This is a genomic window from Sphingobacterium sp. UDSM-2020, assembly GCF_016132525.1.
Classification (GTDB): Bacteria; Bacteroidota; Bacteroidia; order Sphingobacteriales; family Sphingobacteriaceae; genus Sphingobacterium; species Sphingobacterium anhuiense.
Window position 1 is genome coordinate 4,808,204 of sequence record NZ_CP066166.1, and the last position, 57,671, is coordinate 4,865,874.

A 57,671-nucleotide genomic window follows, 5' to 3' on the forward strand; every position below is an offset into this window, starting at 1 on the left:
GTTAACCAGACAAAAGGAACACGTCCAGAGAAGAAGCCTGTTCCACCACGTATAACTAATGAACGGTCATGAAATACATCATAATTAAATCCAATTCTTGGTGAAATAAGCAGATTTGACTTTGGCCATAATCCTGAATCATAATTCTTAGGATTTCCATTGATATCTAACAACCGTAAGGCATCAATCGATGGATTTGCTGTTAGTTTATTCATATAAATTGGCAGCTCAGCTCTTACACCATATGTCAACGTGAAATTATTGGCTACTGCCCATTTATCCTGTGCATATAATGACGCTAATCCAAAATTAATTCTTGAGTAAGTGTCTTGACCTTCATAAGGGTATGTTAATCCAAACATAATTGGAGCAACTTCATTTGGGGTTCCTGTTTTTAGAAAATCATCAACAGAGGCATATCGGTAATATGAAGTACCCATTCGTGTATAACTATTTCCGAAATTTTGAATTTCAAATGCACCTCCAAATGTAAACGTATGTTTGTCTGCTTGAAGTGTTAAATTGTTTGTAATAGAGTAATTATTGTTAATGACATCATTATTGTATGAAAATAATTCCGTACCAAAACTCATATAATTATTACCTGTTGCAGAACCATCAAAAATATCTACAAATGGGAAAAGTTGTTTGCTTGGGGTACTTCTCGTATCTTGAATACGTGTATATGTAGCTAAAAACTGATTTGACAATCGAGAACTAAAATTACTGTTTAACTCCGCAGTAATCGAACGAACTACGTTTTTAAATGCATAATTACCATTTTCAAAGGTAATAGAATTTTCACTGACACGACTGGTTTGGCTTCGAGGTTGCGGTCCCGAACTTGCATTAGCTACTTGCATAGAGTTACCAACCACTTGATTATAACGAACTGCTAATTTATGTTTATCATTAATATTCCAATCCAAACGTACTAAAAACTTAGTACTTCCTTCTTTGGCTTCATCAGCATATCCTTCATATCGTCCTGGATCGTACCCCCATTGATTTATCAAATGGTTACGTACACTCTCTAAATCTGACCGTTTGGTTCTTGCTATATTATTATCTGGATCCGCTACACCATTTTCTGAAGCTTTCCAAAGATTTGCCCCTGATGCATTGGCTCCCGTCGCTTCTTCTCGTTCTGCGTTTACAAATAAATATAATTTATCTTTTACAATCGGTCCTCCTAAACGAAATCCAAAATTCTTTTTTGCTGCATCGATCTTTTCTAAAGTGACATCTTTAATTTTTCGTCCCTGAAGATTTTGATTTTGTAGAAAATAATAAGCAGAACCTTCAATTTTATTTGTACCAGATTTTGTTACAGCATTAATACCAGCTCCCGTGAAACCTGACTGCGTAATGTCAAATGGTGCTATGTTAACTGAGATTTGTTCAATGGCATCTAATGAGATCGGTTGCGAATTACCACCCGGTAATGGACTTCCACTTATTCCAAATCCATTATTAAAGTTTGCACCATCGATCTGAAGGTTATTATAACGAGCATCACGACCTGCAAAGGAATTTCCGTTTGCTTGAGGTGTAAGTTTTGTAAAATCTGTTATACTTCTATTGATCTGAGGTAATTCGAGAATTTGCTTCTGACCAATACTTGTAGAAGTTCCTGTTTTATCTGAACTAGTTTTTCTACCGGTGATCACAACCTCATCTAAATTAGTTGCAGATGATCCAAACACGGGATTAAGAACGAAGGCTTCACCTAATTGTAGATAAATGTTTTCATACGTAATTGGGTCTTGGCCAACATATGTAACGATTACAGTGTACGGACCACCCACACGCATATTCGCTAAATTAAAACGACCAGCAGCATTCGCCGCGCTCGAATAAACCGTGCCGGATGGCACATGTGTTGCTTTGATAGTGGCTCCTGATGTAACTTGGCCGGAGGATTCTTTCACAATTCCAGTCACACTACTCGTAGTAACTTGAGCATGAATGGTACCATAACTTGCTAATACAAGCGCAAAAAAGAGTAAAGGTCTTTTCATAAAGAAAATTTTTGTTATAAATATGCCTCAAAAGTATAAAGAGAATTTAACATTGAAAGCACTTAACAAAAACTTAACCTACTCATAACAAGAGTCTTCAATTGGATGCTTTTTTATTTAAATAAGTAATAATTGATAAATTGAGAATTTTAACAAAAATTAACATTCGTTTTTAAAATTATTATAATTGATTCATTCAATAATTGCAAAATAGACAATGCAATCGATTGTCATAATGAATCATTTTGGAGCAAAATAATTTTGAAAGTTTACCTGTTTTGTAATATTAATCTCTAAATAAAACAAAAAAAGAAGTTAGGTGTTTAGGATCCCTTTCTCGTATGCTTGAAAAGCCATTCGTAAATTTCATCTTGATGAAAAAGGCGTTCCACGCTCCCATGTGTACCACCTGGAATTATAGTCAACGTTACATCAGCTTCAGGATCTGCTTTCTTAATTGCATTGACTATTTTTTTTGATTCTGACATGGGTACAGCACGGTCACGATTTCCATGTTGTACCCAGAGTGGTACCTGACTTAGGTTGTCGGCATACTTAACACTTCCACCTCCACATATAGCTACTGCCGCTGCGATACGATCTGGATATTTACCTGCTACATCCATTGTGCCGTATCCGCCCATACTCATTCCGCAGATATATACCCGATCCGGGTCGGCGTTATAATGTTCGATAGCATAATCCACAATCTCAATAACTTTATCAGGATCCCATCCGCCTCGTGACTGTGGAGCGATTACGATACCAGGAACCTCCTGACCTTTATTCATCGCATAAAGTACGCCATATCGTTTAACACGATCAAGATTTATACCCGACAGACTCCTTCCGTGGAGAAATATCAAAACGGGGTGTTTATCGCCTGGTAGGTTATCAATCTGTTCTTCTTCTGGTAAATTCAATAAAAAAGGATAGGTCGTCTCCCCTTTAATCGCCTTTAGTTGGGCATATACTTCATTATTCCAGATGCTACAGATTAGCATGAAAATAATACCTAAAAGCCAAAAATTACGTTTATGAGAATTGTTTATCGTATGCATAAGAAACAAAAATACATTTTATTCTGAATCAGCAAAATAGATATTAATATTAATTAACTTCTTTTTTATAGAAAATTCGAGGTAATTTTAAGTTTTCACAAGTAAAACATGTCGCTAAAAATTTTACATACAGCCGATTGGCATTTGGGTAAACGATTGGATTATTTCTCCAGATTTGATGAACAAAAAGAAGTACTGGATGAAATTGTTCAGATAGCAGATCAAGAACAAGTTGATCTTGTTATTGTCGCTGGAGATCTGTTCGATGCGTTCAATCCACCTGTCGAAGCTATTGAACTCCTTTATAAAACACTTAAACGCTTAACGAAAAATGGTTCCAGACCTGTCATTGCCATTGCCGGGAATCACGATTCACCGGATCGTGTAGATGCTCCTGATAGCCTTGCGAGAGATTGCGGAATTATTTTCGCGGGTAAACCCAACATGAAATTTAATCCTTATCAGGTTGAGGGCGGATTTGAAATCACTAAAGGAGATATCGGTTTTCTTGAAATTAAGCTTCTAGGTCATGATTTCCCAATTCGTCTCCTTATAACTGCCTTTGCTAACGAACATCGACTCAAAGAATATCTTGGTGAAGATGAACAGATCGGGCTCAATGAAGTTTTAAGTAAAAAATGGAGTTCGCTGGCCGATTTATACTGCGATGATCAAGGCGCTAATATTTTGGTTTCACATCTATACATGAATAAAAAGGGAGGTCCTGTATTAGAGGAGCCAGACGGCGAAAAACCTTTGCGTATTGGTTTTGCAGATACTGTTTATACGGAATGTATTCCTCCTCAAATTCAATATACAGCTTTAGGTCACCTGCATCGCTACCAAGAAGTGGGTGGACATCGTGCACCAGTTATCTATTCGAGTAGTCCACTTTGCTATTCTTTTTCCGAAGCAGGGCAAGATAAAAAAGTGGCGATTGTAACGCTGGAGCCACACAAAGAGGCGGTCTATAAAACGATCAACATCCAATCTGGAAAAAAATTAATACGAAAAAAATTTCATTCTGTTACAGATGCTATTGATTGGCTTACAGTGAATCAAGATTGTTTAGTTGAACTAACACTTGTTTCAGAAACATCTTTAACACAAGGTGAAAAGAAACGTATTGAAGATAGCCACCCGGGTATTATCTATATCATTCCTGAAGTGAACAGTAGTGCTATCTATCAAAACGAACCCATATCCAGAAGAAGTAAAAGTATTAACGAAAATTTCTCTGATTACTTCCGATATCGAAATAATGACCAATCTCCATCGGAGGAATTGATAGCGCTATTTAACGAAGTTCTGGGTACTCAAACTGAAAAGGAGAATTAACGATTATGTTGCCATTATATCTATCCATAGAAGGGTTATATTCCTATCAATCAAAACAAGAAATAGATTTTACTGCTTTGACAGCGGCCGGTCTTTTCGGGATTTTTGGAAAAGTTGGTTCTGGAAAATCAACGATTCTGGAAGCCATTACTTTTGCCTTATTTGCAAACACAAACCGCTTAAACAGCAACAATAGAGCCTACAATATGATGAACTTAAATTCCAATCAGTTGCGGATTGAGTTTCATTTTATTGGAAAAGAAAACAAAAAGTATGCGTTTGAAGCTTCGTGGCGAAGAAATAGCAAGCAGTTTGAGAAAGTTACGACACCTGTACGAAAAGCTTATGTTTTTGAAGGTGATGAAAAAATACCACTTGAAAGTACCGATGCTGAAACTATATTAGGCATATCTTACAAAAACTTCAACCGTACAGTTATTGTACCTCAGGGGCAATTTAAAGAGTTTCTTGAGCTTAAAGGAGCTGAACGCTCGGGCATGATGAAGGAACTTTTTAATTTAGATCATTATGATCTATTTTATAAAGTCGCTTCTCTAAGTAAGGAAACAGAACTGAAACTCCAAAATATTTCTGGCGCAGTACAAACTTTAGAGGATTACACAGAGGAAAGTATAGCTGAATTGCTTTTACAATTGGAGAATGAACAATTGAAGCTCCAAGAAGTCACAAATACACATCAACAATTAGATCAACAACATCAAAAATTATTGGAAGTTCAACAGTTCCATAAAGAAATAGCTATACAGAAACAAGCTTTTGCTCAATTAAGTGCCGAACAAGGTACAATTGAAAATTTAAAGAAACAGATTCTTTTATTTCAAAAAGTTGATCGTATTTTTAAGCATGCGCTTGATAATCTCGCAGATCTACAGACAGAGGAGTTCCAGCTAACACAAGATTTTGCTCGAACGAAACATCAATTAAATGCAGTCCATACAGCACTGTTAACAGCAAATAGTGCATATAAGATAGTAGAGCAGGATTTTAATCAACTCGATAATAAAAGAATTGCTGTTGAGGATATGAGAAATATTGTTCATATTTTAAAACTGCAAGTTGATATCAAAAAAGAAGCTGAACGATTAGCTAATGGACAGATTGTGCTGCAAGGTGTTGACCAGCAGATTTTAAATAAACAAACGTTAGCTCAGGAAAAACAGCAAGAAATTACCAATCTTAAAGCAAGCCGTGTTGCAAGTAGTTTATTAATGACTATAAATGATTGGTATTCAAAACAAGAGCAATATATTAAAACGCAACATGATTTAGAAGCAGATTTAAAAATTAAGCGAAAGGATTATCAGGATATCATACTTCAATTCGAAAAGGAAAGCCTCACTCCTACATCCTGGCGAGAGAAACTTGCTGAAGATGAGAAGAGTGCATCTATTTTACTGGAAAGAATTCAGTCGGATGAAAATAAAATTCAGGTAAAACAGCAGTTAGCTAACTTTTCTCATGCTTTGACAGCTGGAGAAGCCTGTCCTTTATGTGGTTCCGAGCACCATCCACATATTATGCAAACAGAGGATGTTTCTGAGCAATTGGTTAAACTTAAATCTGAGAAAACTCATCTGCAAGAAACAATACTGCAAATTCAACAGCGTCAACAACGATTCATCCAACTAGATGCAAACCTGATAACATTGCAAAGGGATATAGATAAAAGTGTCGAAAAGTTGAATACGCTAACGATAGAATTTAATCATCACCTGACTCAATTCACGTGGACTAATTTTCAGCACAATGATCGTACAAGTTTCGATCAATGGAAATTGCAGGCTGAATCCATTGAACAGGCCTGTACACTAGCAGAATCGACTTTAGCAGCAATTCAAAAGGAATTAGATGATCTAAAGATTAAAAAGGAAAAATACAGTAATGGTTTGAATAGTATTGCTCTTACTAAATCAACACTTGAAGGACGATCAAGTATTCATGAACAACTGATTAAACGATTAAAATTATCGGAATTCGAACAGTTTGAAATATCTGAAATTGAAATATTGATTACACAATCACTTCAATCAATAGACCATATAGAGCAGGAATACAGCAGGTTGCTAAATGAGATTAATCAATTCAATATTTCTATAGCATCACTTTCTACAACAAGCAATACGTTAGAGACGCAATTAAAGAATAAGCAATCTAAGATAACATTGCAGCAGAAGCTGATTGAAGAACTGTTACAACAGCATGATTTCGTGTCTCTTGACGCTGTAAAAGAAATATTAAAACAGCAATATGATCTTGAAAAAGAAGAATTACGTATCAAACGATTTGAAGAGCATTTTGCTATTGTTAAGGCCAATCTGGTACAATTAGAGCAGAAAATAAATCAGCAAGCTGTTGATATTTCCCAGATTACAAAAATCAGCCAAGATCTGCAATTGGCAAAAGAAGCCAAAGAAATGCTGATAGGTCAATTGCAATCTCTCAAAGATCAAATTCTAATTTCAAAAAAGCGATACACTGAGAAAGTAGAATTGCAAATTGCTTTCGATAAATTGGCACTTCGGAATAAGAATTTAAGTATTTTATCAAATCTCTTTAAGGGGAATGGTTTTGTTGATTACATTTCAACTCAATACTTAGAGGACCTATGTCATATCGCCAATCATCGTTTTGAAAGACTAACTCGAGGTCATCTGAAACTAATCATCAATAGTGAAAATGATTTTGAAGTAATGGATCATTTAAATGGTGGTAAATCACGATCTGTAAGGACTTTATCGGGTGGGCAATTTTTTCAGGCATCTTTATGTTTGGCTCTAGCACTAGCGGAGAGCACCCGTAGTCTCAATCAGAATGAAAAGAATTTCTTTTTCATTGATGAAGGATTTGGAACTCAAGATACTGAATCTGTCAATTTAATTTTTGAAACTTTAAATGCCCTTCATAAAGAAAATCGTATTGTAGGAATTATCTCTCATGTTGATGAATTACAGGAGCGCATCCCTGTTTCAGTTAAAATTGTGAAAGATGAAGATTTAGGAAGCCTGATTCTACATGACTTTTGAGCGCTAGAACCACACATTACTTATAAAGCGCTATGATACTCTATAAATAGAAAGAGAGGTGTTGACCTCTCTTTCTATTTTACAGCATTAAATGCTCTCTTTATGGGCAATTTCGAGGTTTATTATCACATCTCTTATATCACCTTCCACAAAGGATAAATTTCCAATGACAAAAACACCTTTATTTGAACCGTTTTTCTCCGTGATTCCATAAACTGTGTTTTCGTCATCCGGATTCGAATCTCCTTCATATCGATAAATATAATCAATCTTATAATTAGATGGATTTGCAATCAAAGAATCCAGTTCAATGTTATAATCTATTGTATACCCCGCTTCTTTCAACTTCTCTAGGGCAACAGTAGCTGAGTCATATTTATTTCTATCTTCCATAATCTTGTATCTTGATCTTTAATAAAATAACAATTGGAACAGCAAAGTGTTTTTTATCATCTGGTTATTTTTTGGTAAACATACCAACAATATCATCTATGGCACTACCATCTTTATTCTTATCAAAAAAGTCGGAGATCTTGTCTGTCAATCCTCCTGAAGTAGTTGTAGCTGTTGGTTCATTTTTATCAGCACCGAATATATTCCCGATTATATTCCCTAATCCTCCTCCAGAACCCGTATTGCCACCTAAAAAGCCTCCCAGCAGATCACCTAAAGGATTACTCGTTCCATTTTGCGCGGCATTTGCTTTTTCCTTACCCAAATAACCCATAACAATAGGTGCCAGGGTAGCCAGTACTCCTGTAACCTGAGCCGAACTAAATCCACTTTTCTCCGCTAATCCAGAAGCAACATATTCAGTCTTACTGCCAAAGATGTGCTGCACGATCTTGTTGCCGTCTTCTGTAGGTCCCTGTTCGATTACCTCATCGACATGATCCAATATTTCACCGTTATGTTTTGTGTCTAATGCATTAGCAAAACCTTTAGCCTGACTGATGTCGTCCTTACTTTGATTATATTTAATTGCTCCCGCGATCAAAGGAACCGCTATTGCTAATATCCAAGTTGCTTTGGTGCTGTCAATTCCCAGCTTTTTGGACAATCCTGCAGCCATTTGATTACCAAGGCCACCTGTGATTAAATCTGTCATTCCCATAATTTCATCTGTTTTAATTGCGTTTAGAAATTCAAAACAATAATTAAGCCAATGAATTGGATTAACCCGAGCTGATTAGCCACAAAAAAAGAGGTTATTAAACCTCTTTTTTTCTAAATTATATAGAAACTATCTTTTATAATACTTTAAAGCTTCTGGAAGCAATTTTTGAATATCACTGATACGTCTTGCATCACTAGGGTGAGTACTTAAAAATTCAGGATTCCCTTTAGACCCGCCACTTGCCATGCGTTCCCAAAATTTAACAGCTTCAGCAGGATTGTAGCCCGCCATTGCCATAATCACTAAACCCATACGATCTGCTTCAGATTCATTCCCACGCGAGTATTTCAATGACGTTAATTGACCGCCGATACCGTATGCGTTATTGATAATCCCGGCATAACTACTCCCTGCAGTTGCAACCCCAATAACACTACCAATTGCTTGTGTAGCATATTGACGAGACATCTGCTCCATAGAGTGACGTGCTATTGCATGGGCAATTTCATGTCCCATTACTGTCGCTAATCCAGTTTCATTCTGCGTAACTGGAAGAATACCTGTGTATATAGCTACTTTTCCACCAGGCATACACCATGCATTGACTTCATCGCTTTGCACCAAATTAAACTCCCAACTGAAATTAAATTGATTTGCTATACCTTGTTGCGTAAGGTATTGATTAACGGCTATCGCCAGTTTATTACCAACTTTTTTAACTAAAGTTGCCTGACTTGTACCTGTAATTACTTTTGTTTTTGAGGAATTTAAAAATTGTTTGTAAGAAGACGCCGCTTGTTCTTGAATTTCACTATCACTCACCAAACTCAACTGCTTACGTCCAGTAATCGGCACAGTCGAGCAGGATGCTAAAGTAGCTCCAATCAGGAACATACTTGTATATTTAAAAACCTTTTTCATATTTTAAATGTTAAACACTGCATTAGATTGTACCCAACGCAATTCCTATGCCTAAATTTTCTTCTTTTTATTCTTGAAAAGATAAACTTTAGATTCGTGTCCCTTTAAGAGGCGTTCGATATTCTTTTGATGGGTAATCAATATCAATGCGCAGATCGCGATGCCATATAATAGAACTGAAGGAATAGATGTTTTAAATAAGAAGGCTATGCTAAAAGGAAAGGTAAAACCTGCCATTATTGAACTTAATGATACATAATGCGTTGTCAACAAGATTACAATAAAGACCGTAACGCAAAGTAATGCGGCGGGAGCATGAATTGCGAGGATCATGCCAAAGAGTGTTGCCACTCCCTTGCCTCCTCTAAAGCCAGCAAAAACAGGAAATAGATGTCCTAAAACAGCAATCACACCAAGTGCCAATTGATAGTTAACAAATTGGACATTACTGGTACTTTGCCCCGCTTCTATTAAATAAGCTAGATTTGTAGACGTGAACCCTTTAAAGATATCGACGAACATCACCACAGCACCTGCTTTTGGTCCCAAAACGCGAAAGGTGTTGGTTGCACCGGCATTACCACTTCCATACTCTCTAACATCAACGCCATAAAATGCCTGTCCAAACCATACCGCAGTTGGGATTGAACCAAATAAATAAGCTAGTACTACTGCACTTACTAAATAAATAGAAATCATTAATTATTGTTAAATCCTAAACTAATTTGGCCTTTAAGCTTAAATCCAAACTTTTTACAGAATGCGTCAATGCTCCAACCGAGATAAAATCTACTCCGGCTGCTGCATATGCTTGAAGAGTGTCTTCTGTAATTCCTCCAGAAGCCTCAGTGACAAATCTTTCTGCAATAATATCGACAGCTTTCTTCACATCTGAGGGACTAAAATTGTCTAACATGATGCGGTCGACCTTGCCAAAGGTAATAACTTCAGCTAGCTCCTCAAAATTTCTAACCTCAATTTCAATCTCAATATGCTTATTTAAGGTGTCTCTGTAGGCATTTGCGCGAGTTAAAGCCTGCGTGATACCTCCACTGTAATCAACATGATTATCTTTAATTAAAATCATGTCATACAAGCCAAAACGATGATTGGTTCCCCCTCCGATCTTTACCGCTTCTTTCTCTAACAAACGTAACAAGGGAGTCGTTTTGCGCGTATCTAATATTTTCGTTTTTGTTCCGGCTAATAATTTCGCATATCGGTTTGTGGTTGTTGCAATCCCGCTCATGCGTTGCATCACGTTTAAGATCAAGCGTTCGGCAATTAGGATACTATGGATTTTTCCTTTCAGGATTAAGGCTATATCACCAATTTTTACACTCGCTCCATCATGAATTAGCACTTCATGAGCAAGTGTAGGATCTATTTGATTGATAATTTCTAATGCAATCTCTACTCCAGCAAGTATACCTTCTTCTTTAACAATTAATTTAGCCTCTCCAGCTTTGTCTTTAGGAATCGTTGAAAGTGTTGTATGATCACCATCTCCGACATCTTCTAGAATTGCCTGTTGAACGAATTTTTTAATATATTCTTTTTTTTCCATCATGAGTCCTCACAAAATATGTAGCGAAGATGGAAATTTAAATTTTATTCAAGAAAATAATTTGGAATTATTATTTAGAAGCCTGTTTTTCAACTCTAAATTCTTCTATAGTTTGTGTAGATTTTGCCGAACTTATCTTCACAAAAACTCGAAACAGATTTTTATTACTGGTAAGTTGATATACGTAATAACTGTAATTGGTTTTATTTGTAATTTTCTGTATTAATTTTACTGCACCTGGTTTGTTTTTAGAGAAAAATGACTCTAACAACATTTCAGCCTGAAATTTAGAATATTGACCATCCTCACTTAAGATTGATAAAGTTACATTTGTCGCAAAATACCGTGCTATATTTTTGGCATTCCCTGCTTTCAATTGCAGCATTAAAGCATCGTTAATATCAGAAATAAATAAAGAAGATTCATACATTGGTAAGTAGTTCTTGTCAATATTATTCGCTGATATGCGCATAGTTATACACATAAAAAGACTTATAAAAAATAGGATCTTTTTCATTAATTATAGAAATTAAACTCTGTGTAGTTCAAGAACTTACCCAATAGTTATTGTGTTAAAGACTAGCTTTGTGATTTGGTAGATGATTCACATAAACAATGCCAAATTTATATAAATTTTACATTAAACAAACTTTAATTCTTCATTACATTCCTCATAATCTTGAATTATCAGTTGTTTTAAATTATATTTGCTTATATAATTATGGAAAAAAAAGTAGCACTATTAATCCTAGACGGATTAGGATACGGAAAAGAAGATCAATCTGACGCAGCATTTGCGGCAAATACTCCTTACTTGGATTATTTGAAGGCGAACTACCCCAATTCAAAACTAGTAGCTTCTGGTGAAGCTGTTGGTTTACCTGAAGGTCAAATGGGTAACTCTGAAGTTGGACATATGAATTTGGGCGCAGGGCGTGTGGTTTATCAAGAATTAGGCCGCATTCATAAAGCTGTTCGTGATGGTATTTTTAATACGGACATCACTATTCAAGACTCCTTTAAATATGCTTTAGCAAATAATAAGAAGGTTCATTTTATCGGTTTATTGTCCGACGGTGGCGTTCATGCACATACAAGTCATTTACGTGGTCTATGTGATGCTGCAAAACATGCTGGTTTAACTTCAGATCAGGTATTTATACATGCTTTTCTTGACGGACGCGATACAGATCCAAATTCTGGATTAAACTATGTGAAAGAATTGCAAGATTTCCTACCTCAGTCTGTCGGTACTCTTGCATCAGCAATCGGTCGTTATTATGCAATGGACCGCGACAACCGCTGGGAGCGTGTAAAACTTGCGTATGATTTGATGGTAAATGGTAGTGGGACTGAAACTAAAGATTTACAACACGCTATACAAGAATCATATAATCAAAACATTACAGATGAATTTGTGCAACCGCTTGTTTTGACTAATGCTGCAAATCAACCTGTTGCCACAATTCAAGATGGAGATGTCGTAATCTGTTTTAATTTCCGAACAGACCGAGGACGCGAGATTACTATTGCTTTAACTCAAAAGGCGTTTCCAGAGTACGACCTAAAACCATTGGATCTTTATTATATTACGATGACGTCATATGACGAGACATTTAAAAATGTTAAAGTCATCTTCCATAAAGACAATTTAAATAATACTTTAGGTGAAGTTTTAGCGGCTCATCATAAAACACAGGTACGTATCGCAGAAACTGAAAAATATCCACATGTCACATTTTTCTTTTCTGGAGGACGTGAACAGGAGTTTGATGGAGAACACCGTTTGTTGGTACCATCTCCTAAAGTTGCGACTTACGATTTACAGCCAGAAATGTCTGCACAAGGCATTACTGATGCTATTATAAAAGATATTGAAGAAGCGCAACCAGATTTTATCTGTCTGAATTTTGCAAACCCAGATATGGTCGGACATACGGGTGTATTTGACGCGGTAGTAAAAGCGGTTGAAACAGTAGACAATTGTACTAAACAAGTTGTTGAAAAGGGTTTACAATACGGATATTCATTTATCATCATTGCAGATCATGGTAATTCCGAATTTATGGTCAATGCTGATGGATCAGTTAACACTGCTCATACAACAAACCTTGTTCCATGTATTTTGATCGATAAGGATTATAAAAGCATTAAGGATGGTAAATTGGGTGATATAGCGCCTACTGTATTGAAATTACTAAAAGTTGAGATCCCTGCCGAAATGGATGGCGAGGTATTGATTCAAGACTAATATGAAAAATAAACGTATAGGTAACGCACTCTCTTTATTAATTATAGGGGGTGCGCTCCTACTATCGTCCTGTCAAAACGACAAAACGGTGCAAAAGCAAGTAAAAGGATCAACTCTTTCTCTGGATTCATTTTTTAATTCTGAAATTGAAAAGTTAACAAAATTGAATCCAACGGTTGAAAAAACGGTCATTAAAGACTCGGATGAGGAAGTGAAATCTTTGAAGATCCCAAACTGGCAAAATGAACTCAGTGGATTTATAGCTGCTGATATTACAAAAAATGCTGATGCCAGTTTGTATAATTTTAGAGAAGAAGATTGTCAAACAATTTATCAGGCCAAAGATCCCGGATTAGCGATTCAGTATCTCGCTGTGGAGCATGATTTAAAAGGTAAGATTAGACAGGTTGTCATTGAAAGAAAAGTAGACAATAGCTTATATTCAAGTGAAGAAAAACTGACGTATGATGTTGACTCTATTTATCAAATTGAAAAAAATCAGGATATTCTGATATTGGGAAAAAGTCATTATAAAATTATAGGAAAGTTTCTGAATCACTAAAATTTAGAAACCTCTCCTACATCTCAAGTAATTACAAAAAAAACACCATATCGCGATATGGTGTTTTTTTGTTTTTGAAAGATTACTTCAAGTTATCTCTGTAAATTTTAGCTTTTTTGATTTCTGTTTGAATGTCTTTACGAGAAGCATCAAAAGTTAAAACTTTTTCAAAATCTTTTACTGCGTTGTTATAAGCATCAGTTGCAACTGCTTTATTGTAATTCGCAACTCCGGAAGTTCCAACTAAAATACCATAGTCACGGAAAGCTAGCGCTCTATTTTGATAAAGCTTCACATCACTTGCATTTAATGCAATCGCTTTAGAATAATCTTCGATAGCAGATTTTAATAATGCTTCACGAGCAGAACTGCTCAATTTTGTAGAAGTTTGAGTCGCTAAATTATTATTTGCTTTTCCTTTAAAATAGTAACCGTTTGCATTTTTACTGTCCAAAGCAACTACTTTTCCGAAAGACTCTGCTGCCTTTTTAAATTCGCCATTCTGAAATTGAGAGTAACCTAACATATATAATACATCTGGATCTTTACTTTCCACTGGCAAAGACTTTTCTAAGTAAATTGCTGCTTTTTTGAAGTCACCATCCAATAGTGCTTTTTGACCTAAACGAACATTTGGATTCGAATGCTCTTCCTGTTTTGCTGTCTGTGCAAAAGATGAAAGTGACATCAAGGCAAATGCACCAGTAAATAAGCCTAATTTAATCGATTTAAGAGTCATATTTATTTAATTACGTTTCAATTTAAAGTATTTAATTCATATTCAACCGCTTAGTTTGTGTTGTTGAAATTTCGTTTTACTTGACTTCAACATACAACGCTAAATGCGTATTCAATATTACAATTATTATGCCTATTTACACAATAATAAATTGAATAATGTGACAAAACTCACATGTCAGACTGTCTTTTTTTCTTAAAGCACTGCATTAATGGATCATTCGTTTTCAAATAATAGGTTGGCATCTTACTTGCAATACCCTACATTCACAAATTTAAAATAACTTTTTATCAGAATTACGACATGTTGTCATAAACTGACATAAAAATATTAATATACCTTAACATAATATGAGCAAATTCGAAACATTTGATTTCAATCAGGCGATTCCCATTATATCTGAAGATACCGAATTCTTTCCATTATTAAGTCAACAAGATGAAGATGACATGCGCAATGCAGAGATTCCGGAGTCACTATCGATTTTGTCTTTACGCAATACAGTTTTATTTCCTGGAGTAGTTATTCCAATTACTGTGGGTCGGGATAAATCCATCAAATTAGTTAAAGACGCTTACCAAGGAGATAAAACAATAGGTGTTGTAGCTCAAAAGGATATGTCTATGGAAGATCCTACTATTGATGAGCTTTATCAAGTCGGAACTGTAGCACATATCATCAAAGTTTTACAGATGCCTGATGGTAATACAACGGTGATTTTACAAGGTAAGCAACGTTTTAAATTGCTTGAAGCTGTTCAGACCGAACCTTATCTAAAAGCTAACGTCGAGAAATATAAGGAAGAGAAACCGAAGTCGACTAAGGAATTTAAAGCCTTAATAGCGACTTTAAAAGAGATGGCTCTTCAAATTATTCAACTATCGCCGAACCTACCAAGCGAGGCAGGTATTGCCATTAAGAATATCGAGAGTCCGACTTTCCTTATTAACTTTATTTCTTCTAATATCAATGTTGATTTAATTCAGAAACAACAGTTATTGGAATTATTAAATGCTGATGAGAAAGCTCGCCTATTATTAGAGTTATTAACTTCTGAAATTCAAATTTTAGAACTTAAAAACCAGATTCAAAATAAAGTAAGAATAGATTTAGATAAACAACAACGCGATTATTTCTTAAATCAACAGTTAAAGACGATTCAAGAAGAATTGGGCGGAAACACTCCCGATTTAGAGATTATCGAATTGAAAAAAAGAGCATCAAAGAAAAAATGGAATGAAGTTGTTGCTAAGCATTTCGATAAAGAAATTGAAAAATTAGCACGGATCAATCCTGCTGCCGCAGATTATTCTGTTCAGATCAATTATTTAGAATTATTACTTGACCTTCCTTGGAATGAGTTTACAAAAGATAATTTTGACCTGAATAGAGCACAAAAAGTACTGGATAAAGACCATTATGGGTTGGATAAAGTTAAGCAGCGTATTATTGAGTATTTGGCCGTATTGAAATTGAAAAACAATATGAAGGCTCCTATTTTATGTTTAGTAGGCCCTCCGGGAGTCGGTAAAACATCATTAGGGAAATCTATTGCAAAAGCATTAGGCCGTAAGTATACTAGAATGGCCTTAGGTGGTGTGCGTGATGAAGCAGAAATCAGGGGTCACCGAAAGACGTATATTGGTGCAATGCCAGGTCGTATCATTCAATCTTTGAAAAAAGCAGGTGCAGCGAACCCTGTATTTGTATTGGATGAAATTGATAAGATGAGTGCTGACTTTAAAGGAGATCCATCTTCTGCCCTATTAGAAGTTTTAGATCCGGAGCAAAATACGAGTTTCTATGATCATTATGTTGAGATGGAGTACGATTTATCTAAGGTCATGTTTATCGCTACAGCTAACTCCTTAAATAATATACAACCAGCTCTCTTGGATCGTATGGAGATTATTGAAGTTAATGGTTATACGATCGAAGAAAAAATTGAAATTGCCAAGAAACACCTTATTCCGAAACAGCGTGAAGCACATGGATTAACAGCAAAGGATATTTCGTTGAAATCTAAAATTATTGAGAAAATAATTGAAGAATATACGCGCGAATCTGGTGTACGTGGTTTAGAGAAAAAAATAGGTTCTACTGTCCGTGGTATTGCAACTCGCATTGTTATGGAAAAAGAATACAATGTCAATATTAATGATAAGGATCTTGTAGAGATTTTAGGTGCTCCTATTTTTGATAAAGATAGTTATGAAAATAATGAAGTTGCTGGTGTTGTTACAGGGTTAGCCTGGACTTCTGTCGGTGGCGATATATTGTTTATAGAGTCAAGTTTGAGCCCAGGTAAAGGAAAAATGAGCTTAACAGGTAACTTGGGCGATGTGATGAAGGAATCAGCTTCCATTGCAATGGCTTATCTACGTTCGCATGCTGAAGAATTTGACATTGATTACCGCGTTTTCGATCATTGGGATGTACATATTCACGTTCCAGCAGGAGCTACACCAAAAGACGGGCCTTCGGCAGGTGTAACCATGTTGACGGCATTAACTTCCCTATTTACACAGCGTAAGGTTAAAGAAAACTTAGCAATGACAGGTGAGATTACTTTACGTGGAAAAGTTCTTCCTGTTGGCGGTATTAAGGAGAAGATTTTGGCAGCTAAGCGAGCGAATATCAAAGAGATTATTTTATGTAAATCTAATCAAAAAGATATTGAAGAGATCAAAGAGAGTTATATCAAAGATATGAAGTTTCACTATGTGACGGAAATGGCTGATGTCATTGCGCTCGGATTATTGGATAAAAAAGTCAAGCACGCAAAAGATCTGACTAAAGGATTAGAGCCAAAGAAATAGTCAAAATTTTTCTAAAAATTAAAAGCCGCTATAAATAAATTTTTATAGCGGCTTTTACATGTAGACACATGAGCAACTCTGACTAGACGTCGACATACCTGAAATAATTAAATAAAAGATTGGAAAGGTCTATAAACACAAAATGCTTTCCGTTAGGAAAAGCAAGTGTCTAATTTGTGATTTTAAAAGCGTTGAGAATTATTTCTCAAGCTTGTCATTTTCTTTTTTCAATGCTACGGGACGATCTTCTTTGATTTCCGTTTCCATAAAACCCCAGTTAGTCATGTAATACATGTATGGGTTTTGTTCAATTTTTGATTTTCTTGTTCTTTCTCTTTTTATCATATATATATTGTTTTGATTACTTCATATCACTCAAATATCGAGCCAAACTATCCTTAATACTGTTTATTAGTAATTATGAGTGTTCCTGCTGTTCTTTTGTAAGGATTACACTTAACACTTACAAATTGTAAATACTCGAAATGATACCAGTTATTTTCAAGGCTAGAATAAGTGCTGTTAAATATTAGTTTTGACTTCTTTAATATCCAAAAGTTTAATTGACAACTAAAAACAGCTATTATATACTATGATTTTTAATGATTTACAGCACCTATACATGAAGGTGGATGTGCAAAATTGTATTCTTTAGGGGGAATCTTATTTCTACAATCATCAGAAGATGTAGATAAATGCTCAAGAATATACGCTTATGGTGAAGGTATCATAATGAAGAGATAATTTTTAAAAAATTTACACTAGTATCAGATGTTGTTAGATAATAAACCGGGCATTTAATAAGCATGAAATGCCCAGTTTATTATATACAAGCTTATTTTTGATAATTCAACTACTGCTGTATTGCGCCTAAGACTTGAGCAATTTTTTTAAAAAGTTCGGTATTCTGATAATACCCCAAAAAGTTTTGAGCCCAGGGGCCATATGCCATTACAGGCACCATCATCGAACTGTGATCATTAGACGCAAAGCTGGCTTGTATACTGCCTGTTTTTACATCAGCATCTAATAAAGATAATGCGCCGGTTTCATGGTCTGCTGTTACCACCACAAGTGTCTCACCATTCTGATCAGCATAACGAAGTGCTTCGCCGACTGCCTGATCAAAATCCAAAGCTTCTGTTACCACATAGTTTAAATCTCGCGCATGGCCACCATAGTCAATCTGAGCCCCCTCGGCCATAATAAAGAATCCACTTCCCATTCCATGAAGTTTACTGATGCTCGTTGCGAGCAATTCTTTTAAAATAGTACCTCTACCATCTTTGACAGCTACCATATCTTGTTCATTAAAATAAGCTACTGTTTTCTCTGATTTGGCGTTTTTTAATCCGGTTAGGTTATCAACAACTTGATATCCGGCTTGATTTAATTTTTTTTCCAATTCATCTTTTCTTTCTTTCTCCCGATAAGGTCCAGGTAGTTCACCTGCCAATATTTTAACATCCTTATTTTCGATGAGCGCTTCTGTAATTGCAATGGATGCATTTCGGTCTATATTTGACGCATAAAATGCTGCGGGAGTCGCATCCGAGGCATCCCCTGTGGATAGTATTCCGCTTACCTTTCCAACTCTTGCTAATAGTTCAGGTAATCGCAGTAACCTATTGCCAGATGTGTCTACGCTTATCGAACCGTTATATGATTTATGCCCGGTAGCAATTGCTGATCCCCCAGCTCCTGAATCTGTATTACCTGGACTGGCTGATGCTGTTAAAGAGAACCCTACATGTTTCATCTGAGCCATATGCAACTGACCACGGTTGGCAACCATAGCAGCTTGAATATGACCTAATCCCATACCGTCTCCTATTAACAGAATCACATTTCTGACTGTACCCTTACTCCCATCTTTTGCAAAATTAGGTTGATACACAGCGTATGGTTTATTTGCCGTAAAACGTGAACTCTCCAAATCATTTAAATAAGCTTTTAGCACATCAGGATGATCTGTATTTAACCAGGTAACGCCCATTTTTTCTAATACTATCCACGTATTGACACTCTCAGGTGCACCCCAGAGACGAAATGGTTTACCCCATTTTCGTGCCTTTGCTCCTAGCTGTTCAATTTTCATTTGCTCTTGCTTCGTTGGCACCCCCTTCCCGTTCCATTGCGTATAGGTTCGTAAATTATCGCTCATCATAGCTACCCGTTGCAGTTGCTGGCTGGTGTATGTGTTTTCAAATCTACCGTCAAAGGATATGTAGTCTGGATAGTTTTTAAAGAGAGCAGGTGACGGCATATTGCCACTGATGACAATTTGAATAGCATATTTATTTTGTTTGGGATCTACTAGGTAACGATAAGGTGCTAACAGGTTTACTAATTTTGGCATCATAATCTGAAAATCTTCTTTCAGATCTAAAACCAGCTGTAAGTTTTTACTGCTGTCAGCAAAGGGATGTTGCTTATTTTGTTTAAATAAGTTTGCCAAAGGCTTTATATATAGATTTTCCAAGGTTCGTCCTGCTTTGATATCTTTAGCCTCATGCGCAACATATAAGGTATCATCTCGTAGGAATAGGTCTGCTTCAATGGATTCCATTCCCGCATAATAAGCACGTAACATGGGAATATCCTGTTCATAATCATTATGACTATGACCACGAACCCGAAGTACATGGTGCTGTTGATGCGTACTATACATGAGTTTATCAAAACGATTAACAGCTGTAGCTGTTTCCTGCGCATCAAGTCTGACCACTATGCCAACTAATGGCAGTATTAATAATAACTTAGCAAATTTCATTTTCATTCTTTCTATTGGACAAAAAACGACAGACCTGATCGCTCTTTCGCATCTTTCTAGCCTGTCGTCTTTGTGATTTAAGTTATTTGTAGGATAATTTTACCATCCCTCATTTTGACTGATCCCAGAATTACTCAAATCTGATGGCGGAATTGGCCATACATGATGAATAGCAGGATTAAAAGTTCGGGCAGGCCAAACTTGTACTATGGTGTAGCTAGAAGTTGGATCAGTTTTAGCAATATGTTGCCTTCCGGTTGCTGGTCGTGCGTAGGCCGCTTGGGCATCACCCCAACGAACCAAGTCACTATGCCTATCGGTATATTCTGCAGCAAACTCTGAACGACGCTCTCTTTTTAAATTAACCATTGTTGCGCCACTTATTGCAGGGAGCCCTGCGCGGTTACGTACCAAATTAATCTCCACATCTCCAGATTTCCCTTGTTTAATCTGCGCTTCGGCTTTCATCAAAAGAATATCTGCATAACGGATTAAAGGAATATTTAGATCAGAAGTCGGATAATCTCCACTTGGATTTAAATGTTGATCCTTTGGAAAACGGAAAGGTTGCATATACTTTTTGAACTGAAAACCAGTTTGAGAATTAGACGAATAATATTTCCGATCCAATCCGAATAACGTAAATGTATCGTTAAATTCAAGTATGGTTGCCTTTTTACGATTGTCACCTGATTCGAAAGCGTTATACAATTCTAAAGTGGGGTGAAAATATCCCCAACCATTATAAAGTCCATAACCTGTATTTTCAAATAATACAGCCGGCAATATGGAACCCTGAATTTTATTAGAAACTACAGAAAAGATATATTCAGATGAAAAATTGTTTTCGATGTAAAAGACGCTTGCAAAATCTGTTTCTGGTTTTCCTGTATTAATTAATTTACGACCTGATCCTGAGTTGGTCACCATATCGCAGTACTTAACAACTTGCGTCCATTTACTCTCGTCATATCGTGCCCATTGCAAATTTGTTTTGGCTAAATAGGCATAAGCAGCGTCTTTATGCGCTCTTCCTAAATCACCTGCTCCATATGTGTTGACAAGTGGCAATAGCTCTGCTGCCTTTAAAAGATCCCCTTCAATCTGTGCTAAATTCTCCTTTACATGTGTCGGTCGTACAAATTTAATTTCATTCATATTTGCATCTGTAACGATGGGAACACCAGCACGTTGATCTCCATAATATTGTGACAAATAAAAATAGGCATAACCTCGCATGAAATACGCTTGTCCTAACACGTGTTTTTTTACATTATCGCTAATGCTCATAGCTGGCACTTTAGTGATAATGGTATTTGCACGTTGTATGATCTGATAAAATTTCTTGTACATACTATTAATACGGCTTTCAGCACCTGTAGCAGTAAAATTACGCACTGCTGCTGATCCTGCATCTGTACGTCCTGTTACCATATCGTCCGATGCGTTGATAAACCAAAACAAACCTCTTCCGAAAATATTATCGTCATTGAAATGTTCATAAAGACCATTACTGGCAAAGATGGCATCTGCTTCTGTCTTCCAGAAGTTTTCATTGGTAATTGATCCTTTTGGAGTCAGATCAGTAAAACTCTTGCTACAGCCCTGTATACCTATACTCAATCCTACTAATGCTATTGTAATGTATTTGTATTTTTTTATGGATGGTGTTTTCATGATTTTCATTCTTAAAAATTAACATTTAATCCTATCGTGTATGTCTTGGCTAAAGGATAATTCGCTACATCTAATCCAATACTGCCGACCTCTGGATCTATACCAGAATAAGAGGTAAAGGTGAACGGGTTTTCCGCAGAAAAATAAATCCTAGATTGCAGTTTATTCAAAAACTTAGGTAAGTTATAGCCAACAGTAATGTTTTTTATACGAAAATAATCGCCACTTTCAAGGTACCAATCTGATATCGTTCCGTAATTAGCATTTGGATCTTTAGAAGAAAGTGCTGGAATATTACTATTTAGATTATCCGGTGTCCAGGCATTTAGGACACGATTATCCAGATTATAACCCTGTAAGCCCGCATTATAGGCTGTGAATTTATATCCGTTAAAAATTTTTGCTCCTGAAATACCATAGGTTAATACATTTAGATCAAAGTTTTTATAATCTAAATTAAGGGCAAAACCATAGGTGAACTTAGGAACCGCACTACCCATATATACACGATCATCAAAACTGATTTTACCGTCACCATTTGTATCTTCGAATTTTAAATCACCAGGACGTGCAAAGGGTTGAATAAGCTTACCATTTAGGCTATGCGCCTGTACTTCTGCTTCGGAATTAAATATTCCGGTATTCGGAATCAAATAGTAAGAATATAAGGCTTGTCCTGGCGTGGACCGATATGGAGACAATATACCCCTAACCTCTCCTGGATTTTCAATAAATTCGCTATTAACTCCATTCAGATGTAATACCTCATTACGATTGAAGGCAATATTAGCATTTAAACCAAGTCTCCAATCTCCAAATTGATGATTATATTTTCCGCTAAATTCAAATCCCTTGTTCATCACGTCACCTGTATTAATTGTAGGGCCTCTCTGCATACCTGAGTGTGGATCTGGAAGAATTTCATTGATCATTCCGATGGTCTTTTTCCGATAATAATCTGCTGTAAAACTTAACTGGTGAAATAAAGTCATATCCAGACCGATATCCCATGATTCGGAAGTCTCCCAGATGAGATTAGGATTACCTTGTTTGATCATTGCAAAATGGCGTACCAAAATACCTTCCGACCCTAAAGGTGTGACAGTACCGCTATTCAAAGGTAAGTTATATGCGTATTTATCAACAGTTTGAATGTTCCCGATCTGACCCCAAGAAGCGCGTATTTTTAAATCATTAATAAAGTCACTTTTAAAAAATGATTCTGAAGAAATTTTCCAGGCTCCCGAAATTGATGTAAATACATCCGATCGATTATTTATTGGTAAGCGTGAACTGCGATCCTGCCGGATACTTGCTCCTAAATAATACCGTCCTGCATAATTGTAATTAACACGAGCAATAGCAGATGTTAGTGCATCTTCCCAGACATCACTTGTTGGAATTCCTGGTATAGATTGTGCATTTTCGATATATTGATACCAATCGTCTTCCCGTTCAAATCCCATTCCCTGAATGTAGTATTGTTCATACTTTGTTTTCTGGGCAGAGTATACTGCTACAGCGTCAATCTGGTGATCACCAAAACGTTTCGTATAATTCAATTGCTGATCCCAAATCCAACGATCTGTACGAGCTTCTTCTTGCGTCAAATAATTGTTGCCATTTGATCTTCCAATTTCTGGTATTTTGGGATCAAATCTTTTTAAAGAATACCGATTTATATCCAAAACAAAATTAGATTTGAAGGTTAGACCATCCCATAAATCCACTTTGGCAAAAACATTACCATTGAGGTTAAGTGTCGGATTGTTAACTGTTGGACGTAGAAGTAAAGCTACTGGATTATAAGTATCACCATATGCAGATGAAAATTGCGATAAATTAAAAGGAACAGTACCGTGAAATAATCCTTTCTCATCATATACAGGTGCTGCAGGATTCATATAAATTGCATTGATGATCGATCCACTATAACTGCTAGATGTATTTGTACCTCGAGCGGTGGTATGGTTGACATAAAAATTTTGTCCTAATGTCAATCGATCAAAAAAATCAAATTCGGATTTCAAACGATAAGCAAAACGTTTGTAACCTGTATTCAGCAATAAACCTTCCTTATCGTGATAACCAAATGAAGAATTATACCTGGATCGTTCTGATCCACCAGACACCTGCGCATTTGCATTTAAAATATTCCCCGTTCTGAAGATTTCATTCATCCAATTGGTACGGGTTTCCTGTCCCCAAGGATTTAATGTCGCATTATGACCATCGGCAGGATTCACTCCATCTCTTTTCGCTGCATCATTATAGGCCTGGGCGTATTGTGTCGCGTTCAAAGCAGTCGGTAGATTACTCGCATTTTGCCAACCTCGATACAGATCGACACTTAGTTTGGGCGCTCCAGCTTTACCGCTTTTAGTTGTGATCACGATAACTCCAGATGATGCCTGAGCTCCATAGATAGCTGCAGAAGCTGCATCTTTCAAGATATCCATGCTTTCAATATCATTTGGATTGATAGGTCCGCCATAATAGGGTGCTCCATCGACTACATAAAGTGGCGATTCGGCGTTTAGTGTCCCCATTCCTCTAATCATCACTTTAGGCATTGCCGAAGGATCGCCACCTGCAGACATCACCGTTACTCCTGCAACGTTTCCTTGCATCAGATCTGCCACGTTAGTTATTGGACGAGCAACATTTTCTGCGACATTAGGTAAAGAGCTTACAGCAGTTGTTAAATCTCCCCTTTTTTGCTGACCGTAACCAATGACAACCACCTCATCAAGAGCTGAAAGTTGCTCTTTCAATGTAATCAAAATTGAGTTACTATCACCACTCTTTATACCTTTAAGATCTTCAAGGTAAGATTCGTACCCAATCATGGAAACCTTGATCTTATACTTCGCATCTTCATTTAATTCTTTAAATACAAATACACCTTTTTGATCTGTCGATATACTCGTGACAACTTGTCCTTTCGTATCTAAAAGTACAACCGTCGCTCCTGTTTTGACAACACCATTATTATCCATAATGGTACCTCTTATTTGCCCATTGGACTGGGCATAAGATTGCAGAGCAACGGAGATCGATAGCATTGTCAATAATGCTCTTAACTTCATCGGGTTTCTTTTCATTTCATTTAGTCTTTTAATTTGTAGGTGGTTTGTACCGCATGAACTAAAATTTAAACGGTATTATTTACTTCTTTTATTGCTTTTTATTTTTAATGATTATACTGTTATTGCTATGGGTATAGGTAAGTTCATTCATCTGACAAATAATGGATAACATAACATCCAGTGGATAATGTTCTTCAAATTTCCCAGTAAAGGATAGTCCTTCAAGAGATACCTCTTCTAGATTAATGATTACACCCTTTAGTTTTTCAATCTTTGAAAACACCTGTGTAAGTGGCGTCTGATCAAACTGCAGGCCACCCTCTTGTTTATGTTCGTCTGATTTCACGTTGTCCGCTAATTTTAGATTGTTCGCTTTTTCTTGTCGATCAACTAATAAAGCTGTTTTAAAATGATCATCAATCAATAACTGTTGTCCAGGCTTGAGCACCTGATCTTTCATTTCAAATGGACTGCGATTCGTTGATTTCACAACTATTTTTCCAGATATTAACCTAACCGATAATTTACTTTTAGTATAACTATCGACTGTAAATTCAGTACCAAGTGCCGTTGTTGTATAACCGTTGGCGGATACAATAAATGGTCGTTGCGCATCATGGGCGACATTAAATCTCGCTTCTCCAATTAGTGTCAGTTTTCTATCGATGTTTCCATATTCTTTTGTATAATAAATATTACTATTAGGGGATAAAATAATCCGAGATCCATCTTTCATTTTATAGGTAAGCGTATCTGTACTGCTGTTGGCAAGTTCATATATGAGTGGTTCTGGTATTTGTACTGTTGTACTGGGAACAGGCAAATTTGTTTGGACAAAGTGATACCCAAATATTCCCATAGCCAATAAAATGGAGGCGGCAATAGACCAGCCTATTTTTAAACGACGTCGATTAGGTAATGCTTTGATCACTCCCATTTTTTCATGAATACCGAATAACATCTGTTGATACTCTTCTTCTGTTGCCAATTTTTCGTTTTCATGTACTGTTGCAAAATCATTCCGAAGTTCCTCCATTAGAGGGTGTTTGGAATCTTCTAAGTCGGACAATAGTTTATGCTGATCCTTTTTAGAAAGTTTTCCTTCCCAAAAACGAGTAATTAAATTAAGAATCTGTTGCTTCATCAATAGTAAATACACAGGAAATTTCCAAAGGGGATGCTTTTGTTGTTAAGAAATTATTAATAAAACATCAATTAAACATGTGGATACATCGTTTAATACTAAAGACATGATCACGTATGAGAAAGATTATATTTGAGCCTTAATGTAAACGCAATACTCTTCCTTTTTATACATATCAAAAAAAGACAAATAATCTTTGGGAGAGATGAATCACCCAACGTATTTAAAAAGAAATAATAATTCGAATTTTACGGAGGTACAAAGGATTATTTTTTTTGTAAAAAAGCCTTTTGTAAAAGTTATGAAGCGGTCTACTATGATTCTGATCAGAATGTTCCGGAGATAAGGCAATAAGGAGTGGATAAAAAAAATTAAAGATTCGCGAGAAGAAAGACGATGAGTAATGATCTTTCTGCATAGGCAGGGTATTGCTTAGCGACATATTCTCTAATGGCTTTGTTCGATTGTTTGAGATAATCTGCTACCGATTGTGGGCTAAGTCCTAAAAGATCAGCTACATCTTCTTTTGTGCGCCCCTCATAACGACACAATTTAAATACTTCCCGTTTTCTTTTTGGTAATACGGCAACGGCTTCTTCCAAGATTTCCATTTGCTTATTGAAAATTTCTTCTTGAATACTGCTATCTTCCTCGGCATAAATTTCTTCGGGATAATTGGCAATATACGCAACTGATTCTTTCAACTTACTGCGTAGAACATTCAGCGATTTATTATAACTAACAACAAATAACCAGCCTCCAACAGGACGATCTACCTGTATCTTAAATCGATTCTGCCAAAGCGATAAAAAAACATCTTGCAACACTTCCGTCGCTAATTCACGATTATCGATTAATTTTAGAATATTTGCATGTACAGGTTTATGATACCGCGCATACAATGCATTGAAAGCCTTTACGTCTCCCCTCGACATTGCTACGATTTCTTCAATTTCTGTTACCGTTTTATTCATGTTAATTGATATGTTTTATCTTCTACATCTGTGGTTTTGTGGTTTGAAAACCACGGGCAAATTTATTTAAAAAACAAACAGCTTAATCCTTTTAGGAGGTTATCAAATTGTTAAGAATATGGGTTGTTTCTGGTAATTAAATAATTGGTTACTTATCGTAAATATACAAAAATGATCTACATTACAAAATAAGATTTATGCAGTTTAATGGATGACTTGTACAAGGGTAATGCTATCATTCTGAAATTATATTTCATCACTATCTGAGAGAAGCGAATTGCAATAGATGTAAGGCAGATGGAGAAAGGGAAATTTACATATACTATGAATACATGGGAATTTAAGTCACTAAAACCTGATTTTGGAAAAACAAGACAGAACTAGTATACAAAAATAGCTAACCTGTAATATACAGATTAGCTATTAAAATCATAATGCTTATAGCAGGTCAAGACCACTACTTGACACTTGCAGCTACAATTTCTGCAACGGAGGGAATACCTGTTTTTTTCCATATAGGTTCACCATTCTTATAAAGAATTAATGTTGGTATGGAAGTTATTTTAAAATCTTTAATTATTTCAGGATTTGCATCGATTTCTACTAAAATTGTTTTGATATTATTTTCCGCCTTGCTGTTGATTGAATCTAATACTGGTATTACTTTTTTACAAGGCGGGCAATAGTTTGATCCGAAGTCAACGAGAACATATTCCTGAGATTTCAATGCTGTTTTAAAATCAGCCAATAGAATTCTATTTTTATTTACAGTTGCTACCTCTACTGGATATCCTGCTCCGATCCAAGCTGAAATACCAGGTGCCAAAACATAGATCTTTGTAAATCCACGTTCTGCGAGTAAATTAGCGATTTTTGTAGATCGCCCGGTTTGGATAGAATAGATAAAGACTGGTTGACTTTTGATTAATCTACCCAATTGCTGTTCATAACCTTTAACGGCAGGATCGATCTGACGAGCTTGTGGTAAATGTGCCTGTTCATATTCTTCAGCACTGCGAGCATCTAAAATCTGAGGCTTATCCTGTTCGCTTATTTTTTCATGAAATAACGCCGCTTTTACGCGAAAATCTTTTTGTTCTCTCTTTTCCTTCTCTATCGGAGATGATTGGTTTTGTCCTTTGCCATCAAACACTGTGATGACCAATAAAATTAGGATTAATGTAATCTGTTTTTTCATTTGTTAAACACGATATAAATTTTGAATTTTCTTAAATTGTTACGAGTTCATTTTTTAGAAAAGATAATTCACTAGAAACGGAAAGCGGGTGCTGCTATTTCTTGTGTCTTACTTTTTCTAAATTCTTTCATAGATACCGGTTCACGATCCTCAAGTTCGGCGAAATCAACAACACCGTTATTTTTAGCCCATTTGAAATATGCTTGAGATAATTGGGATACCACATCATGATTTTGGCTAGCAACATCTTTTATTTCAGTAGGGTCGTTTTCTAAATTATACAATTCCCATTTATAAGAGGGCCAAGTTGAGATCAACTTCCATTTGCCTATTCGAGCCGCGCGATTACCGGCACGTTCCCAGAAAAGTCCTTCAGGTCTGTCAATTTTATTCTTATCATCAAAAATAACAGGTAACAGATTTTTACCTTTTAAATCATTGGTTTTTAAACCCTTGTATGTTTTTGGATATGTCGCTCCTGCTAAAGCGTAGAATGTTGGTGCTAAATCAATAATATGTCCCGTCCCATTTTTAATGGTATTTGCCTGTATTCGATTAGGAAACCAAGCTATAAATGGTGTATTAATACCACCTTCATATGTGTAATCTTTAAATGCTTTATAAGGTGTGTTGGAAGCATATGACCAGTTTTTACTCTGTGATTCATACGAACCTGTAGTGCCTACAGGCCCTGAGTTTATTCTTGCGCCATGATGCCACTTCACCAAATCTTCAGCCGGAGCTCCATTGTCGGATAAAAAAACAATGAGTGTATTATCCAGTTGATTATTGTCTTTCAATTTCTGGATAAGGTGACCAATACTCTGATCTAAGCGGTCGACCATAGCGGCATATATTTCCATTTTCTTTGCCCACAATTGACGTTGATCAAAAGATAGTCGGTCCCAATCGTAAATATCTTCATCACGTATTGATAATTTGGTATCAGGTGTAATTAAACCTAACTCCTTCTGACGTTTAAATCTTTCTTGACGAATTGCTTCCCAGCCTTTATCGTATTTCCCCTTATATTTTGCAATATCCTGAGGTAGCGCTATTAAAGGCCAGTGTGGAGCTGTATGAGCTAAATAGAGGAAAAAGGGTTTTTTATCATCTTTTACTTGATCCAAAAATGATAAAGCATGTTGATTGATTACATTGGTAGCATAGTTTTCAGGAAGTGGATATCCTTGTGCATCTGTTTCACCTTTAAAACCCGGCGCACCTGAATCAGAACTCTTTTCATCCTTTGGAAATACGAGATCAAAACCACGCTGCCAAGGAAGGCTCGTCCCTTTGCCAGATACATGCCATTTGCCGGATGTGATGGTGTTATAACCGTTTTCCTTCAATACTTCAGCAAGGGTTAGTGATTCTTGATTAATATATCCTTGATAAGCAGGTAATCCGAGGTCATTAGAAAAATAGCCTACTCCAGCTTTATGCTGATACTGCCCTGTCAATAAAGACGCACGAGTGGGTGCACAAATGGAATTATTATAGAACTCGCGTAACCGCAATCCTTCTGATGCAAGCCGATCTAAGTTGGGGGTTTCAATCTCACCTCCGTATGCACCAAGATCTGAATAACCCAAATCATCGGCTAAGATTAGCACGATGTTAGGCTTTTTTTGCTGTGCTACACCAAGTGTCGTTAGGCTTGCAGTTAAATATAATATGGAAAATATTTTTTTCATGGTAATGTTTGATTTTAAATGTTAGCGAAATGAGGATTGTCCTTTGATTCGGTCATAATTGACAACGTCGTTTTCCTTTGCCCATTTTCGATACAGTTCTTCAAGCTGTTTTACAACTTGAGGATTCTGAGACGCGACATTATGATTCTCTCCTCTATCTGTATCGATGTCATATAACTCTACATTATTCCCGTTACGATAGGTAGACACCAGTTTCCATTTTCCGAAACGGACAGCTCGATTGCCGGCACGTTCCCAAAATAAAGCTTGATTACGCTCCACCTGTGCCAGATCAGTATTTAACAGTTTTCTAAGGCTCACTCCGGGAAGTGTATTGGTAGCGGTCCCATAATTCGTATTTGGGTACTTTGCTTGGGCATAATCATATAATGTTGGAGCAATATCAATTAGATGTCCAGTTCCTCTTTTAATGGTGTTGGCTTTTACTTCCTTAGGGTACCAAACAATAAAAGGAGCGCCAATACCGCCCTCGTATGGGTTATCCTTGTAACTTCTTAATGGTGAATTTCCCGTTTGTGACCAATTGCTATTTTGCACATCATAAGATCCTGCAGAACCAACAGTACCCGTGTTTCTGCTTGTATAAATACGGGCTCGATCACCACCTTGTGCACCATTGTCAGACAAAAATATAATGATTGTATTGTCATCAACTTTTAACTCTTTTAGGGTCTGACGAATCTTACCGATACTTTGATCCACACGATCAATCATACCTGCAAATACTTGTTGTCTTCTTTTCCAGTATTGTTGCTCATCATAGGTTAATTTATTCCATTCTTGCGTTAATGTATCTTTAGCACTTATTTTCTGCTTTGCAGGGAATACGCCTTGTTTAATAGCGTTTTCATATCGTTTTGTGCGTAAACTGTCCCAACCAATAGTATAAGTCTCCTGATACTTTTGCGTTTCTTCTTCTGGTGCCTGTAGAGGCCAGTGTGGTGCATTAAAGGCTAGGTATAGAAAGAATGGCTTTTTATCTTGATGTTGCTCTTTCAAAAATCCAATTGCCTGATCGGTAATTTCATCGGTCAGATATCGATCTTTAGGTAAATAGAAGGGTTTATTATTCTTGTACAAAGGCACTGTCGCTTCAGTAGAATCGCTGATTTCATAAAAATTAGACGCACCTCCTACAAAATTGAACGACCGTTCAAATCCTCGTTGTGCCGGCCACTGATCGTAATCGTCCCCAACATGCCATTTGCCTGATATAATAGTGGAATAACCTGCCTTTTTTAAGACTTCTGCCAACGTTGGCGATTCTTTATTCAAGAAACCTTGATATGCAGGAAGTCCAAGGTTTACATTGAAATAACCTAGTCCTGCCTTATGGGCATATTGCCCTGTCAATAAAGATGCTCTTGTTGGAGCACAGATCGAGTTGTTATAAAATTCTTGAAAACGAGTTCCTTGAGATGCCAATTCTGTTAGATTTGGGGTATGGATATCAGATGCACCATATGGTTCAATATCTGAAAAACCGAGATCATCGACCAAAATCAAGATCACATTTGGACGTTTGTCCTGGGACCATCCAGCGAGGCTGCTTAAAGTCATTAAGAGCGTCAATAAATAATAGTTTCTTTTCATTATGTGAAATTTTTAATGAATGTGAATTGATTTTAATTATTAACCCAATCTGGATGCTGTTTAAGATTTGGATTTAAATTCAGTTCGCGTTGTGGCGTGGGAAAATGAATATGTCTTGGAGCCGCATTGGTTTTACCTGCGGCCTTTAGTTTTGCAACATAATAGGTTGCCCCTCTGCGCGCTAAGTCAAACCACCTTTGATATTCAAAAGTTAACTCCTTCCTTCTCTCTTCAAATACTGCTTCTCTAAAATCATCTTTACTTAAATTTTTTTCGATATCACCTGTTGCTGCACGCACTCTAACTTTATTTAGAGAAGTCTGTGCTAGTAAAGTTGATCCATTGAGCTCATTTTCAGCTTCTGCCAATATGAGCAATACTTCAGCATAACGAATAATGGGTAAATTTTTAGAAGATTGACTTTGGTTGCCTACTACACTCTCATCATAATATTTATTAAATTGAGGTTTTGCAAGAGCATAATACTTACCATCGACCGGAGAAATCATCCCTGTAGTAAATGTGGTATTTAAACGTTTATCCTGTTTAGAAAAAGTACCATATAAACCACCTTCAGCATGCCAAGCATCCGCATAGTCACCATTAATACCCGGAATATCCGCAGGTGCAGATCTACTTGCAAGCGAATTTCCCTGATATCCACTGTTCCCTTTGAATTGTGCAGAGAAAATATGTTCAATACCGTTTTTCTTATCGATATTGAATACATCCGTAAATTCGGGAAACAAATCATATCCCTCTTTATCAATTACATCCTGTGCTTTTAATTTTGCATTTGACCAATCTTGTTGTGTTAAATATACCTTTGCCAGTATACTTTTGGCAGCTCCTGATGAAGCTCTTCCTTTATCGTTGTCACCGTAAGATTTATAATTGGGTAGATTTTCTGCATCTTTAAGATCTGCAATAATTTGGTTATAGACTTCTTTTTCAGAAGCCTTGGTCACATAAAGCTCTTCCGTGCTAAGTGATGTTACAGGTTTTAGAACCAAAGGAACGGGACCAAACCAACGAACTAAATTAAAATAATGCAGTGCTCTTAAAAACTTGGCTTCATTAATTAAACGCTTACGGATTGCGTCATTAATCTTTTCAGGTGATATCAAAGCGATGTATTCAATATTTTGATTTGAAGCATTTATAGCGTCGTAACTTTGTTTCCACAATTGTTCCATACGGTCATTCGATGCATCGTGTGTCAAGTTACTGATCGCACGTACATGTGCATTCCGCGCTCTTGGTCCGGCTTCATAATCATCAGTCGCCATTTCTACTCCAATTTGAAAAAGACTATTATAGATGGACTGTCCGCTTTCATATAGTTTTCGATATGTTCCGTTAACAGCAGAAACAGCTTGATTTTCATTCAGATAAAATTGCTCAGAAACCAGTAGACTTTCCGGTTTCTCATCTAATTTTGAGCATGATACGATTCCAATCAATAATGTGGATGCGAATAATATATTTGTAATTTTCATGTACCTCTGGATTAAAATGTTAAAGAAAGACCTACTGTGAGGGAGCGTGAAGCTGGATAAATTCCAGAATCTGTCCCTATCTGTACGTTACTACCTGATGTCACTTCAGGATCAAAACCTTTGTACTTACTCCAGGTAAGTAAATTTTGTCCAGATAGGTATACATTCAAATTGGATATTCGAGTAGCATTTAATACATGTTTAGGAATGGTATAGCCAAATTGAAAAGACTTTAATCTGACAAATGAACCATTCTCAACAAACTGATCTGAAAAAATTGGAGCAGGATCTAATTTCGCTCTAGGATAGCTTTGACTGGCATTTGTTTCAGTCCATCTGTCTAAAGCATCTGTTGATGCATTTTGTTGTCCCGTAAACATTTCCAAGTTTTGACGATTGATATTAAGTAACTCATTGCCAACTGTTCCTTGTATTAAAAAAGTAAGATCAAAGCCGCGATAAGAAAGCGTATTGGTTAGTCCAAAAATAAAATCTGGTTGTGCATTTCCAATGATGCCACGGTCATTTGCTGTTGTAAATTTACCGTCACCGTCGATATCTTTGTAAAGACGATCCCCAGCTTTTGGTATGGCATTTCCAGTAAATAAACCTTTAGTTGATTCCTCTCCTTTTTGTAAAATTCCATCGATCTGTGTGCCATAAAAAGTTCCGAGAGGTTCACCAACTTTAATGATATAATTTCCAGAAATATAAGATTGTGCTCCTGTACCAATGGTTAATACTTGATTTCGATTGAATGAAAAGTTCACATCTGTATTCCACACAAATTTTCCATTTAGGTTCCTGGTTTTCAAGCCAAATTCAAATCCTTTGTTGGAAACTGAACCAAAATTCTGTAAAGAAGATGCATAACCTGATGTCCATGGAATTTCAACATTAAGTAATAAATCGGTGGTTTTTTTGTAGTAGTAGTCTAAGGTAAACTGTAGTTTACTGTTAAATAGCGCAATATCAAATCCTCCATCATACTGATAGGTCGTTTCCCAACCTAAATTTTTATTTGGTATACGTTGCGAAGCAAAACCGGTTACTATTTTATTGCCAAATAAATAATTTAAGTTATATAATGTCGAAAGCGACTGATACTGACCGATCTCCTGGTTGCCCGTAGTTCCAAAACTAGCTCGGATTTTTAAATCATTGATCGCACTGAACGTTTCTTTAAAAAAGCTTTCGTTGCTAGCTCTCCATGAAAAAGCTAAAGAAGGAAAATTTCCCCATTTATTATCAGCTCCAAATCTAGAGCTACCGTCGCGCCTGATACTGGCTGATAAATAATATTTATTGGCATAATTATAATTTACACGAGCCAGATAAGAATGCAGTATCCAAGAATAAGCATCGGAATTTGGACGGACAAGGGTTGATCCACTTTGCAGACTGTTATACAAAAGATCATCCGTTACGAAATTTTCAGCTCCCGCGTTGAAGGTCTCATTCTTTGCTTCCTGTTGCGTAAATCCAACTAAAGCATTTAAATGATGATCTTGAAAAGAAGTGGTATAGTTTAACGTATTTTCATTCAGCCATGAATATGAATCTAGATTACCTAAATTTGCTTTTCCATTGTTACCTGCTCCCTCGTAGATGTAAGAAGGCAAATAAAATTTATCGGTCCTATTGTTTAAATCTACACCTAATAGCACTTTCGCTTGAAGCCCTTCTATAATATCATATTGAGCAAATGAAGTTCCCAAAATGCGTAATGCGTTTGATGTATTGGTGGTTTCTTTTAATGTTGCAATAGGATTTGCAAAAATGTTTTCAAACGGATTTCTTAATGTGTAAGATCCATCGGCATCATATATGGTTGCGGTTGGAGGCATTATCAATAATGCATTGACAATTCCTGATGGTGCAATTTGAGATGTTGTTCTGTTAATTGAAAAATTAGCGCCAACATTTAAGCGCTTAAAAGGATTAGCATTGATATTGGAACGGAAACCTAAACGCTTAAAATCTGTATTTTTAATTACTCCATCTTGGTCAAAATAATTAGCTCCAATAAAATATTGCACCTGTTCAGCTCCACCTGATAAAGATAATTGATGATTCGTAATCTGTCCATTTTGGAAAGCTTCTTTTTGCCAATTTGTTCCTGAACCTAATTGATCGATTTTGTCTTGTGTGAGGTACTGAAATTTTCCCAGATTGGGATAGGCATCATATAAGGCCTCATTGCGAAGAATAGCAAAATCTGGAGCTGTTAGGACATCTATTTTTTTTAACACCTGCTGTTGTCCTATACTACCATCATAGCTCAGTTGTACACGACCTGCTTTACCTTTCTTAGTTGTCACCAATATTACTCCGTTAGCACCACGAGAACCGTAGATTGCTGTTGCAGCAGCATCTTTTAAAACTTCAATACTTTCGACATCACTTGGATTGATGCTCGACATGGGATTGACAGGAGTTCCACTACCTACTCCAGTACTCTCTGTTTGATTATATATGGGAAAACCATCAATAACATATAAGGGTTCATTTCCCCCCTGAATAGATGCGCCTCCACGAATACGGATACTGACACCACCGCCCGGCTGCCCAGAAGTTTGCGTAACCTGCACCCCTGATATACCACCTTTCAAAGTCTGATCTAGCGATGATACATTCTGTTTCAATAAAGACTCATTTAAGGAAGCAACTGATCCCGTCAAATCGCGGCGTTTCTGCGTACCATAGCCTACCACTACGACTTCATCAAGATCTTCCGTAGTAGGGCTTAATTCAATTACAGTAGGTGATGTATTGATAACAATCTTTTTCTTTTCATACCCGACAAAAGATACAATCAGCGTAAAAGGGAGTTTTTGACCTGTGACAAATTGAAACCGCCCATTTCCATCTGTTTTTACACTATGTGTTACTGCTTCCAATTGCACAGTAACACCTTCAATGGGTTCTTTACTGGAAGCATCGATAACTGTACCAACTAAGGAGGCATTTATTATCGGTTTAGGTTCTATTTGAGCATACAGCGAATTCAGGCTGCGTATTAAGAACAAAATAAGTATAGAATACCGAAGTACTCCTAATTTTTTCATAGTTTTACGGTGTTTAATAGTGAATACTTACAAGTGCCAACGCCAATTGAAGACTTGTGGTTCATTATATCCAAACTTGGGGGAGCGTTAAAGCTTCCCCTATTTTTTTAAAGAAGATTTTTTGAAATTAGATGCACATTCGCATCCAGCAGGAAGGTAAATTAAAGGAAACATAATCAGTCACGGAGACTGCTCTTGTAGATGGGTTAGTAAGGTTGTTTTTCATAAACTTTGTTAAATAATGAATATTAATTTCGGTTTCGTTTGCCAACGCCAATTGAGTAACGATAAGGCAAATATAAAAATAAATTTAATAAAGTCTACTAACTAAGTAGATTTAATGTAATTATTTTTAAAACCTGAACTAAAGCACCATATAGCATCGTTTAGTAATCATATTATCTGTCAAACAAATTTTTATATTGACAACAATACCAATGCATTAACATCAAAAAAGGAAATGAAAAATCGGATAAAGCTAATCTGTAGCTATTATCCGATTCAGTTATTAAATTTTCACTAAAAATACAGGGGTAATTCTATTTTTTTATTGGTGCATGAACATGTACCATTTAGTTTGCATGATTTTTTAACCATTCTAAGCGTCTTTGATCAGCAAGATGTTTCACTTCGAAATGCTCAAATGTTGCATTAAAACCATTACCATCAGGACATGCCGCCATTAAGCCCACCATAACAGGTGTATTATCTTGTAAATAGGCATTACGCATTAAAGTATAATTTTTATCATCAAAAGAGTAAAATATCTCTACAGCATCCAACCTCCTTACAGCTTTTATCCATACGTATGGAATGGCTTTTTCTAGACTGATGATACTCCAATCACTGGTGCGGTGTGTCACGACAGTACTTAAATTGTATTTTCCATCAACAAACTCGATTCCTGCTTTAATATAATTTTCTTTATCAATCCGTAGCATCAATCCCATCTGATCAAATCTCGCTTTATAGTCAGCAGAAATTTTTACTTTTGTCTCAAACTCACCACCATAAGTTCCATAATAAAATGGAGCATCGTCAACAGTAAATCCATAATGCGATATACGCCAATAATCACTCTGGGGTGTTACGAACATACTCAGCGTTTGGTCTTTTACCTCCCACTTTGCCGGTTCATTAAACCACTGCATTTTCGTTAGATTTTGTGCCATTGTCAACTGTTGGCAAAGGACAGTCATCATAAGTAGTATTAATTTCTTCATCTCTGTATTCAAATAATCTTATAATTTTTTACTTTAGCAAAGGTATACGAGTGTTTAAAGATTATCAATACTGATAAATAACCATTTTTTAAGATATGAATAACATTGCAGGAGTTCTTAACGAAAAGCTTTTAGAGCAAGTATTTGAGAAAGAGCCAGATCCTCACAAACTGCTTCAGCAATGTCAATATATTGCACAATTTTATGCTCATATTGAGAATGCGATAGCGGTTTTGAGTGATCTTAAAAATGACAAAAGCTATATCTACAACGGAGGGCTTGCCCAAACACTAGGATTATCAGATCATGATTCAGAGATTGATTCCATATGGGAAGATGCAATTTTCAAGCTTATTCACCCTGATGATCTACTACGGAAGCATATCCTTGAATTGCAATATTTTCATTTTATAAAACATATACCTCTTACTGACCGTCACAATTTTCATGTCATTAGTAAGATCAGGATGTACAATCAGGAAGGTCAGTATATATGGATATCCCATCGCATGTATTATGTTCAGAATTCACCTAATGGCAGTATTTGGTTAGCCCTATGTTTATACAATTTTGCTCATTTGTCCGATAACACAGAGTCTTACGAGGGCTTTATTGTGAACAGTGTTACAGGGCAAATTATTCAACCTGAAAAACAGGAAAGTAGCAATTTATTATCCAAGCGAGAGATAGAAATTCTTAGTTTAATAAAAATTGGCAGACGCAGTAAAGAAATTGCTGATGACCTCTCCATCAGTATTAATACTGTCAATCGACACCGACAAAATATTCTTGAAAAACTTCGTGTTACGAATTCAATTGAAGCATGCCGGATCGCATCTTCTTTAAACTTGTTTAAATAGTTGATATAGATGACCTATTTTCCCAAGCGATATAATTTAAAATCGGCGTCAAATTATTTCTTGACGCCGATTTTAAATAAGATTGCTATAATAATAAATCCTAATCCAGTTAATATGGGGGGTAATAGATTTCCTCTAATTCCAAAGTAAATCATCAATAAAGCGACTATAATGAGCAGTATAAGTAGTATGGTCTTCATATTTATGTATTGAGCAACACAGTGTGTTATCATAAAGCTACTTAAAAAATAATTAGACAGATCCTTTACTTTTTAAACATCCGTAATTTATACCATTATAAATAATATTCTTACCATTAGTACCAAAATCTCAATTATTTACTGACCTCATTCAATAATGCTAAATCTTCCTGATCTAAAGTGATTTTAGGAGCATCAAATAGCGTTTTCAATTGATTATTACTCGTTGCGCTTACTATTGGTGCTGTAATTAATGGATTGGCCAGTAGCCACGCTAAGGCTATTGTTGCTGGTTGTGTATGATATTTCAATGCGATTTTATCAAGAGCTGACAGCACATTTAATCCCTCAGCATTTAAATATTTCCGCACTCCTTCACCACGCGCACTCTTGTTAAGATCTGATTCATTTCTATATTTTCCTGTTAGAAATCCGGCGGCTAATGACCAGTATGAAAAAGTACTTAAATCATATTTTTCAACTAAAGGTGCGTAATCCTTTTCAAAAGTAGTGCGTTCCATCAAATTATAATGTGGTTGAAGCGCTACATATTTCGGAAAATTGTTCTTCTCAGCAACATCAAAAGATTCTATCAATCGCTTAGGGGATAGATTAGAAGCTGCAATATAACGAACTTTACCAGCCTTAATAATTTCGTCATACGCAGATAATGTTTCCTCAATTGGTGTTATTTGATCATCAAAATGCGTATAATACAGATCGATATGGTCTGTACCTAAACGCTGTAAAGATTCATCAACGGATTTCAAGATATGTTTTTTACTGATATCAACAGGATGTTCTTTTGTTTCAGATCCCACTTTTGTTGCAATGACAATATTTTCTCTGTTATTACGTAGCGTCATCCATTTTCCAATGATAGTCTCAGACTGGCCTCCTACTCCATTCACCCACCAAGAATATGTATCTGCAGTATCCACAAAATTAAAACCTTCATCTACAAACGCGTCTAAAATATCAAATGATTCTTTTTCATCTAAAGTCCATCCAAAAACATTACCTCCAAAATTGATCGGAGCAATTTCTAAATCTGTATTTTTAATTGTTACTTTTTTCATGTTTATTCAAATAAATATTTCAGTAAAAATAACTTATTCACATTTTAATAAATTCATCAGTTTGTCAAGATGTTGACTCTTTAGTTCTAATAAAGTTATAATATCTTAGAACAAAAAGAGTAATATTATAGAAATGTATGTCTAATAGAAAAAGCCATATCTAACGATATGGCCTGATATAAAACCTATATTTTTCAGTGAAATTTTCTATTTATATGAGGTGACGGAGTCCGTTATTTTCCAAGTCCCCTTATCATTGATTAAAGTTACAATGTCAATCTTGGTAAAGCTATCGAATTGCATGATCACTTTGGCAATAGCGTAGTCTTTGGAGGTTTCTAAAATCTGTGTAGTAGTCTTACAGTTTAATCGCTCTCCTTTTTGCTTTTTAAAGAAGTTAATAAGTTCTGATCGACTATTTGTTTTTGCATGTGTCCCTTGGACTTTCTGATTAAAATCGCTTGCAAACAATTGCTCTAATCCTATTGATTGTCCTTCGGTAATGATTTCTATATATTGACCAATTGCTAAGTTAGCTGTAGAAAGATTAACCATACTTTTTTCTGGTTTATCTGCCGCCATAGTAATGCTACCTAAAGTTACTAATGCTACCGCTGCGAATGTTTTTACTAACGTTGTCATCATGTTTTATTTTTTAGTACTCGTTTGTTGTGCTTTAAATGAGTAGATTTTTGGATAATTTTTCCCTTAATAATTTCCTTTAACTTTCTGATTCAAAATTAAGACAAACAACGTATATTGTTTATTACATTTAGATTAACAATATATTAAACTCGCTAAAAAACAGTATACTGAAGGTGAATAGACAATCCATCATTATTAAAGTAAATGACGTCGCGTGAATGCATGTTATAAATTACGGCCCTGTTAAATGTATATGAATAGATATTTTAAGCGGTTCGAGGGAAAAATAAATAGATAAAAAAAGAGAGTAAGTTCATCTTTAAAATATCTTACTCTCTCTGAGATTGTCTATAATAATTTTAACACATCGCCTATTTAATGATAACACTTATATAAATAACTTTATCATGTACGGATGATCTTCTGTATAAATTTCCATCCTGATAATTCGAAAATGATTATAAAATAAAGAACTACCTAACAACATGTTATTTAATTGACTTCTGATCTTTTTTCTCTAACAATGCGATATACTTAGCATAACCTTTCGTAGCCATTTCATCTTTAGGAATAAATTTGATAGATGCACTATTGATACAATATCTTAAACCTCCTTTATCTGCTGGACCATCATTAAAAATATGTCCTAAATGTGCATCGCCTGTCTTACTGCGCACCTCAGTACGTTCCATTCCGTATGAATTATCCGATAGTTCCTTCACTATTTTCTCACTAATCGGTTTTGAAAAACTTGGCCATCCACAATCCGACTCAAACTTATCTGAAGATATAAACAATGGTTCGCCTGTAGTCACATCAACATAGATCCCTTCTCTAAATTCATTCCAGTACTCATTATCAAAAGCTCTTTCGGTAGCGTTTTTTTGCGTTACATTGTACTGGATATCCGTAAGTTCTTTTTTTAAGGTTTCTTTATCCTTTTTTTTATATTCCCCCACTTTGACAGGATTTGCCTTCTTTGCTAATTCAAATAAATCTGCTCCTATATGACAATAGCCTCCAGGATTCTTGTCCAAATAATCTTGATGATATGTTTCTGCATCATAAAAACTCTTTACAGGTCCAAATTCTACCACTATTTTCTTTTGCGGATAAGCCCTTCCTAATTCCTCAATTTTTTGATGTACTAAACTTTCATCTTCTTTATTGGAGAAAAAAATACCTGTCCGGTATTGGGTTCCTATATCATTCCCTTGTTGATTTAAAAGTGTTGGATCGATCGTTTTGAAAAACAAGTCAATTAACAGTGCTAAATCAATTTCTTCGGGGTCATAGACAACTTTAACGGTTTCTGCAGCTCCTGTTACACCTTTAGAAACTGCCTCATAAGTTGGTTTTAAAACTGTTCCATTCGCATATCCTACTTCTGTAGCAGTAACACCTCTTACTTGTTTAAAAAAATGCTCTGTACCCCAAAAGCATCCTCCTGCAAAATAAATTTCTTTAGTTTTACGATTCATGTCGGTTGGTATTTTATTTAGTGGCTCTATTGTCTTTTTCTTTAAAGCAAGACCCATTGCCATCAATGTGACAACTCCAATAGAACATATCAATATTATTAATGTATTTTTCATTGTTTTATGTTTTAAACTGTCTTATAACTTACCAAATGCATACCAAATCCTAGATACATCAGATCTTTAAGTATAAAAAAATCTGTATAGGGTACGCCATCTATAATCTTCCAAATATTTGGTGTGGTGAATAAGTAACTCAATGTCATCAGGAATATGACGCACATTGCAAATCCTGCATATTTTTTCAGTTCGTCAAATTTTAATGTCAGAATCAGTAAAATTGCTACCAAAATTTCCACTACACCAACTATATTCGATACGGTTTGCACACTCAATATGGTATACATCCAAGCCGATAGTGGATGATTTTCTATCAGTGGTTTAATCGCATTTGCCTCCGTAGGTGTAAACTTAAATATTCCTATCCAAAGTAAAATAAGAACTGCTCCTCCAAACGAAATATAGTAACCTAACGAAGACCCTATATTTGGATCATTATTTTTGTTTTTTGCATGCATTTTGATTGATTTTAAAGTTCAGTGATGTTTCTTTACATCAATAGTCGCTGATACTTTCAAATCCTGACAAAAAAGATTAAGTTTTAATTTTACTTTTTATTTTACTTTTAAACTCCTGTATATCATCTTCATGAATAACCTGATTATGCCCTTTATTCAGATTGTTGCGCAAAAGTGTATCCATAAAAATAAACTTTCTCTCATAAGCGCGGCACCATTTACAAATAGAAAGATGTCCCTTTAATCTTAGTCTTTGAATTAATGATAATTCGTCAGCATTTTGCAGTTCAATTAACAAAGTCGTCTCAGAACAAGAGAGCAGTAAAAAGTGTATGGTTCTTTTTAACATAGTAATGTTTTAATTTTGAGTATTAAACCAATTATTTTCCAAACAGGCCCGTAATTGTAAACGACTTCTCTGAAGTATTTTCCAAAGGTTAGTCGTTGTAATTCCGGTTTCCTGACAAACTATAGCTGCCTTTTTTTCTTCGAGATAATAAAGCTTTACAGGGATTTTCCACTTTAAAGGAAGACCTTCTAAACACTCTTCCAAAGCAATATGGAACTCTTTGTCATCCAGCAGATTTTGTTCTTCGTTCCACTCATATAGTATATCATCACTTTTCCATGATCCTGATTCATCAAAAAAATAATCCAAACTGATCTGATCGTTATGACGGTACTTTTTACGATAGAAATCAGCAACTTTATTCTTTAAGATACGTATGAGCCAAGTTAAGGGACTACTATTACCCTTGAAGTTAGTATATGACTCAAAGGCATTTATAAAAACATCTTGTACCAAATCCTCGGCATCTTCTTTATCAGACACTAAATACATTGCTCTTTTTAATAAGGGCAGACTGTATTGGTCAATCCACTTATTAATTGTCTCTATCTTTTCATTCATGCTGCAATTCAAATATACTGGTTTATAAAGTTAAAGAATAAACTTCTGACTTCTATCAACATTAACCGGAGGATGTAAGCAGATTGGGTAGATTAATGCTAAATAAAAGGATGTTTAAATATACTTTTCATTTTAGTTCAGACAATTTATCTTGTTAGAAAAAAAGATATAGAATGAATTGATTATCAACAAATAATATATTATATTTACAGATAGGACTAACCTAACATTAAAAAAAAGATCTAATATATTGAAACTTATGCTAGTTAAAAAGAATGAGAAATCGTGTATAGCGTTTTTTTCCTTTCAGCTTATTATTGTGTTAATACTGCTAATATCTACTGTCTCACCCATTTTTGCGAAAAAGAAACCTAGTAAGGTTATAGTAGCCTATGTAACTTCCTGGACATCAGATATACCCGATCCAACACAGATTACACATATTAATTACGCATTTGGTCATGTTAATGATGCTTTTAATGGTATTCGTATCGATAATGAAACACGGTTACAATCGATTGTCGATCTGAAGAAAAAATATGCTCATCTTAAGGTATTATTGTCGATCGGTGGTTGGGGAAGTGGCCGATTTAGTGAGATGGCCTCAGATAACACTAAAAGAGAGCAATTTGCCAAAGATTGCGCTCGAGCTGTCAAACAATTTCATTTAGATGGTATTGATATTGACTGGGAATACCCTACTAGTTCGGCCGCAGGTATATCTTCCCATATTAATGATACCCATAATTTTAGTTTATTGATGAAAGCGATTAGAAAAGCTATTGGCACTAAAAAATTGCTAACTATGGCTTCTGTGGCAAGTGGTAAATATGTGGCTTTCGATATAGTTGCACCTTATCTAAATTTTGTCAATATCATGACCTACGATTCCGGTAATCCTCCTTACCACCATGCGAGCCTATACCGATCAGCATTGTCTGGTAATACAACATGTGAAGAAGCAGTAGCAGCACATATTACCGCGGGGATGCCTGCTCACAAACTTGTTTTAGGAATACCCTTTTATGGAAGAGGAAATAAGGAAGAAGTTAAAAGTTTTATCGATTACAAAGACTTATTAAAGCTACAAGGATTGGAAAAAAAATGGGATGATGTTGCAAAAGCGAATTACATGGTCAATCAACAAGGAGAATTTGTTTTGTCCTATGAAAGCCCCGAATCCATCAGGCTCAAGTGCGATTTTATAAGAACAAAAGGTTTATTAGGAGCTATGTATTGGGAATATGCTGGTGATACAGAAGATGGAATACTTCGAAGTACAGTTTATTCAGGAATATTCGAGTAATCAACAATTGAACATAAGTACAGGAATAACCTTATTCTGAAAGAATGGAAAAGCAAAGTTTATTTTATCATAAGCGGAATCCAGCAATTGATATGATGCGGGCACTGACCATGTTGATTATGATCTTTGTTAATGATTTTTGGAAAATTCATGACGTTCCCCATTATCTTGAGCATGCCGCTTATGGAGAAGATTTTATGGGGCTAGCAGATGTTATATTTCCATGCTTTCTTTTTTCTGTCGGTTTATCCATACCTTATGCAATCGAGATACGGTATACTAAAGGATATGAATCGCTATCGACAATAAAACATATTTTGTCCCGTACATTTGCACTTTTGATTACTGGAGTTTTTATCGGAAATTCCGAAGCCGGGCTAGCGGCAGACACTCCTTATTCAATCGCTATCTATTGGGTACTGATGATCCTAGCTTTTGTTGCCATCTGGAACGACTATTCAAAGGTTACGAATCATCGAATACAAGGCCTGATCCCCATCTTAAAAATAATAGGTGTACTCATACTTCTCTATTTAGCAATTAGCTTTAGAGGAGCAAATGGATCTGTATTTTCTTCGAATTGGGGTATTCTTGGGATGATTGGTTTTTCTTATTTCTTTTGTGCGACTGCTTATTTACTATTTTCTGATCGACAGAAATACCTATTTTACAGTGCTGTCATCCTTATTTTGATCGCAATTCTTAAAACGCCATTAAAAGCAGAGTTTGGTGGAACTTCAATCTTAAATCTACCAAAAGGTAATTTTATTGACGGATTCATTGCGCTATTTCATATCGGCAATGGCGTATTAACAGCTTTCACCATGGGTGGTGTAATACTCAGTATGTCACTTGCTAAAATGGAAAAATTATCTAAAAGCATGCAATGGTTCTATATCATTTTATCTGGGTTGATCAGTTTAGCGATGGGATATTTCTGTCATCAATATTGGATTGTAAATAAAATCTCGGCGACATTACCTTGGTTATTTTATGTCTTATGTATTTCTCTCTTGACATATACTTTAATGGATATCTTAACCTATTATAACTTGACAGGATGGTTTAAATGGATCAAACCAGCTGGTACAAGTACACTTACTACTTATTGTATACCTTATTTGTATTATGCAGCCTCTAGTTTAACCTTAATTACATTACCCGATCAATTAACCTCTGGGTTGCCAGGTCTTCTTAATTGCTTTCTTTTTGCTATTTTAGTAATCTGGACAGCTGGCCTTTTTGAAAAAATGAATATAAAACTACGGCTATAAAACATAGAAAATATGATTATGTTGTGTTCTAAATAAGCTTTGATACTAGCACCATAGCTGACTTAAATATTTACCTTATATCTATAATGAGAAATTCGATTCGAGCTGTACTTATTTTTTTCGCGGTATTTACAACATGTAACTTAACTGCCAAAGTGCATAACAGGTCAAAGTCTTTAACAGTAGTGAGATTGAAAACGGATATAGCTGATCCTAAAGATATCCCTCTTTTTTTTAATAAAGCGGCTATTACCTATCAAGCTATTGATCAGGTGAATTGGTCTACATATCCCTATAAACCGCAGGTTAGTTTTGCTATTGCATATACCGATAAGGCTTTATTAATTCATTACCTAGTGGAGGAGAAACATGTACGGGCTGTTACTAATCATGATAACGGGAAAGTATTTCAAGATGCATGTGTTGAATTTTTTGTCCAACCTCAGGCCTCTGATTTAACCTATTATAATTTTGAATTCAACTGTATCGGAAAGTTATTAATGCAGGCAGGTAAGCCTGGAAAACGTGCATTGGCCACAGAACCTATATTAAACAGTATCAAGCGATGGTCCTCTTTAGGTAGCGATCCGATCAATATTCAAAATCAAACAACCTCTTGGCAACTAGCTGTCATCATACCATTAACTGCTTTCTATTTAAATCCAATGGATTCATTTGCTAATCAAAAGTTTAAAGGGAACTTTTATAAATGCGGTGATAAATTGGAACAGCCTCATTATTTATCTTGGTCTCCTATTCATTTACCGCATCCACAGTTTCATGCTATAGATTTTTTTGGAAATATAAACTTTCAATAAAGATGAGTTAGATCTTTCGTATTATGTCTCTCATCATATTTCTTAACAAGAACTTTATAAAACCTAATTCTGATTTAGTTTTCAGGTTTAAGCACTGATATGATCAAATTTTCTTAGCCTGTAATATTTGATTAATTATTTTGCGAATGCAATTTTAATTCTATTTTATTTGTGGTCTTATGAGCTGATTTCAATAGTATCCATAGACATAATAATCCAATGGAAACGGCTGTTGCTAGAAAAAAGAATGAAACGACGGTACTCAGCTTTAGAGGGTTCAAAATATGTAACATCATTAAATTAAAAAAAATAAGCACAAGCATAATGATCTTGCCCAAACGTTCTTGCTTCAGATATTTTATCCGATAACTGACTTTATAACTCGCTATTGAAGAATGGAGTAATTTATCTGAAAACTCAGAAGAAGGAACATCCATTAATTCTCGGTTGAGCAAGTTAGCTAATGGATCATTTTCTTTTAATATTCTATCTTTCATAATATATCCTTTAATTCGTCATTAAGTAAGTCCTTAAGAGCTTTTTCTAACTTTTTTCTTGCACGTAGCAGTTTCATTTTAACTGCTGATTTTCCAAGGTCAAGTATTTCTGAGATCTCGGAAATACTTTTTTCGCCCAGATAGTGAAGAGTGATTACAATCCTCTCCTCTTCTCCAAGCTGGTTGAGGGCCAAATTGATGTACTTCTGTCGATCAGCAACTACTAAATTATTAAATTCTTTTTTTTCATCCGATATATAAGCAGTTGCACCTGAGTTTTCATTAAGCTCCTGTGTGTCATTACGTTGATTTCTTTTTTTAGTTAATGCAGTGTAATACACAATTTTATAAAGCCATGTTGAAAATTTTGCCGCGTTACGAAAATGTGCTAATCCACTGAAGGCCTTCATAAAGGCATCCTGCACTACTTCTTCAGCATTTTCACTATTACCACAAATTTTAAGAGCAAGTGTATATGCTAAGTTTCTATACGTAGCCACAAGATATTCAAACCCTTCTCTTTCACCCTGAATCGCCTTTTGCAAATAATAATCTTCTTTCTTACGGGGTTGTCCAAACAGCATACTTGTGGCTAGATTAATTTTCTTATACTAATGCTTAGACTCGTTTAAAAAAAAATTGGTCACATTGGTGACCAATGATAAAAATTTTCAGTCTCATTAAGAAATAAACAATAAATAATTTGACATGCAAAGCACATCAGCAGCACTATTTATATCTATTTCTCTCGTTGTATTTGGAATCAGTTATTACTATTTCACCACTAGACACAAAGAGCGAATGGAAATTCTGGAAAGAGGATTGAAACCGGATTACTTCAAAGGTCAATCAGATTTCAGACCACTATTATTAGTAATAGGTATTATCAGTATTGGAATTTCATTGGGCATTGTTAGTGGCACTATGTTAAGTGTGCTATTCCCTCTACAAAAACTGACATTGATGATGACATGTATTTTTCTTGGATTGGGTGTAGCTCTAATTACATCTTTCTATTTACTCAAAAAGAAATAAGCAGAAGGATTAGCACAATTACTCATATCAATCTAATTTAATATTTACCTAAATTTTTTAAAATGAAACTATCATTTATGGCATTGCTATGTCTTGGATTTTCCATTCTTTCACCTAGCATAAGTATTGCGCAACAAAATGTTATCTTATTTGACTCAATCGTCAAAAGTGAGCTTCCTAATAATGCACCTGGCACTGTTATATGCCTCACAAAAGGTAATCAAATTCTTTACAAGAATACATCCGGAAAAGCTAATATAGAACTGGATATTGACATGGGATTAGACCATGTATTTCGCTTAGGTTCAATTTCCAAACAGTTTACAGCCTGTGCGATCTTAAAGCTTCTAGAACAAGGTAAATTATCGCTCCAAGATGATATTCGAAAATACATTCCGGAATTTCCGACGAAAAATAAAATAATCTCTATTGAGGCTCTTCTTACGCACACTGCTGGAATAAAAAATTATACAGGTCTGAGTAGCTTTACTGAAGAATTAAAAAGGAAAGATTTAACGCCAACAGCACTAATTAATCTTTTTAAGGATGAGCCCCTTGAATACGAACCAGGAACCAATTATAAGTATTCTAATTCTGGTTATGTATTATTGGGCAGTATCATTGAAAAAATTACGGGTCAATCTTATGCAACATATATTGAAGAGAATATTTTTAAACCATTAGGAATGGTACACTCTTACTTCGACGATCCTGTTAAAATTATTAAAGGGCGGGTATCTGGCTATTCACAAAGAAATGGAAGTTATCAAAATACGAATTTCTTAAGCATGACATTGCCGTATGCAGCAGGATCATTAGCTTCCACTCCCAGAGATATACAAATTTGGTATAAAGCGCTGTCTAATGGCTTACTTCTGAAACCTGAAACGATTAAAAAAGCCTTTACATCTTTTAAACTAACGAATGGAAGGTTAACTGGATATGGGTACGGTTGGGAAATCGGTAATGTACAAGGAACTCTCAGTGTTAAGCATGTGGGAGTAATCAATGGGTTTTATACTTATGTCGCTTATTTACCAGAAGAGCAAATAGCCATATCTATATTTAGAAATAGTGATAGCCCAGTAGATCTAGATCTATTGGGGTCAAAAATGCTCGCTATAAGTTTAGGAAAACCATATACAGCTCATGAAGTTATTTTAACAACTAAGCAATTAGCTACTTATCAAGGAGTTTATAAACTCGATAATGACACAAAATACATTATCCGATTAGAAGATGGTTATCTGATGTACTATACTCTTGGAGGAACAAAAACTCGATTAATTCCAATTGCAAAAGATCAATTTACTTTAGGAAATAGTTTAATCATTTTAGATTTCATTGGAAAAGGACGATCTAAGGAAGCTAACTTTATAATGAAGAGTACAGGAATATCGGTCAATGGCTATCGGGAAAACAATGAGATAACATTATATAACAGCATTAAACTACCTTTAAAGTTATTGCAAGAATATGTGGGTAGTTATCAATTTAATCCAGGACCGGTATTTAAAGTAACCCTAGAGCATAATAAACTTTATGGACAGGTTGGTCCTGATAAAAAAGAACTTGTACCCTTTGCAAAACATAAATTCTTCGCGCGAGACCTAGATGCTTCCCTTATCTTTCAGATTGATTCCAAAAACAAAATCATTGGTTTAAACAAAATTCAGAATAGTGAAATGAAAGCACATAAATTGTAGTCAAATTAGTGTTAATATTGGATATCTAGTATAATGGAGTTAAATTTGAAATAAAAAATGGCGTTCAAGCACATCTTTAAAGTAGCACTAAGTTGGTTTTCAACAGAGAAGGTAGCTTCTCCTAAATCTAAAGTTTATAGTAAAAGCCATCACATTTCTATTGAAGGGAAAAGTGATCTGGCAATCTCTGCAGCTAAAGCTTTCAAAGGGGATCCAAGTCTATACAATCCAGAAGATCTCTTGCTGAGTAGCTTAGTTTAATGCCACATGATGTCTTATCTTTATCTTTGTGATCAAAACAACATTGAGGTCATCTCTTACACAGACCATGCAGAAGCAATATTAGAAGTTAATTCAGATGCTAGTGGCCATTTTGTGGAGGTAATACTAAAACCTGCAGTGGTTATTTTAAATCCGGAGCAAATTGCATTAGCGTTAGATTTGCACAAAAAAGCTAATCAACTTTGTTTTATAGCCAATTCGTGCAATTTTCCTGTAATGCATATGCCGACATGCCTCGCAGAATAAAAATATAATAGGTACTTTCCATAAAAGACAGGTATATAAATAACGCATATAACTTCGCAATTTTCTTGGGTATATGATAAAATTCTTTACTTTCGCTGTTCATTAATACATACATGATATATGAACAAAGAAATTAAAATCTTTAGAGATACAGCTAAAAGCAGAAAGTTATTAATCAGTTCTGGAGCGATCTGTCTAGTCCTGGGCATTGTATTTATTTATGGATTAGGCACTTTTGACGATATTTTTAAAGCAAAGGTAGCAGTGGCTAGTGGGGCTGTATTTTTGATTATGCTGATTTTCGTGATAAAGAGTATCATAAATATGAATGATAAGTCTGCAATTTTTGAATTGAATGAAAACACTGTAAGCGGAAAAACCTCACCTCTATCAAGAGGTATTGGAGCAATTAACTGGAAAGATGTTACTGGTTTAGAAGTTCAAAAAGTTGGTGGCGATACTTTGGTGGTTGTATACTTAACAAATGTAGCATATTACCAAACAAAACTTTCCAAGATGTTTTGGAATATGGCTTTTGATAAACAATCTCAAGAATTACAGATCATGTATTCTGTTTCCGAAATTGATATGAGCATAAATGAACTCTATGACTTGTTTGTATCTTACTGGAAACAACAAGTTGCATAGTTATTCATTTTCGATAATAATATGAATGGTCTCCTGTAAAACCATCATACTATAATAGAAACCTTCATTTCCGATTCTGCGAAAAGACTTTTATGGCACTATTATTTAATTAAGGTCGATCTAATAAATTTCCAAATTTAATAAAAATACAAAAATAGAGAAGGCTTATCCCATCACAGATAAGCCTTCTCTTAATTACCTTCTTAATCTTCTTTTAAGGTTATGTAAGATCGATTATTTCCTACTATTGTTCCCAACCTAATGTTTGCACTAAGTTACTTCCACTCAACACCATTTGACTATTGGCGATAGGATAATAGTAGTGCTTATTTTTAATAAAGTTTTTCTTATTATCCCTAGCAACAGTAAACATAATATGTCCATTACTTCCATTCTCTAGGTAAATGCTATTATTATTACCATTTGCATCTTTGAGGTAGTAAAGTGTAATGTTCTTCAGTTGTTCTGGAGTAAACCCAGCAATAGGACCTGTATCTTTTGCCGATTCTAATATAGCTATATCGGCATTCCCGTCACCGGTGACATCCATTGCACCTAACGCCTTTACATACATACCTTGCTGTTGATCTGCAAGACGTTCACCAACTTCCCATCTAAAAATATCACGATAGCGCTGACCTTCACATGCTAATTCAACCCGTCTTTCTCTTCTAACTTCTAAAATTAGTCCAACATTTCCTTTTACATTAGGATAGTACTGTTGTAATATAGGATCTACAGCACCCATCGCTTCACTTAAAATCATCGCTGGCATAGCAACACGAGCTCTAATCTCATTGATCGATTTGTCCAGGTCTGCTTGACTATTCAAAATTCCAAGTTCCGCTTTAGCTTCTGCATAGATTAATAAAACCTCAGCATATCTAAATACAAATGCATCCGTGTAGGAAGCCTCCCAAGCTATCATTTCTGTTACCTCTGGATAAAACTTAATCTGATTATACCCGCCTAAAGTTGGTTTCAATCGGTGTGGAGTTTTTGCGTCAACAGATTGAAAACCTGGTTTCATAAATGTTTGTGCAAATCGTGGATCTCTATTCACAAATATCTCATCCACATTTTTTGTTTTATAATTAGGCTGATTGGTAAATCTACTGCCGTCCTTCATCAAATAACTCTCCATCAGTGTCTGACTCAATGCCCATTCATAATCCAATACCGTATGCGTATTCCGTCTCATACTTAGATCTTTATCATAATCGATAAACATAATAGTTTCCGGATTTGACTGAAGATTTTGACTGATAAACAAGTCTCTGTAAGCTCTATCTACACCACCGGCTTTACTGATCTGGAAGCCACCCTCATTTATGATTTTCTCCGAAGCAGATACTGCTCTTTCTAGAAACGTTTTAGAACTAGCAGCCAAACCTAAGTAGGTATGATATTTACGGTATGTACCTTCTTGCAGTGCAAACTGTGACAGCTGTGCTAAAGCAGCCCATTTAGTTACAGTCGATTTGTGTCCGTCAGGTTTTATATGGGCTGCTGCAAATTCTAGGTCAGCCATAATAGAATCAACCACCAAAGCCCTGCTGTCTTGCTTTTTATGTAAAGGTTCAGTATCTGCTGTACCTAAAGTATTCCCATACCAAGGTACATCATTATACATATTGACTTTATCAATATAAAAGCGAGCACGGAAAAATTTGGCTATACCAACATAATGGTTAACTTCTTCTGCACTTGCATTTTTAACTCTACTATAATTTTCTAAAAAAAAATTAATATTTCGCAAGGTCGACCAGCCCCATACACTCGCATTTTGAGGTGTTATACCTCCCCTCATCATTTCATCTATAGCGCTTCCCGAATTATGATGAGCCAAATTATCGGTACCAATATCGGCAATTGGCGAACTTAAGGTGTTATAAAAACTATTGGTATAAGTTTTTAAATCTGAAACATTATTAAAGAAAACTTCTTCAGTAACTGATGTAGTAGGATAACGATCCATAAAATCATCATTACAACTTGTGACTAGGGTAAACATACTCATTAATGTACCCGCGACAATTATCCATCTATTTATATTTTTCATGATACATTTCATTATTTAAAAATTAAAATTCAAGCCCAAAGAATATGTTCTTTGAAATGGATAAGCAGTTCTGTCCCCTACAATCTCTGGATCTAAATAATCCATCAATTTCGTAAATTCAAAAAGATTTTCGCCGCTGGCAAATAAACGAACGCGATCCACTCCCCATCGATCTGTCAACGATTTTGGAAAAGTATAACCGACCGTTATATTTTTAACCCTTAAATAGCCCGCATTTTGTAAATATTTAGTTTGTGTAGCTGCTAGCTCTACCCCGCTCTGTTCTGCTACATATGATTTAGGTCTTGGTAAATAACCATTTGGATTATCTGGCGTCCAGTGATCCAAGTTAAACTTTGTTAAACTCGCCCAAGGCTGTGCATAGATACCCCAAAAATAATGGTCACCACCTGGAGGATAGTAATTTCTCTTACCAACACCTTGCAAAAATATACGAAGGTCTATGCCATTCCATGCTGACGTTAAATCAAGTCCATAGGTATAGCGTTGTCTATAATTACCGATTACTTTATAATCACCAGGGTTTGCTAATGTCCAATCCCCATTAGTAATTTTACCATCTCCGTTGGAATCTTCAAATTTTAGATCACCTGGCTCGAGGCCTCTTGTACCCGGATATGAAGTAACATCATTCTGATCAGCATGCGCCTCTATTTCTGCTTCTGATTGGAAAAAACCTAAAGTAGTTAATCCCCACATTTCACCGATCTCCTGTCCTACATAGTAATCATTTAAATTATTTTTAGGGTTATTAAATTTTGAGATGTATGCCCTACTGTCCGCAAGATTAAATCGGGTTGCAAATGAAAGTGGTTTAGAACCGACCATAAACTCCTTATTAAATCCTAAGGTTAATTCCCAACCCTTCGTTTTTAAGTCTGCAGCATTCTCTAATGGAACTCCTGTACCAAGAACAACTGGTAATATACTACCTTTTGTCAGCATATCTTTTGTCATACGTCGATACAAATCAAATGATCCAAAAATCTGATTACCAAAAAGACCGATATCTACTCCGAAATTTGATTGCGTAACTGTTTCCCAAGTAAGCGTGGGTGAAACTAATCCTGGACTTGTTACATAAGCAGGGCGTTTACCATCTAATACAATACTTGTACCTTTTCCCATATCTGCAATATATGGATAGTAGTTGCCTTCAAGATCCTGATTAGCCAATGATCCATAGGATCCTCTTAACTTCAAGTTTGAAACAGACGAACTTAGCGGCCCAAAGAAGTTCTCTTTTGAAATCACCCAAGCCCCAGAAACTGATGGATTAAATGCAAATCGATCTTTTTTCGGAAATCTTGAAGAACCGTCATATCTGAGATTTGATTCAAAAATGTATCGCTCTTTGTAACTGTAGTTTAACCTGGCAAATGCCCCTCGTACCGACCATGCATAATCTGAAGCACCTATTGAAATAGGTTCGCCTGTTGCAAGTTCAATAGTAGGTAGCGAATTGGCGATCAATTGATCGCGGGATGCCGAAAACGACTCATAAATACGCTCTTCCTGATTAAAACCAACCATTACTGAAAAATAGTGATCCTTTAATGTCTGTTGGTACTGTGAATACAGATTATATACATTATAACGCGTTTCTTCACTTCCATTTGAAGCAGAACTATTAAAAGCTTGACGTTTTAAAGGACCTGGTCCTGTACTGTATTCCAGCGGTACGACAAAATAATGACTTTTACCGGATACCCTTCTAAATGTTGCATCACCATTTAAAGTCCAAACATTTTTTAGTAGATCGATCTTAGCTCCAAAACTGCTTTGAAAATCATTGACTCTGCGAACACTTCTTCCTCCATCGGCAACAGCACCGATCATACTTACACCAGCCTCTGTATAGGTTCCATCAGGATTGCGTACCGTATTTAATGAGGGTTGGCGGTTAACATTATGCCAATAAAGATAACCTTGATCAATAGCAGACGGTTGATCATATTTATCTGCAGTATAGGTTGTATTATTAGATAATGTAAACCAATCAGTTAATTTATAATCTCCCTTAGCCCTAAAATTATAGCGATCATAAGTATCCGGACTGATTCTGAGCATACCATTCTGTCTATAATACTCTCCAGAAAGATAAAATGAAGACTTTTCATTTTTTTGAGATATATTGATGTTGTTCGTGTAAGAAGGCTGAATATCTTTATATACTTCTTTGAACCAGTCCGTTGAACCTAAATAGATATAAGCATTAGGATTTGTTGGATCCACAATCACACGTGGCAATGAAGGATCATCATTTACAGCTTTACCATATTCAAGCATTCTTTCATCATAAAGATTATACCAAGGAGCACCCATGATATTCCTATACTTCATGACTTCATATGGATTATCTTCGATGTCAACCGTTCTAGTTATTGCTTTAGCTGCAAAAATTGAATTGGCGGCTACCTTTATCTCTTTACTTGTTCCTGTTTTCGTCGTCACTAAGACCACACCAAAAGCTGCCCGGCTACCATAGATTGCTGCAGATGCGGCATCTTTTAAAACCGTAACACTAGAAATATCAATGGGATTCATTCTGTTTAATTCATCATTTGTGGCCGGAACGCCATCAATCACAATTAATGGTCCACCGCCAGATAATGATGTATACCCCCTTACATTAATCCCAGGTGAACTATTTGCTCTACCACTCGTAGGCGTTATGTTTAGATTAGCCATAGCTCCCTGTAGCCCAGTGCCAACATTAGTAATCGGTCTGCTATCCAAAAACTTTTCGCTGATCTGGTCAACAGCACCAGATAAATTGACTCTTTTTTGAGTTCCATAACCCACGACAATAACTTCATCCAAGTGCGACTCTGCGCTTTCCATTCGGATATTGATCACCTTTTGATTTGCAACCTGAACCTCTTGATCTTTGTAGCCTAAAAAACGGAAAAGTAAAATGCCATTTTCTGGTACACGAAGAGAAAATCGTCCATCTGCATCTGTCTTTGTCGAAAGCCCAGATACTCCCAAAACGGATACAGTTACGCCCCGCATAACCCCAGTAGAATCACGCACTGTACCAGATATTTCAATATCTGTTTTATTTCTTTCAGTAATAACGATTGTTCCCCCCATTATCTCAAATGTAAGATTTTGACCTTTTAGTGCCCGATTTAAGACGGTGCGAACATCTGATTTAGAAACAGACACATCTACAAGATCGGTCTGCTCCAGTAATTTTTCGTCATAAAAAAAACGCAATTTAGTCTGCTTAGATATCTCTTTCAGCACATGCTCTATTTTCGCATTCTTCATCGAAATATTTACATTCTGAGCATATCCCGATGCTTGGGCCCCGAGTGTAAACAACACAACCAGCATACAAATTAACTTCATAATTAGCAGGATTTTAAAAACATAGGCATAGGGTCGACTCCTCCGATCATCCCGGATTATTATAGGAGAAAAAAAATTCATAACTTTGAATAGTTAAAGGTTGATTAATCTATAGAATTCACATTTCAATAAATTGCCTTTTTCCATTTGGGAGTGCGTCAACACTCCCTTTTTTTATGGATCTGGCCGTAAACTAGTATTTGTTAGGTTTCGATCATATCATTCAAATTTTAAGGTTTATAATTCTGTTATTTTATAATTACTTTTCGTCCATCAATTTCAAATTTTTTCTTAGTCACATATGCCAATGAATTTAGAATTTCGGAAAGTTTCAATTCACGACTTAAAGAGCCTTTATAAGATGAATTTAAGGTCAAAGCTTCAGCATTAATAATTTCAACATCATACCATCGCGCAATCTGTGATAAAATATCTTGAAGATTGTTGCCGTCAAAATAAAACTCTCCTCGTTGCCAAGCTATATGTTTTGAAACATCTGTTTGTTGGATTTTAATTTCATCACCTTTTATCAAAGCCTCTTCTCCAGGAAGCAACTCATGTTCGTGATTTCCTTTTAGAATCTTTACTTTACCTTCAACAAGAGTTGTATTCACTTGATCTGCATAAGCATTAATGTTAAAACTTGTACCTAGAACTTCAACAGTACTACCTTCGACTTCAATGCGGAAGGGTCTATTCTTATCCTTTTTTACTTCAAAATAAGCTTCACCTGTGAGCTTTACCCGACGCTCTTTTACACCAAAAGCATCCGGATAATCTAGTGTAGAAGAAGAATTTAACCAAACCAATGTACCATCCTCTAATTCCAATTTATATGTACCAGCATTGGGTACTTCTACAAAATAGTTGCTGGAATGCGGGACATTACTCTTACTTAGTTGATGGTCTTTTATTTCACTTTTTTTACCCTTATAAGATAGATAAGCATAAGAAGACCCAGGCAGGATATCATTTTTATAAGTTCCAGTAGAATCGGGTATTTGTGCTGCCAAATGGACTTCCTTTAATTGAATATTATTTTTCACGAAGTATAATGTAGCAATACTCACGAACACTATAACAGCGGCCGCTACGGAAAATCTTTTCCAGTCAAACATCTTTCTCACTGGATTTGAATCAGAAGTAACATCTAGCTGATCCATTACGATAGATTTTGATCTACCTAATGATTGAATCCGTTCGGTATCCGAAGTCTCTTGAGACTGGTCATCTTCAATTGAATAAAACCAATTCAAAAGCAGTCTATGTTCTT

The 57,671-nt window shown here is 35.7% G+C and carries 46 protein-coding genes and 1 pseudogene (2 of these 47 running past the window's edge); 14 read left to right on the forward strand and 33 right to left on the reverse strand.

Annotated elements, in window-relative coordinates:
* Together JAZ75_RS20315 and JAZ75_RS20320 are read right to left on the reverse strand one after the other, a co-directional pair.
* Positions 1-2,021: the 5' portion of a carboxypeptidase regulatory-like domain-containing protein gene (locus JAZ75_RS20315; protein WP_208698013.1), read on the reverse strand. Its footprint begins 1,363 nt before the window's first position; the window shows 2,021 of its 3,384 coding nt (coding positions 1-2,021); it begins with the start codon at positions 2,019-2,021; its stop codon lies beyond the left edge, outside the window.
* Between the two features lie 323 nt (positions 2,022-2,344).
* Positions 2,345-3,025, reverse strand: a complete 681-nt coding sequence (locus tag JAZ75_RS20320) for a prolyl oligopeptidase family serine peptidase (RefSeq protein ID WP_208698015.1) — start codon at positions 3,023-3,025, stop codon at positions 2,345-2,347.
* Between the two features lie 165 nt (positions 3,026-3,190).
* Between JAZ75_RS20320 and JAZ75_RS20325 the strand changes: the two genes are divergently transcribed.
* Together JAZ75_RS20325 and JAZ75_RS20330 are read left to right on the forward strand one after the other, a co-directional pair.
* Complete coding sequence (locus tag JAZ75_RS20325) at positions 3,191-4,420, forward strand: exonuclease SbcCD subunit D (protein ID WP_208698016.1); 1,230 nt, start codon at positions 3,191-3,193, stop codon at positions 4,418-4,420.
* A 5-nt stretch (positions 4,421-4,425) separates the two neighbouring features.
* Positions 4,426-7,464 carry an AAA family ATPase gene (locus JAZ75_RS20330; protein ID WP_208698018.1) on the forward strand — a complete coding sequence of 1,013 codons (3,039 nt, stop codon included), beginning with the start codon at positions 4,426-4,428 and terminating at the stop codon, positions 7,462-7,464.
* An 87-nt stretch (positions 7,465-7,551) separates the two neighbouring features.
* Here JAZ75_RS20330 and JAZ75_RS20335 read toward each other — a convergent pair whose 3' ends face one another.
* From JAZ75_RS20335 to JAZ75_RS20360, 6 genes are all read right to left on the reverse strand, one after another.
* Positions 7,552-7,857, reverse strand: a complete 306-nt coding sequence (locus JAZ75_RS20335; protein ID WP_021190213.1) for a hypothetical protein — start codon at positions 7,855-7,857, stop codon at positions 7,552-7,554.
* A gap of 64 nt (positions 7,858-7,921) precedes the next feature.
* On the reverse strand, positions 7,922-8,578 hold the full coding sequence (locus JAZ75_RS20340; RefSeq protein ID WP_208698020.1) for a DUF937 domain-containing protein: 657 nt from the start codon (positions 8,576-8,578) through the stop codon (positions 7,922-7,924).
* A gap of 129 nt (positions 8,579-8,707) precedes the next feature.
* Complete coding sequence (locus tag JAZ75_RS20345; protein WP_132839761.1) at positions 8,708-9,502, reverse strand: M48 family metallopeptidase; 795 nt, start codon at positions 9,500-9,502, stop codon at positions 8,708-8,710.
* A gap of 51 nt (positions 9,503-9,553) precedes the next feature.
* Entirely contained in the window at positions 9,554-10,201 is a 648-nt protein-coding gene (plsY, locus tag JAZ75_RS20350; RefSeq protein WP_132768282.1) for a glycerol-3-phosphate 1-O-acyltransferase PlsY, read from the reverse strand.
* A gap of 16 nt (positions 10,202-10,217) precedes the next feature.
* Positions 10,218-11,072 (reverse strand): carboxylating nicotinate-nucleotide diphosphorylase, encoded by an 855-nt coding sequence (nadC, locus tag JAZ75_RS20355; protein WP_132768284.1) that lies wholly within the window; start codon positions 11,070-11,072, stop codon positions 10,218-10,220.
* Positions 11,073-11,139: 67 nt separating this feature from the next.
* Positions 11,140-11,541: a DUF4783 domain-containing protein gene (locus JAZ75_RS20360; protein ID WP_208698022.1), complete on the reverse strand. Its 402-nt coding sequence runs from the start codon at positions 11,539-11,541 to the stop codon at positions 11,140-11,142.
* A 246-nt stretch (positions 11,542-11,787) separates the two neighbouring features.
* On the opposite strand from JAZ75_RS20360, the gene gpmI reads away from it, so the two are divergent.
* A complete protein-coding gene (gene gpmI / locus JAZ75_RS20365) occupies positions 11,788-13,320 on the forward strand; it encodes a 2,3-bisphosphoglycerate-independent phosphoglycerate mutase (protein ID WP_208702557.1) in 1,533 nt (510 codons plus the stop codon).
* Position 13,321: 1 nt separating this feature from the next.
* Positions 13,322-13,882 carry a hypothetical protein gene (locus tag JAZ75_RS20370; RefSeq protein WP_132768290.1) on the forward strand — a complete coding sequence of 187 codons (561 nt, stop codon included), beginning with the start codon at positions 13,322-13,324 and terminating at the stop codon, positions 13,880-13,882.
* 82 nt (positions 13,883-13,964) lie between these two features.
* On the opposite strand, the gene JAZ75_RS20375 is transcribed toward JAZ75_RS20370, so the two are convergent.
* Complete coding sequence (locus tag JAZ75_RS20375) at positions 13,965-14,621, reverse strand: tetratricopeptide repeat protein (RefSeq protein WP_232789279.1); 657 nt, start codon at positions 14,619-14,621, stop codon at positions 13,965-13,967.
* Between the two features lie 350 nt (positions 14,622-14,971).
* Between JAZ75_RS20375 and lon the strand changes: the two genes are divergently transcribed.
* Positions 14,972-17,440: an endopeptidase La gene (gene lon, locus JAZ75_RS20380; protein WP_021190219.1), complete on the forward strand. Its 2,469-nt coding sequence runs from the start codon at positions 14,972-14,974 to the stop codon at positions 17,438-17,440.
* Positions 17,441-17,638: 198 nt separating this feature from the next.
* Here lon and JAZ75_RS20385 read toward each other — a convergent pair whose 3' ends face one another.
* From JAZ75_RS20385 to JAZ75_RS20440, 12 genes are all read right to left on the reverse strand, one after another.
* The gene (locus JAZ75_RS20385) at positions 17,639-17,785 is read right to left on the reverse strand and encodes a hypothetical protein (RefSeq protein WP_021190220.1); all 147 of its coding nucleotides are present in this window, start codon (positions 17,783-17,785) and stop codon (positions 17,639-17,641) included.
* 508 nt (positions 17,786-18,293) lie between these two features.
* Positions 18,294-20,213, reverse strand: a complete 1,920-nt coding sequence (locus JAZ75_RS20390) for an alkaline phosphatase (protein ID WP_208698024.1) — start codon at positions 20,211-20,213, stop codon at positions 18,294-18,296.
* Positions 20,214-20,312: 99 nt separating this feature from the next.
* Complete coding sequence (locus JAZ75_RS20395) at positions 20,313-21,890, reverse strand: RagB/SusD family nutrient uptake outer membrane protein (RefSeq protein ID WP_208698026.1); 1,578 nt, start codon at positions 21,888-21,890, stop codon at positions 20,313-20,315.
* An 11-nt stretch (positions 21,891-21,901) separates the two neighbouring features.
* Positions 21,902-24,994, reverse strand: a complete 3,093-nt coding sequence (locus tag JAZ75_RS20400; protein ID WP_208698028.1) for a SusC/RagA family TonB-linked outer membrane protein — start codon at positions 24,992-24,994, stop codon at positions 21,902-21,904.
* 73 nt (positions 24,995-25,067) lie between these two features.
* Complete coding sequence (locus tag JAZ75_RS20405; protein ID WP_208698030.1) at positions 25,068-26,123, reverse strand: FecR family protein; 1,056 nt, start codon at positions 26,121-26,123, stop codon at positions 25,068-25,070.
* A gap of 371 nt (positions 26,124-26,494) precedes the next feature.
* Positions 26,495-27,097 carry an RNA polymerase sigma factor gene (locus JAZ75_RS20410; RefSeq protein ID WP_132768299.1) on the reverse strand — a complete coding sequence of 201 codons (603 nt, stop codon included), beginning with the start codon at positions 27,095-27,097 and terminating at the stop codon, positions 26,495-26,497.
* Between the two features lie 457 nt (positions 27,098-27,554).
* Positions 27,555-28,295, reverse strand: coding sequence for a thioredoxin domain-containing protein (locus JAZ75_RS20415; protein ID WP_021189396.1), 741 nt, complete (start codon positions 28,293-28,295; stop codon positions 27,555-27,557).
* Between the two features lie 71 nt (positions 28,296-28,366).
* On the reverse strand, positions 28,367-29,992 hold the full coding sequence (locus tag JAZ75_RS20420; protein ID WP_208698032.1) for an arylsulfatase: 1,626 nt from the start codon (positions 29,990-29,992) through the stop codon (positions 28,367-28,369).
* Positions 29,993-30,013: 21 nt separating this feature from the next.
* Positions 30,014-31,606 carry an arylsulfatase gene (locus JAZ75_RS20425; protein WP_208698034.1) on the reverse strand — a complete coding sequence of 531 codons (1,593 nt, stop codon included), beginning with the start codon at positions 31,604-31,606 and terminating at the stop codon, positions 30,014-30,016.
* 32 nt (positions 31,607-31,638) lie between these two features.
* Positions 31,639-33,105, reverse strand: a complete 1,467-nt coding sequence (locus JAZ75_RS20430; protein WP_208698036.1) for a RagB/SusD family nutrient uptake outer membrane protein — start codon at positions 33,103-33,105, stop codon at positions 31,639-31,641.
* An 11-nt stretch (positions 33,106-33,116) separates the two neighbouring features.
* A complete protein-coding gene (locus tag JAZ75_RS20435; protein WP_208698038.1) occupies positions 33,117-36,173 on the reverse strand; it encodes a SusC/RagA family TonB-linked outer membrane protein in 3,057 nt (1,018 codons plus the stop codon).
* A 572-nt stretch (positions 36,174-36,745) separates the two neighbouring features.
* Positions 36,746-37,396 (reverse strand): DUF1349 domain-containing protein, encoded by a 651-nt coding sequence (locus JAZ75_RS20440; RefSeq protein WP_132839746.1) that lies wholly within the window; start codon positions 37,394-37,396, stop codon positions 36,746-36,748.
* Between the two features lie 95 nt (positions 37,397-37,491).
* Here JAZ75_RS20440 and JAZ75_RS20445 point away from each other — a divergent pair, with 95 nt between their 5' ends.
* Positions 37,492-38,256, forward strand: a complete 765-nt coding sequence (locus JAZ75_RS20445) for a response regulator transcription factor (RefSeq protein WP_132839744.1) — start codon at positions 37,492-37,494, stop codon at positions 38,254-38,256.
* A 334-nt stretch (positions 38,257-38,590) separates the two neighbouring features.
* On the opposite strand, the gene JAZ75_RS20450 is transcribed toward JAZ75_RS20445, so the two are convergent.
* The 7 genes and pseudogenes from JAZ75_RS20450 to JAZ75_RS20475 all read right to left on the reverse strand — a co-directional run bounded on the left by JAZ75_RS20450 (position 38,591) and on the right by JAZ75_RS20475 (position 43,146).
* Positions 38,591-39,535: an aldo/keto reductase gene (locus JAZ75_RS20450; protein ID WP_132768315.1), complete on the reverse strand. Its 945-nt coding sequence runs from the start codon at positions 39,533-39,535 to the stop codon at positions 38,591-38,593.
* Positions 39,536-39,742: 207 nt separating this feature from the next.
* Positions 39,743-40,180 (reverse strand): nuclear transport factor 2 family protein, encoded by a 438-nt coding sequence (locus JAZ75_RS20455; RefSeq protein WP_132768317.1) that lies wholly within the window; start codon positions 40,178-40,180, stop codon positions 39,743-39,745.
* Between the two features lie 488 nt (positions 40,181-40,668).
* On the reverse strand, positions 40,669-41,139 hold the full coding sequence (msrB, locus tag JAZ75_RS26250) for a peptide-methionine (R)-S-oxide reductase MsrB (protein ID WP_262708415.1): 471 nt from the start codon (positions 41,137-41,139) through the stop codon (positions 40,669-40,671).
* 60 nt (positions 41,140-41,199) lie between these two features.
* Positions 41,200-41,775, reverse strand: a pseudogene (gene msrA, locus JAZ75_RS26255) (peptide-methionine (S)-S-oxide reductase MsrA); the annotation flags it as partial.
* 11 nt (positions 41,776-41,786) lie between these two features.
* Positions 41,787-42,236, reverse strand: a complete 450-nt coding sequence (locus tag JAZ75_RS20465; protein WP_208698042.1) for a DUF417 family protein — start codon at positions 42,234-42,236, stop codon at positions 41,787-41,789.
* A gap of 76 nt (positions 42,237-42,312) precedes the next feature.
* Entirely contained in the window at positions 42,313-42,585 is a 273-nt protein-coding gene (locus JAZ75_RS20470; RefSeq protein WP_208698044.1) for a hypothetical protein, read from the reverse strand.
* 9 nt (positions 42,586-42,594) lie between these two features.
* A complete protein-coding gene (locus JAZ75_RS20475) occupies positions 42,595-43,146 on the reverse strand; it encodes a sigma-70 family RNA polymerase sigma factor (RefSeq protein WP_208698045.1) in 552 nt (183 codons plus the stop codon).
* Between the two features lie 259 nt (positions 43,147-43,405).
* On the opposite strand from JAZ75_RS20475, the gene JAZ75_RS20480 reads away from it, so the two are divergent.
* From JAZ75_RS20480 to JAZ75_RS20490, 3 genes are all read left to right on the forward strand, one after another.
* Positions 43,406-44,452 (forward strand): glycoside hydrolase family 18 protein, encoded by a 1,047-nt coding sequence (locus tag JAZ75_RS20480; protein ID WP_208698047.1) that lies wholly within the window; start codon positions 43,406-43,408, stop codon positions 44,450-44,452.
* Between the two features lie 44 nt (positions 44,453-44,496).
* Positions 44,497-45,726 (forward strand): DUF5009 domain-containing protein, encoded by a 1,230-nt coding sequence (locus JAZ75_RS20485; protein WP_208698049.1) that lies wholly within the window; start codon positions 44,497-44,499, stop codon positions 45,724-45,726.
* 191 nt (positions 45,727-45,917) lie between these two features.
* Positions 45,918-46,544: a carbohydrate-binding family 9-like protein gene (locus tag JAZ75_RS20490; protein WP_208698051.1), complete on the forward strand. Its 627-nt coding sequence runs from the start codon at positions 45,918-45,920 to the stop codon at positions 46,542-46,544.
* Between the two features lie 131 nt (positions 46,545-46,675).
* Here JAZ75_RS20490 and JAZ75_RS20495 read toward each other — a convergent pair whose 3' ends face one another.
* Both JAZ75_RS20495 and JAZ75_RS20500 read right to left on the reverse strand, forming a co-directional pair.
* Complete coding sequence (locus JAZ75_RS20495) at positions 46,676-47,041, reverse strand: hypothetical protein (RefSeq protein WP_208698053.1); 366 nt, start codon at positions 47,039-47,041, stop codon at positions 46,676-46,678.
* Positions 47,038-47,625 (reverse strand): RNA polymerase sigma factor, encoded by a 588-nt coding sequence (locus JAZ75_RS20500; protein ID WP_208698055.1) that lies wholly within the window; start codon positions 47,623-47,625, stop codon positions 47,038-47,040. Before JAZ75_RS20500 ends, JAZ75_RS20495 begins: the two co-directional genes overlap by 4 nt.
* Positions 47,626-47,749: 124 nt before the next feature.
* Here JAZ75_RS20500 and JAZ75_RS20505 point away from each other — a divergent pair, with 124 nt between their 5' ends.
* The 5 genes from JAZ75_RS20505 (at position 47,750) to JAZ75_RS20525 (ending at position 50,958) form a co-directional block, all read left to right on the forward strand.
* Positions 47,750-48,076: a DUF6249 domain-containing protein gene (locus JAZ75_RS20505; RefSeq protein WP_168126633.1), complete on the forward strand. Its 327-nt coding sequence runs from the start codon at positions 47,750-47,752 to the stop codon at positions 48,074-48,076.
* Positions 48,077-48,138: 62 nt separating this feature from the next.
* A complete protein-coding gene (locus JAZ75_RS20510; RefSeq protein WP_208698057.1) occupies positions 48,139-49,782 on the forward strand; it encodes a serine hydrolase in 1,644 nt (547 codons plus the stop codon).
* A gap of 57 nt (positions 49,783-49,839) precedes the next feature.
* Positions 49,840-50,043 (forward strand): hypothetical protein, encoded by a 204-nt coding sequence (locus tag JAZ75_RS20515; RefSeq protein WP_208698059.1) that lies wholly within the window; start codon positions 49,840-49,842, stop codon positions 50,041-50,043.
* Between the two features lie 6 nt (positions 50,044-50,049).
* Positions 50,050-50,310 (forward strand): OsmC family protein, encoded by a 261-nt coding sequence (locus JAZ75_RS20520; RefSeq protein WP_208698061.1) that lies wholly within the window; start codon positions 50,050-50,052, stop codon positions 50,308-50,310.
* Between the two features lie 120 nt (positions 50,311-50,430).
* Positions 50,431-50,958: an STM3941 family protein gene (locus JAZ75_RS20525; protein ID WP_208698063.1), complete on the forward strand. Its 528-nt coding sequence runs from the start codon at positions 50,431-50,433 to the stop codon at positions 50,956-50,958.
* A 244-nt stretch (positions 50,959-51,202) separates the two neighbouring features.
* Here the strand turns inward: JAZ75_RS20525 and JAZ75_RS20530 are convergent, their stop codons facing one another.
* The 3 genes from JAZ75_RS20530 to JAZ75_RS20540 all read right to left on the reverse strand — a co-directional run.
* Positions 51,203-53,020 (reverse strand): RagB/SusD family nutrient uptake outer membrane protein, encoded by a 1,818-nt coding sequence (locus JAZ75_RS20530; RefSeq protein WP_208698065.1) that lies wholly within the window; start codon positions 53,018-53,020, stop codon positions 51,203-51,205.
* Between the two features lie 15 nt (positions 53,021-53,035).
* Positions 53,036-56,398 carry a TonB-dependent receptor gene (locus JAZ75_RS20535; RefSeq protein WP_232789280.1) on the reverse strand — a complete coding sequence of 1,121 codons (3,363 nt, stop codon included), beginning with the start codon at positions 56,396-56,398 and terminating at the stop codon, positions 53,036-53,038.
* Positions 56,399-56,646: 248 nt separating this feature from the next.
* Positions 56,647-57,671: the 3' portion of a FecR family protein gene (locus JAZ75_RS20540; RefSeq protein WP_208698069.1), read on the reverse strand. 73 nt of this gene lie beyond the right edge of the window; 1,025 of the gene's 1,098 nt are visible here — the last part of the coding sequence; the start codon falls outside the window, past its right edge — the gene reads right to left on this strand; the stop codon is at positions 56,647-56,649.

Bases quoted from the DNA above. Each gene is read 5' to 3' on its own strand.
- JAZ75_RS20320 (WP_208698015.1), bottom strand. From the start codon at position 3,025: ATGCTAATCTGTAGCATCTGGAATAATGAAGTATATGCCCAACTAAAG.
- JAZ75_RS20325 (WP_208698016.1), top strand. From the start codon at position 3,191: ATGTCGCTAAAAATTTTACATACAGCCGATTGGCATTTGGGTAAACGA.
- JAZ75_RS20330 (WP_208698018.1), top strand. From the start codon at position 4,426: ATGTTGCCATTATATCTATCCATAGAAGGGTTATATTCCTATCAATCA.
- JAZ75_RS20335 (WP_021190213.1), bottom strand. From the start codon at position 7,857: ATGGAAGATAGAAATAAATATGACTCAGCTACTGTTGCCCTAGAGAAG.
- JAZ75_RS20340 (WP_208698020.1), bottom strand. From the start codon at position 8,578: ATGGGAATGACAGATTTAATCACAGGTGGCCTTGGTAATCAAATGGCT.
- JAZ75_RS20345 (WP_132839761.1), bottom strand. From the start codon at position 9,502: ATGAAAAAGGTTTTTAAATATACAAGTATGTTCCTGATTGGAGCTACT.
- plsY (WP_132768282.1), bottom strand. From the start codon at position 10,201: ATGATTTCTATTTATTTAGTAAGTGCAGTAGTACTAGCTTATTTATTT.
- nadC (WP_132768284.1), bottom strand. From the start codon at position 11,072: ATGATGGAAAAAAAAGAATATATTAAAAAATTCGTTCAACAGGCAATT.
- JAZ75_RS20360 (WP_208698022.1), bottom strand. From the start codon at position 11,541: ATGCGCATATCAGCGAATAATATTGACAAGAACTACTTACCAATGTAT.
- JAZ75_RS20370 (WP_132768290.1), top strand. From the start codon at position 13,322: ATGAAAAATAAACGTATAGGTAACGCACTCTCTTTATTAATTATAGGG.
- JAZ75_RS20375 (WP_232789279.1), bottom strand. From the start codon at position 14,621: ATGACTCTTAAATCGATTAAATTAGGCTTATTTACTGGTGCATTTGCC.
- lon (WP_021190219.1), top strand. From the start codon at position 14,972: ATGAGCAAATTCGAAACATTTGATTTCAATCAGGCGATTCCCATTATA.
- JAZ75_RS20385 (WP_021190220.1), bottom strand. From the start codon at position 17,785: ATGATAAAAAGAGAAAGAACAAGAAAATCAAAAATTGAACAAAACCCA.
- JAZ75_RS20390 (WP_208698024.1), bottom strand. From the start codon at position 20,213: ATGAAATTTGCTAAGTTATTATTAATACTGCCATTAGTTGGCATAGTG.
- JAZ75_RS20395 (WP_208698026.1), bottom strand. From the start codon at position 21,890: ATGAAAACACCATCCATAAAAAAATACAAATACATTACAATAGCATTA.
- JAZ75_RS20400 (WP_208698028.1), bottom strand. From the start codon at position 24,994: ATGAAAAGAAACCCGATGAAGTTAAGAGCATTATTGACAATGCTATCG.
- JAZ75_RS20405 (WP_208698030.1), bottom strand. From the start codon at position 26,123: ATGAAGCAACAGATTCTTAATTTAATTACTCGTTTTTGGGAAGGAAAA.
- JAZ75_RS20410 (WP_132768299.1), bottom strand. From the start codon at position 27,097: ATGAATAAAACGGTAACAGAAATTGAAGAAATCGTAGCAATGTCGAGG.
- JAZ75_RS20415 (WP_021189396.1), bottom strand. From the start codon at position 28,295: ATGAAAAAACAGATTACATTAATCCTAATTTTATTGGTCATCACAGTG.
- JAZ75_RS20420 (WP_208698032.1), bottom strand. From the start codon at position 29,992: ATGAAAAAAATATTTTCCATATTATATTTAACTGCAAGCCTAACGACA.
- JAZ75_RS20425 (WP_208698034.1), bottom strand. From the start codon at position 31,606: ATGAAAAGAAACTATTATTTATTGACGCTCTTAATGACTTTAAGCAGC.
- JAZ75_RS20430 (WP_208698036.1), bottom strand. From the start codon at position 33,105: ATGAAAATTACAAATATATTATTCGCATCCACATTATTGATTGGAATC.
- JAZ75_RS20435 (WP_208698038.1), bottom strand. From the start codon at position 36,173: ATGAAAAAATTAGGAGTACTTCGGTATTCTATACTTATTTTGTTCTTA.
- JAZ75_RS20440 (WP_132839746.1), bottom strand. From the start codon at position 37,396: ATGAAGAAATTAATACTACTTATGATGACTGTCCTTTGCCAACAGTTG.
- JAZ75_RS20445 (WP_132839744.1), top strand. From the start codon at position 37,492: ATGAATAACATTGCAGGAGTTCTTAACGAAAAGCTTTTAGAGCAAGTA.
- JAZ75_RS20450 (WP_132768315.1), bottom strand. From the start codon at position 39,535: ATGAAAAAAGTAACAATTAAAAATACAGATTTAGAAATTGCTCCGATC.
- JAZ75_RS20455 (WP_132768317.1), bottom strand. From the start codon at position 40,180: ATGATGACAACGTTAGTAAAAACATTCGCAGCGGTAGCATTAGTAACT.
- JAZ75_RS20465 (WP_208698042.1), bottom strand. From the start codon at position 42,236: ATGCATGCAAAAAACAAAAATAATGATCCAAATATAGGGTCTTCGTTA.
- JAZ75_RS20470 (WP_208698044.1), bottom strand. From the start codon at position 42,585: ATGTTAAAAAGAACCATACACTTTTTACTGCTCTCTTGTTCTGAGACG.
- JAZ75_RS20475 (WP_208698045.1), bottom strand. From the start codon at position 43,146: ATGAATGAAAAGATAGAGACAATTAATAAGTGGATTGACCAATACAGT.
- JAZ75_RS20480 (WP_208698047.1), top strand. From the start codon at position 43,406: ATGCTAGTTAAAAAGAATGAGAAATCGTGTATAGCGTTTTTTTCCTTT.
- JAZ75_RS20485 (WP_208698049.1), top strand. From the start codon at position 44,497: ATGGAAAAGCAAAGTTTATTTTATCATAAGCGGAATCCAGCAATTGAT.
- JAZ75_RS20495 (WP_208698053.1), bottom strand. From the start codon at position 47,041: ATGAAAGATAGAATATTAAAAGAAAATGATCCATTAGCTAACTTGCTC.
- JAZ75_RS20500 (WP_208698055.1), bottom strand. From the start codon at position 47,625: ATGCTGTTTGGACAACCCCGTAAGAAAGAAGATTATTATTTGCAAAAG.
- JAZ75_RS20505 (WP_168126633.1), top strand. From the start codon at position 47,750: ATGCAAAGCACATCAGCAGCACTATTTATATCTATTTCTCTCGTTGTA.
- JAZ75_RS20510 (WP_208698057.1), top strand. From the start codon at position 48,139: ATGAAACTATCATTTATGGCATTGCTATGTCTTGGATTTTCCATTCTT.
- JAZ75_RS20515 (WP_208698059.1), top strand. From the start codon at position 49,840: ATGGCGTTCAAGCACATCTTTAAAGTAGCACTAAGTTGGTTTTCAACA.
- JAZ75_RS20520 (WP_208698061.1), top strand. From the start codon at position 50,050: ATGATGTCTTATCTTTATCTTTGTGATCAAAACAACATTGAGGTCATC.
- JAZ75_RS20525 (WP_208698063.1), top strand. From the start codon at position 50,431: ATGAACAAAGAAATTAAAATCTTTAGAGATACAGCTAAAAGCAGAAAG.
- JAZ75_RS20530 (WP_208698065.1), bottom strand. From the start codon at position 53,020: ATGAAAAATATAAATAGATGGATAATTGTCGCGGGTACATTAATGAGT.
- JAZ75_RS20535 (WP_232789280.1), bottom strand. From the start codon at position 56,398: ATGAAGTTAATTTGTATGCTGGTTGTGTTGTTTACACTCGGGGCCCAA.